The sequence below is a fragment of the Variovorax sp. Soil_C_12 genome, assembly GCF_057657375.1.
Genome location: NZ_JBDGIO010000008.1, coordinates 222115 through 276734 on the forward strand (window position 1 = coordinate 222115; position 54620 = coordinate 276734).

Consider the following 54620-nt stretch of genomic DNA (forward strand, 5'->3'; position numbering starts at 1 on the left):
TGCTGGCGCGCCTGATGGGCTACCGAACCCGCTTCGGCGTCCTCACGGGCGGCGCGGTGGGCATCTGCGGCGCCTCGGCGGCCATGGCGATCGCCGCGGTGATCCCCACCCATCCCGAGGACAGCGTGAAGGAGCGAGCCACCATCTTCACGGTCATCGGCGTCAGCACGCTCTCCACGGCCGCAATGGTGCTCTACCCGATGATCGCCACGGTGCTCGGCTTCGGCCGCGAGCACGCCGGCGTGTTCCTGGGCGGCACCATCCACGACGTGGCGCAGGTGGTCGGCGCGGGCTACGGCATGTCGAAGGAAACGGGCGACGTCGCGACCATCGTCAAGCTGCTGCGCGTCGCGATGCTGCTGCCGGTGATCCTGGTCATCACGCTGGCGTACCGCAAGCAGCATGCCGGATCGTCCGATGCGCCGAAGCCGCCGCTGCTGCCCTGGTTCGTGGTGGCCTTCGCGCTGATCGTCGTCGTCAACAGTCTCGGCCTGATTCCCGCAGTGGTGCAGCAGGCACTGCAGACGCTGTCGACCTGGCTGCTGGTGGTTTCCATGGCGGCGATCGGCATGAAGTCGCACCTCAAGGACTTTGCCACCGTCGGCTTCAAGCCGATCGTGCTGATGGTCAGCGAAACCGCATTCCTCGCGATCCTCGTGACCGCGTTCATCTACCTGGCCCGTTGAGTAGGCCTGGCGAGGCGCGCGCCGATCGACACCCCTCAGGACCTGCGCTGCCCGTCGACGAAGACCGCCAGCTCGCCGGGTGCAAAGGCGGTCCAGGTCTCGTTGACGGTCAGGGGCGCGGTCACCACCACCGCCACGCGGTCGTCCGGCGTGGTGTGCTGGGCGAAGTCGATGGACAGGTCTTCGTCCGACAGCTCGGCCGTCAGGAAGGGATGGCGCCGCTCGATGTACCAGAGGTTCGTCGAGGCATGGGACCACAGCGCCTGTCCGTTGGAGAGCATGAAGTTGAAGGTGCCGTGGCGCAGGAAGCGCGGCGCCAGCTCGCGCAGCGTGAGCGTCAGCTCTTCGACGGTGGGCACGTCGGCGTGCGACTTGGCCAGCTCCTGCATGATCCAGCAGAAGGCATGCTCGCTGTCGGTGCTGCCCACCGGGTGAAAGTTGCCGTGCAGGCGCGGGCGGAAGTCCTTCAGGTCGCCGTTGTGGGCGAACACCCAGTAGCGCCCCCACAGCTCGCGCACGAAGGGGTGGCAGTTCTGCAGGTTCACCGCCCCCTGCGTGGCCTTGCGGATGTGGGCGATGACGTTGCGGCTCTTGATGGGGTAGCGACGGATCAGCTCGGCCACCGGCGACTCGCAGGCCGGCTGGTGGTCGACGAAGTGCCGCAGGCCCCGGTCCTCGAAGAAGGCGATGCCCCAGCCGTCGGCGTGGTGGTCGGTGCGCCCGCCGCGCTGCGCGAAGCCCGAGAAGCTGAAGGTCACGTCCGTCGGCGTGTTGCAGTTCATTCCGAGAAGCTGGCACATGGGGGTGATTAGAACGCAGCGAAGGGCTCAGGGCTCGCGCTTTTCCCGGAGTTGCCAAGCCGCGCAGATCGCCAATGCGCACAGCCCGGCCAGCAGCATGAACACCTCGTCGAAGGCGGCCAGCCGCGCCGTGCTGGTGGCGGTGTTCGCCAGCGAATCGCCATGCGCGGCCAGCCGCCATTCGAGCACGATCGCGCACAGGCTCACGCCGGCGGCGCCGCCCAGCATGCGCAGGAAGTTGATCGCGCTGGCCCCCTGCGGGATCAGCGGCTTCTCCAGCGGGCGCATCGACCCCAGGTTGAGCGAGGGCAGGATGAAGCCCAGCCCCACCCGCCCGATCACCGCGAAGACCGCCAGCAGCCAGATGGCGCTGTCCAGCTGCAACACCAGCATCAGCGCGAAGGAGGCGGCCAGCAGCGCCAGGCCGATGCACACCAGCAGCCAGGTCGGATGTCGGTCGGCCAGCCGGCCGACGCCCGCGATGGTGAAGGCCAGCACCAGCCCGGCCGGCAGCAGGATGGTGCCCACGTGCGAGGCCGACAGATGCAGCCCGACCTGCATGTAGACCGGCAGCAGGTAGGTCGAGCCGAACAGCGCCGTGCCGTAGATGAAGGCCACCACGCTGCCCATCGCGAACTGCCGGTGGTGGAACAGCGCCAGGTTCATCAGCGGCGTGCCGCCCGCAGCCGCGACGCGCCGCTGCCAGGCGATGAAGGCGCCGAAGGCCGCCCCGGCGCCGGCCAGCAGCGCCGCCGCCTGCAGCGGCGTATCGCCCCGCAGCTGGACCAAGCCGTTCAGCAGGCACAGCGTGCCGACCGTGCCCAGCGCCAAGCCGCCCCAGTCCAGCGCCCCGCTGCGGGCGGCGGTGACGCCTCCCGGCGCGGTGACCGGCACGAACTTGTAGGCCAGCCAGATCGAGGCGACGCAGAAGGGCACCACCATGAAGAAGATCGAGCGCCAGCCGAACAGGTCGACCAGCACGCCGCCGATGCTGGGGCCCACGGCCGGCGCCAGCACCACGCCCATGCCGAAGATGCCGCTGGCGCGGCCCTGCTCGTGCGGCTCGAAGGCGCGCAGGATGATGATGGCCGGAATCGGCTGCACCACCCCGGCGGCCAGCCCCTCGGCCACGCGCGCCGCCAGCACCAGCGGGAAGTGGTTGGCCAGGCCGCCGCTGATGCCGCCGGCCAGCAGCAGCACCATGGTGCCCACGTAGGTGCTGCGGTAGCCGTAGCGCGCCAGCAGCCAGGGCGTGGTGAGCATCGAGACCGTCATCGCCACCATGAACCCGGAGCTGACCCACTGGGCGCGCTCCTGTCCCAGCGCGAAGTGGTGGCTCATGCCCGGGATCGCCACGTTGACGATGGTGGAGGACATGATCGAGGCCATGACCCCCACCATCACCGAGAAGAGCAGCAGCCAGCGGTAGCGCGACCCGTAGCGGGCGCTGAGGGAGAGGGGCGGGGGCGTGTCGATCATCGTGGGGCAGCCTGTTCGGGCTGTCCTACAAGGATACGGGCATTGCACGGCCGGCCGTCGCGATGGCCGCCCCGACAATGGCCCGTCGTTCTTCCGCAGGCCAAGCAAAGAGAAGAGAGACATGGAATCCGCCACCGACGACAAGACAACCACCGGCACCGATGCGGCCCCCACGCTCGCCGCCGAGCTGAAGGCGCCGACGGTCACCCGCGCCTACCAGTGCCAGTGCGGCCGGCCCGTGTTTCTGCGCAACAGCCAGTGCCTGGCCTGCCACACCCCGCTCGGCTACGTGGTCGACCACCTGGGCGTGGTGCCGCTGGCCCCCGACACCCGCGAGGGCGCCGAGCCCGACACCTTCACCCTCTTCGGCGACGCCGATGGCAAGGCCTACCGCCGCTGCGCCAACCTGCTGACGCCCGCGGCCTGCAACTGGATGGTGCCGGCGCCGCGCGAGGGCGACGATCCGTCCTTCAACACCGACGGGCTGGTGCCCGGCCTTTGCCTGGCCTGCAGCGTGACGCGCACCATTCCCGACCTGTCGATCGAGAGCAACGCCGAGCTGTGGCGCAAGCTCGAACTCGGCAAGCGCCGGCTGATCTCGCAACTGCTCGCGCTTGAGCTGCCCGTGGTCACGCGGCTGGCCGATCCGGTGCATGGCCTGGCCTTCGACTTCCTCGGCAACCTCCCGGGCGGCCCGCACGTGATGACCGGCCACCAGATGGGCGTGATCACCCTCAACGCCGAGGAGGCCGAGGACGCGGTGCGCGAGCGCATCCGCGCCGAGATGCGCGAGCCCTACCGCACCCTGGTGGGCCATTTCCGCCACGAGATCGGCCACTACTACTGGGACCTGCTGGTCCACCCCACCCACTGGCTCGAGCCCTTCCGCGAGCTCTTCGGCGACGAGCGTGCCGACTACGCGGCGGCGCTGCAGGCGCACTACGAGAGCGGCCCGCCGCCCGACTGGGCCAACCGCTTCGTCACCAGCTACGCGAGCTCACATCCGTGGGAGGACTGGGCCGAGACCTGGGCCCATTACCTGCACATGGCCGACACCGCCGACACCGCGATGAGCTTCGGCGTCGACGCGCAGAACGTGGAGCTCACCAGCGACCTGTTCGAGCTCTCGGACCTGTGGCAGCCCGAGCATCCGAAGGCCGCCGAGTTCCTCGACTTTCTCAACGGCTGGGTGCGGCTGACCAATGTGCTCAACGAACTGTCGCGCAGCATGGGCCAGCCTGACTACTACCCCTTCGTGCTGCCGCGCGTGGCGGTGGGAAAGCTGCAGTTCATCCACGAGGTGATTTCGGAGCAGCGCGCCGGCTCGCGCGACCCCGCCCCTGAGCGATAGGGCTTGCTCCCTCCCGGAGGGCGAGGGAGTTCAGACGGGCTCCGGAGCAACTGCATCTACAGCGCAGCGCGCGCAGATACAGGCCAGGCCTCGCGCCTGCGCCGGTATGCGGGCGAGCGCCTCCGGGCTGACGGCGGCCTGCATGCACCAACAGGGCCCTTGCGCCTGGCCGGACACGCGTTCGAGCTCGATCGCGCAGCGATTGGCTTCGCCGCACAGCGGACAGCGCGAGGCATCGACGCCCGACTTCACGCCCATATCACTTCGCGATCTCGAAAGCCGGCAGCTTTTTCTCGACCGAATGGTTCTGCAGCGTCACGTACACCGGCAGCCCGTCGCGGTAGGCGGGGTAGTCCTCCCCCTGGATCAGCGGCAGCAAATACGCACGCCCCTTGTCGCTGATGCCGTACCCGTCGGGCGAGATGTAGTCGCGCGGCATGAACTTCTCGGCATTGGCCACCTGGTCCAGCGGCGCGCTGCCGATGCGGTAGGCATACGGCGTGTCGGACGTGCGCTCGATGGTCGGCATCACCGAGTTCTTGCCTTCGAGCGCGAGCTCGACGGCGCGCTGCCCGAGCTCGTAGGCCTGGCGCGCGTCGGTGGCCGAGGCGATGTGGCGCGCCGAGCGCTGCAGGTAGTCGGCCACCGCCCAGTGGAACTTGTAGCCCAGCGCCTCTTTCACCATCTGCGCCACCACCGGCGCCGCGCCGCCGAGCTGCGCGTGGCCGAAGGCGTCCTTGCTGCCCTGCTCGGCGAGGAAGCTGCCGTCGGGATGGTGCGCGCCTTCCGACACCACCACCGTGCAGTAGCCGTGGTGCTTGACCAGCGCATCGACCCGCGCCAGGAAGGCCGGCTGGTCGAAGGGGATCTCGGGGAACAGGATCACGACCGGGATGCCGTGGTCCGCCGCCAGCCCGCCGGCCGCCGCGATCCAGCCCGCATGGCGGCCCATCACCTCCAGCACGAAGACCTTGGTCGAGGTCGCGGCCATCGAGCGCACGTCCAGCGAGGCCTCGAGCGTGGACACCGCCACGTACTTCGCGACCGAGCCGAAGCCGGGGCAGCAGTCCGTCAGCGGCAGGTCGTTGTCGATGGTCTTGGGCACGTGGATGGCCTGCAGCGCATAGCCCATCGATTGCGACAGCTGGCTCACCTTGAAGCAGGTGTCGGCCGAGTCGCCGCCGCCGTTGTAGAAGAAGTAGCCGATGCCGTGGGCCTTGAAGACCTCGATCAGCCGCTCGTACTCGCGCCGGTTCTTCTCCAGCGATTTGAGCTTGTAGCGGCAGGAGCCGAAGGCGCCCGCAGGCGTGGTGCGCAGCGCCGCGATGGCCTCGGCCGATTCGAGGCTGGTGTCGATCAGGTCCTCGGCCAGCGCGCCGAGGATGCCGTTGCGCCCGGCATAGACGGTGCCGATGCGATCGGCGTGCCGGCGCGCTGTTTCGATCACGCCGGCCGCCGAGGCGTTGATCACCGAGGTGACGCCGCCGGACTGGGCATAGAAGGCATTGAGGGTAGGCATGCGGGCATTCTCCCGCAGGCCCCCGCCGGATGCCAGCGCTTCAGCGCCCCGGCAGCCCCATCGCCCGCGTGATCACCTCCTTCATGATCTCGTTGGTGCCGCCATAGATGCGCTGCACCCGCGCATCGGCATACGCGCGCGTCACCGGGTACTCCCACATGAAGCCGTAGCCGCCGTGCAGCTGCACGCACTCGTCCATCACCTTGCACTGCAGGTCGGTGGTCCAGTACTTGGCCATGCTGGCGGTGGCGGTATCCAGCTTCTGCTGCATCAGGAGCTCGATGCACTTGTCGACGAAGACCTGCGCGACCTGCACTTCGGTCTGCAGCTCGGCCAGCGTGTAGCGCGTGTTCTGGTAGGCGCCCACGGGCTGGCCGAAGACCTTGCGGTCCTTGACGTAGGCGACGGTGTGGTCGATCGCCGCCTGCGAGGCCGCCACCGCGCTGATCGCGATCTGCAGCCGCTCCCACGGCAGCTGTTCCATCAGGCAGACGAAGCCGCGGTTCTCCTGCGCTTGCCCGCCGAGCAGGGCGTCGGCCGGCAGGTGCACGTCGTTGAAGAAAAGCTCGGAAGTGTCTTGCGCCTTCAGGCCCAGCTTCTTCAGCCGCTGGCCCTTCTCGAAGCCCGGCATGCCACGCTCCACCAGGAACAGGCTGGTGCCCTTGGCGCCGCCCTCGGGGTCGGTCTTGGCGACCACGATCACCAGGTCCGCATGCCAGCCGTTGGTGATGAAGGTCTTGCTGCCCGAGAGCCGCCAGCTGCCGTCGGGCTGCTTGAGCGCCGCGGTGCGCACGGCCTGCAGGTCGCTGCCGGCGCCGGGCTCGCTCATCGCGATGGCGCCCACCATCTCGCCGCTCGCCAGCTTCGGCAGGTAGTTGTTCTTCTGCGCCTCGGTGCCGTAATGCAGGATGTACGGCGCCACGATCTCGCTGTGCAGCCCGAAGCCGACGCCGGTGAAGCCCCGCGCCCAGAGCTCCTCGAACTGGATCACCGAATAGAGCAGGTCGGCGCCCGCGCCGCCGTGTTCCTCGGGCAGCGACATGCAGAGAAAGCCGTTCTCGCCGGCCTTGTTCCAAAGCGTCCGGTCGACATAGCCGTGCGCCTCCCAGTCCTCGTGGAAGGGCGCGATCTCCTTGTCCATGAAGCGGCGGAAGCTGTCGCGAAAGGCCTCGTGGTCGGGGGTGAAGAGGGTGCGTTCGATCATGCTTGTCTCCCCGGAAATTCAGGCGCGCGCTTCTGCAGGAAGGCGGCGACGCCCTCGGCGAAGCTGGGACGGTTCAGGAGCTCGCGCTGGCGCTCGCTTTCGTAGTGCAACTGCTCGGGCAGGGTGTGGCGCGCCGATGCCTCGAAGGCGCGGCGCGCCTCGATCACTGCATGCGCGGGCAGGCGCGCCAGGCGCTGCGCGAGCTGCTGCGCCTCGAGCAGCAGCAGGTCGTCTTCCACGCAGGCCCAGATCAGTCCCCACTGCGCCGCCCGTTCGGCGCCCAGGCGCTCGTCGAGCAGGCTCATGCCCATGGCGCGCGCCGGGCCCACCAGCCGCGGAATGATCCAGGTGCAGCCCAGGTCCGGCACGATGCCGAGCTTCGGCAGGAAGGACAGGTAGAAGTAGGCGCTCTTCGCCGCGATCGTCACGTCACCGGCCAGCGCGAGGCCCACGCCGGCGCCCGCAGCGGCGCCGTTGACCGCGCACACCACCGGCACCGGCAGCGCGCGCAGTTCCTCGATGAGCGGGTTGCTCACTGACTGCATCCACTTCGCCGTCTGGTCGCCCAGCGTCTCGTTGGCTTCGGGCGGGCGCATCGCGCTCAGGTCCGCACCCACGCAGAAGGCCTTGCCGGCGCCGGTGAGCACCACCGCGCGCACGCCGCGGTCCTCGCGCACGCGCGCAAGGGCGGCGCGCAGCTCGTGCTGCAGGTCGAGCGCGATCGGATTGAGCTTGGCCGGCAGGTTCAGCGTCAGCGTCGCCACGCCGTCCTTGGCTTCCCACAGGACGGCGGCCATCAGAGCCGCTCCACGATCGTCACGTTGGCCATGCCGCCGCCTTCGCACATGGTCTGCAGGCCGTAGCGCTTGCCGCGCTGGCCCAGCGCATGGACCAGCGTGGTCATGAGCTTGGTGCCCGAGGCGCCCAGCGGATGGCCCAGCGCGATCGCGCCGCCGTTCACGTTGAGCCGGGCCGGGTCGGCGCCCAGCGCCTGCAGCCAGGCGACGGGCACCGGCGCGAAGGCTTCGTTCACTTCGTAGAGCTCGATGTCCTCGATCTTCAGGCCGGCCTTCTGCAGTGCGCGCCGCGTGGCGGGAATGGGTGCTTCCAGCATGATCACCGGGTCGTGGCCCAGCACGCTCATGTGGTGGATGCGCGCGAGCGGCTTCACGCCGAGCGCCTTCAGCCCGCGCTCGTTGACCACCAGCACGCCGCTGGCGCCGTCGCAGATCTGGCTGGCCGTGGCGGCGGTGCAGCGCCCGCCCTCGGCGATCAGCTTCACGCCGGCGATGCCCTCCAGCGTGACATCGAAGCGGATGCCTTCGTCCACGGCGTGCATCTCGCCTGCGGCGCTGCCGTCGGCGAGGCGCGCCTCGACGGGCAGGATCTCGCCGGCGAAGGCGCCCTCGCGGGTCGCGGCGATCGCGCGCCGGTGGGTCTCGAAGGCGTAGCGGTCCAGCGCCTCTTTCGTGATGCCGTAGTTCTTCGCGATCATCTCGGCGCCGGTGAACTGGCTGAACTCCACGCCCGGGTAGCGGCGCTGCATGGCCGGGCTGGTGTAGCTGCCCAGGCCGGCCTTGGCCGGCAGCGCGTTGGGCGTGAACATGGGCACGCGCGTCATGCTCTCGACGCCGCCCGCGATCACCGCGTCCATGCTGCCCGACATCACGGCCTGCGCCGCGAAATGCAGCGCCTGCTGCGAAGAGCCGCACTGCCGGTCGACCGAAGTGCCGGGCACCGATTCGGGCAGCTTCGACGCCAGCACCGCGTTGCGCGCCACGTTGCTGGCCTGCTGGCCGACCTGGCTGACGCAGCCGAGGATGACGTCCTCCACCGCCGCCGGGTCGATGCCGCTTTTCGCGACCAGTGCGTCGATCACCTGTGCCGCCAGGTCGGCCGGATGCCAGCCCGCCAGCCTGCCGCCGCGGCGGCCGCCGGCGGTGCGCGTCGCGGCCACGATGTATGCCTCTGCCATGTGATGTCCTTGTCCGGGGAAGAAAAAGCCATGGCCGGCGCAACCAAATGCCAAAAGCAAAACGCCGTCACCTGGGGTGACGGCGTCGCTGCGTCAGGGCCACGAGCGTCGATGGTTCAACGCCCGGGGCTGCAAGGTCAAGCCGGGGACATCCCGTGGGGCGGGAGTCGCCAAGGCGACCGCGCGGGCTCTTCCCGCACCGGCAGCGCCGCGGGCCGCGAGCCCGAGACGGTGATGCACGAAGGCTCGAGCGCCGACACCAGCATGCGCCGGTGCTGGTCGCCTTCGAAGCGCTCGCCCGGTGCCAGCACGATGTCGCGCGGATCGTGGTCCAGCGTGACCCACACGCTGCCGCTGCGGCATTCGATGCCGACGCCGGCGGCGTCGGGCAGAGTGAAGATGGTGCGCTTGGCCAGGCTGAGGTGGAAACGGCTGGGTGCGGTGTTCATGGCGGACTCCTTTTGCATTCGGCTCTGGAATGAATATAGTGAGTTGAAGTGCCGCAGTCACACGGTCAAATGGAACTCGTAGCATGCGTGTAGAGAATGCGAAACCCTTGCCAGCGGGCGCCGAGCTGCCGCCGCTGGAGCTGCTGCGCACCTTCGAAGCCGCGGCCCGCACGCTGAGCTTCACGCAGGCGGCGGGCGAGCTTTTTCTTACGCAATCGGCCGTCAGCCGGCAAATCCAGCAGCTCGAGGCCAGCCTGGGCGTGTTGCTGTTCGAGCGCCGCCATCGCGCCCTGGCGCTGACCGAGGCCGGCGCCGTGCTGCAGCGCGCGGTGGTCGAAAGCCTGGAGCGGCTGCGCGACGCCACCGCCCGGCTGCGGGCGGCGCCGATGCTGCGGCAGGTCGCGATCACCTGCACGCCGGGCTTCGCCTCCTTCTGGCTGATCCCGCGGCTCTCCCGCTTCACCGCAGACCATCCGCGGGTCGACGTGCGGCTGTCGGCCACGCTGGAGGTGCTGGACCTGGAGCGCAGCCGCATCGACGTGGCGGTGCGCTTCGTGCCCATCGAGCGCGGCACCGGGCCCGCGCTCTTCGAGGAGTCGGTGATCCCGCTGTGCTCGCCGAGCATCGCCGGGCAGCTGCGCTCGCCCGACGACCTGGTCGACCAGACCCTGCTGACCATCGACGTACCCAAGCACAGCGAGGCTCCCACGGTCGACTGGGAGCCCTGGCTCGAGGTGATGGGGCTCACCGAGCTTCGCATGAAGAATTCCTTGCGCTTCACCCAGTACACCGACGCGGTCGGGGCCGCGGTGGCCGGCCAGGGCGTGGTCATCGGCCGCCTGCCGCTGCTGCGTGAACTGCTGGAAAACGGGAGCCTGGTGGCGCCCTTCGGCACGGATGTGGCTTCGCGCCGGGCCTATTTCATCGAGAGCTCGCGCCGCGCCGCACAGAACGCGGACGCGCAGGATTTTATTCGGTGGTTGCGCGCCGAGGCCGAGGCGGCACAGCGCGCCTGATCCGCTTCAGCGCTGCGCGACTGGCGTCGCGGCGACTCGCGTGCCGAGGCCGAAGACCGCTGCGAGCGGGCGCGTCTCCGGCAGCACGTAGACCACGCCGCGCCGTGCGCCCAGCGTGGGCTTCAAGTGGGCATCGTAGAAAGCCGCGGGCACGTTGATGCAGCCGTACGAAATGCGGTTGTCTTCAACGCTGGGCGTTGCCAGGCGCTCCAGCCGGCGCTCGGCCGGGTTGGTGGCGCGCACGCGGTGCATCGAGACGGCTGCGTCGTAGTCGATCCAGACAATGTCCTCACCCTGTAGGTTGCGGCCCGGCTCGGTGGCGAAGCGGCCCGCCGGCGTGGTGCGTTCCTCGGGCCGGATCTGGGCCATCGGGCGCTCGCCGATGCCGGGCACCGAATCGTCGCCGCGCGCCAGGCCGAGAAGGATCGGCGCAGAGGCCCGAACCTTCCCGCCGGCATCGAAAACGTGGACGCGTGCGCCCCTCTTGTCGACGACGGCGAAGGCCGTCCCCTGGTTGTCGCCGGTGGCCCGCACCCATTGAACCAGGCTCTCGAGCTCGCCCTGAGCCCACGCCGGCGCGGGGAGCGCCAGCGCGGCAGAGAGCAGGGCCAGCGCGAGAAAGCCGGGCGCTGCGCCCGGCAGGGTCGGCGACATGCGGGACGCGCTCAGTTGCGGTCAGCTCGCGCGACGCGCATGTTGTCGGTGGACCTCGGCGTGGTTGTGTCGGTCGAGGACATCGTGCCGCTGCCCGAGGTGCTGCCGCTGGCGGCGGAGCCGGAACCTGGCGTCGCCGCGCCCTGTGCGGCAGGCGTGCCGGTCGTGCCCATGGGTGTGCTGCCCTGAGTGCCCTGGGTGCCCTGCGCCTGCTGTCCTGCACCCGTTGCAGGGTTCGGCGAGCCGGTGGTGGGCGGATTGCCCTGCGCGATGGCGAAGCCTGCGGCACCGGCGATGGCCAGGGCTGCGGCGGACGTTTTCAACGCGGCGGAAAACGAGATGGATGTCATGTGCTTTCTCCTTGAAGGGTGGATGGTTGTGACTGGGGCCTCAGTGTTAGCAAACGTAGACACATGGGTCCAGGTCCGGGTCGGTGTGGCGCGCGCATGGGTGTAGGACGAGGGGGCCGCACACGGGCGGGCTGCGCGGCGGCCGTGCGGCGAAGCGTCTCGCATTACAGTTCGGGTCCGCGCCGCTTCGTGCGGCTTCAGGCCTGGGAGGGCCGCTACAACCATGACCTCGAACACAGCAGATACCGATACCGCCTCTTCGCCGCAGCCCTCGCCGTCGAAGAAGGAAAAGAACGCACCGGCCGCGCGCAAGCACCGGCGTGCCGGCGCGGCGCAGCAGAAGCTGCAGGCGCAGCAGCCCGCGCAGGGCACTCAGCCCGCACGTCCGCGTAAGACCCATCCCTTGCTGGAGCGGCTGTTCGAGCTCTATCCTGGGCTGTTCGGCGCGCGCTTCCTGCCGCTGAAGCTCGGCGTGTTCGAGGACCTGCTGGCGGCGCATGCCGACGAGTTCAAGCGCGAGGACCTGAAGATCGCGCTCGGGCTGCATGCGCGTTCCACCCGCTACCTCGAAGCGGTTGCCGCGGGCAAGCCGCGCCATGATCTCCATGGCGTCGCCGTCGAACCGGTCGCGCCCGAGCATGTACACCACGCCATCCTCGAGGTGTTCCGCCGGCGTCAGGCGCGCAGCGCCCAAGACCTGCGCCCGCAGCTGCGGGCGCGCCTGATGGGGGCCATCGAGGCCTCGGGCCTCTCGCGCGAAGACTACATGCTCGTCGTGCACAGCAACGACGAGACCGCCAACGCCGTGCTCGACGAGGCCTTCGCCGAGCTGGGCGCGCGCAACGCCAAGCGCGAGGCGCTGCGCCGGGCCTTCGAGGCCAGCGGGCGCAGCGTCGCCGAGTTCGCGGAGATGTATGGAATGGATCCGGCGGAGGTGAAGCGAACGCTGGCGGCTGCGCGAGCGCGTCCCGAGACCTCGGACCCCGCTTGACTCCCTCTCCCTCTGGGAGAGGGCGGGGGTGAGGGCACCGGCCCTTCGATGGCCCTGAGCGCTTCAATCGCCCTCTATGGCTGTGCCCGAATCAGACCCAGGCCCCGAAGCTGAGCCTCGAGCTCCCCAGTCGAGCCCCAGGGCAGGATGGGTGAGTTCTGCCGCTCGTCCGGAGGATTCGACGGCAGTGCATCGGACCAGCCGCCGCACCCCACCAGCGGCAGCAACGGGCGCTTGTGAAGCCAGGCCAGGCAGACCTCGGAGATCGTGCCTGCGCGGCCGCCGATGACGATGCAGGCATCTCCGGAAAGCGCCATGAGAAGGTTGCGTGCATCGCCCATGCCGCAGGGGATCACCACCGTTGCAGGCCAGTCCGGCGGAGGCATCTCATCGGGCGGGACGATGCTGAGCACCAGGCCACCGGCCTCGATGGCGCGCTCGGCAGCCACCCGGGTGGCCGGGCTTCCGCAGCCACTGACGACGGTGATGCCAAGGCGCGCCAAGAGCGCCCCGGCTTCACCCGCCAGCGCATGGGCAGCAGAGCCAGGTTCGGCGCTGCCGAGAACGCAGACCTGGGGGCGGCGGTGCGAGGAAGTCATGTGCGGAGTTCCGTTGCAGTTCGGGACCCGGATTGTCCGTCGCCTTTGCGCCACGTTTCGCGCGACCGGGGCTTGCAGGTCACGGCCTGCCTCGACACAATCCGCGCTCCGTTTCAGCAAGCATTTGCCCCGCGCCGGGCGACGATTGACCTCCCTGGCGCCACCTTATTCATGAACTGTTTTCTGAACCCCTGATCTGCACTCCGACCGCCCCGGCTGGATGTGCCGCGTCCAGCCGAGGCTTCTCGACAAAGCCCCGGCGCAGCCATTTGCCGGGGCTTTTTGTTTTTGGAGTGTGCGGCCATGAGTTCGCAACGCAGGGCCCGTGACGACGACAAGCGTCTGGGCCGTTTCTATTTCCCGCTGCCGGCTGCGCCGGCGCCGCGCAACCCCGTGGTGGCGGCCATGGCGCATCGCGCCTCGAGCCAGGGCGCCGGCCGCCACCTGCGCACCCGAGGCGCCGAACGGCGCGCGCAGCGGGTCGCCTTGCTCAAGGCCGCCCGACAGATCGAGGAGCCTTGAGATGCGCGAGGACATGTACAAGGTGATCGTCGAGCGCCCGCGTCGCGGCGGCGGTGTGCAGGGCGACGGGCGCAACTGGCGCAACAGCAGGGATCGCGGCGCGCACCTGGGCATGCAGCGCGGGTATGCCTCCCGGAAGTGGCTCAACGAGAACCTCGCGCCGCTCAAGCGCTGGCTGCACAAGCAGGTGCATCGGCCCTGGGATGGGGTGTATTCGGAAAAAAGGGAGCAGGGGGCGCAGCGGCGCACGGACCGGTCCTACGCCGAGTACCACGTGATCGACCACGCCACGCAATGGCATCGGGTCGATGGCTGCTGGTTCGAGGTGACGTTGGCTCACTTGCCGAGCGGCACGGGTGCGGAGGCCCAGCGTTACGACGTTCTTCGCCGCTGCAAGGTCTCGCGATGAGCCGTGAATGGATGAACGCTCGCTCGTCGGTTGATTCATTTGCGCATACGTGGAGACCTCGTGCCGGGGCTTATGTTGGTGCCCGCGGCGGAATGGAATACGTCCCCACGGCATGGGCAACGATGTCGCTGCGCCCCTCCGAGTACAGGCTGACCTCGCCCACCGCCAGGGAGCGCCCCAGCTTGATGAGCTTGCACACGCCGATGACGCGTGCCCCCGCCTCCGGCTTGCGAAGGAAGTTGATGTTCAGGCTGGTCGTCACCGTCAAGGGAACGATGCCGATCTCAGCGAGGATCGCAACGTAGAGCGCCACGTCGGCCGTGGCCATGAGAACAGGGCCGGAGACGGTCCCGCCGGGCCTCAACTCGGCTGGGCCGATTTCGTGAGCGACGGTCGCGCCACCATTGCCTGCATCGAGAACGGCGCACTTGGTTTGCGGGAACTCGCTGGCTATGAATGCTGCGATTTCTTCCTTGGTGGTTGCCATATCGAGCGTCCTTTTTCGAAGCACATGCGTCTCATACGACCGGCTGATGGCCGCGGCTTGCGAGCCAAAGGGCCAGCACATGGAGACTGTCGCCCTCGACCGTGTAGTAGATAAAGTAGCCGACTCTGCTCAGAAACAGACGGCGCACACCCGGAGTTCGGGCGCCTTCGTACTTCGCACCGACGCCGGGTTGTTCCGCCAAAAGCGAGACGGCCGCTCCAAGGTCGGTGGCGATGGCGCCAGGTGCCGCAGGGCGGTTCAACCGCCACTCGGCGGCTCCTGGCACTTGAGCTGCCGCTCGACGGGATATCCTGACCCGAAGGGTCATTTCAAACGCGCGGGGGCAGAGACTTCAGGAGATTTTCGAGCGACACGTACTCCCTGCGCTCGATTTCTGCCATGGCGGCGATCAATTCGTCTTCCTGTGATGTCGTCAACGAAAAGCTTTCGTCGGCATCACGCGAGACAACTGTGACAACGGCACCCTCGGCAAGAGGAACCCCTTCGAGGACGATCTTGCCGTTGACGACAGTTCCAGTGGCGACTTGCATGGGCCGAATACTACCGCTCGTTGCGCTGTGGCGCCGGCCGCGAACGGTTTGTCAGGCCTGCCCGGCCTTCACCTTCAAGCGCCACGCATGCAGCAGCGGCTCGGTGTACCCGCTCGGCTGCTCCACGCCCTTGAACACCAGCTCCTGCGCCGCCTTGTACGCCGCCGAGGTGCCGAAGTTGCCGGCCATGTTCTGGTAGAGCGCGTCGCCCGCGTTCTGCTGGTCCACCACCGCCGCCATGCGCTGGAAGGTGGCGTCGACCTCTTCCTTCGTGACCACGCCGTGCAGCAGCCAGTTGGCGATGTGCTGGCTGGAGATGCGCAGCGTCGCGCGGTCTTCCATCAGGCCGATGTTGTGGATGTCCGGCACCTTGGAGCAGCCCACGCCCTGGTCGATCCAGCGCACCACGTAGCCGAGGATGCCCTGTACGTTGTTGTCCAGTTCCTGCTGGCGCTCCTGCGCCGTCCACTTCGCCTCGGCCGCGACGGGCACCTTCAGCAGGTCGGCGAGGATGTTGTCGCGCTCCGCATCGGCGTCGATCTTCTCCAGCTCCTTTTGCACCTCGGCCACGTTCACGCGGTGGTAGTGCAGCGCATGCAGCGTGGCCGCGGTGGGCGAGGGCACCCAGGCAGTGTTGGCGCCGGCCTTCGGGTGGCCGATCTTCTGCTCCAGCATCGCGGCCATCAGGTCCGGCATGGCCCACATGCCCTTGCCGATCTGCGCCTTGCCGCGCAGGCCGCACGAGAGGCCCACCAGCACGTTGTTCTTCTCGTAGGCCTGGATCCAGGGCGTGGTCTTCATGTCGCCCTTGCGCAGCATCGGGCCGGCGCGCATCGCGGTGTGCATCTCGTCGCCGGTGCGGTCCAGGAAACCGGTGTTGATGAAGGCCACCCGCGCCGCCGCCTCGGCAATGCAGGCCTTGAGGTTGACGCTGGTGCGGCGCTCCTCGTCCATGATGCCCAGCTTCACCGTGTTGGCCGGCAGGCCCAGCATTTGCTCGACGCGGCCGAAGAGCTCGCTGGCGAAGGCCACCTCGGCCGGGCCGTGCATCTTGGGCTTCACGATGTAGACGCTGCCGGTGCGCGAGTTGCCCTTGCGCTTCAGGTCGATCGTGGCGATGGTGGTGGTGATCACCGCGTCCATGATCCCCTCGGGGATCTCCTTGCCCTCGCCGTAGAGGATGGCCGGGTTGGTCATCAGGTGGCCGACATTGCGCACGAACATCAGCGAGCGGCCGTGCAGCTTGACCGGCTTCCCGTCGGCCCCGGTGTACTCGCGGTCCGGGTTGAGGCCGCGGGTGATGGTCTTGTCGCCTTTCTTCACTTCCTCGGTCAGAGTGCCCTGCAGGATGCCGAGCCAGTTGGAATAGGCGAGCACCTTGTCCTGCGCATCGACCACCGCCACCGAGTCTTCCAGGTCGAGGATGGTGGACAGCGCGGCTTCGAGCACCACGTCGCTGATGCCCGCGGCGTCGGTCTTGCCGATCGGCGTGTTGCGATCGATCCGGATGTCGAGATGGATGCCGTTGTGCTTGAGCAGCACCGAGCCCGGCGCCGCCGCGTCGCCCTGGTAGCCGACGAACTGCGCCGGGTCCGCCAGCGGCGTGCTGCTGCTCTGCAGCGCGACCATCAGCTGGCCGTCCTTGACGGCGTAGCCGGTCGCATTCTTGTGCGAGCCGTTGGCCAGCGGCGCGGCCTGGTCCAGCACCTCGCGCGCGAACTCGATCACCTTGGCGCCGCGCGCCGGGTTGTAGCCCTTGCCCTTCTCGGCGCCGCCGGTCTCGGGGATGGCGTCGGTGCCGTAGAGCGCGTCGTAGAGCGAACCCCAGCGTGCATTGGCGGCGTTCAGCGCATAGCGGGCATTGAGGATCGGCACCACCAACTGCGGGCCGGCCTGCAGCGCGAGCTCGGCGTCGACGTTGGCCGTCGTGGCCTTCACGCCCTGGGGCTGCGGCAGCAGGTAGCCGATCTTTTCGAGGAAGGCGCGGTAAGCCGGCATGTCCGTGATCGGGCCGGGATGGGCCTGGTGCCAGGCGTCCATCTCCGACTGCAGGCGGTCGCGCTCGGCCAGGAGCGCGATGTTCTTGGGCGCGAGATCGCCGACGATGGCGTCGAAGCCCTTCCAGAAGACATCGCCGGCGACGCCGGTGGCCGGCAGCACCTGGTCTTCGATGAAGCGATGGAGCTCGGTGGCGACCTGGAGGCCGTGGACGGTCGTGCGGGCGGTCATGGTTGTCTACTCCTTGAATTCAAGACGGAACAATGCAGTCGGTGACTTTATTCGATACCTCGTTGATGAGTAAGAGCCTCGGGAGCGATTGATCAATGACCAAATTGGAGGTAATCGTCCGCGCCCGGGGCCGGCAAGGGCACAAGCCAAAGGGTAGGCCCTGATAGGCAGTCTGCAAACGCTTCCTACATTTAACTTCTTAAATAAATCGGCCCTCGCGATGATCCTGCTGGCTTCCAACGAGAACCCGCTCGGCATGCCCGAGTCCGCCCGCCGCGCCGCGGCCGCCGCGCTGCAGGGCGCGGGCAACTACCCCGACAGCAACGGCACGGCGCTCAAGCACGCGCTGTCGGCGCGGCTCGACGTGCCGGCCGACTGGCTGGTGCTGGGCAGCGGCTCCAGCGAGATCCTCGAGCTCGCGGCCCAGGTCAGCGTGAAGCCGGGCGAGCATGTCGTCTACTCGCAGTACGGCTTCGTGGTTTTCGGGCAGGCGGCCGCGCATGCCCATGCGCGCAGCACGGTGGTGCCCGCGCAGGACTTCGGCCACGACCTCGGCGCCATGCGCGCTGCCATCGGCGAGGACACGCGGCTGGTTTTCGTCGCCAATCCCAACAACCCCACCGGCACCTTCATCGAGGCCGACGCACTGCTCGCCTTTCTGGAATCGGTGCCGCCTCAGGTGAGGGTGCTGCTCGACGAGGCCTACGGCGAGTACCTCGCGCCGGGGCAGCGCTACGACAGCATCGCCTGGGTGCGGCGCTTCCCCAACCTGATCGTCGCGCGCACCTTCTCCAAGGCTTATGGGTTGGCCGGCCTGCGCATCGGCTACGGCGTTGCCCAGCATGCGCTGGCGGCGCGGCTGAACGCGCGGCGGCCGCGCTTCAACGTCAGCACGCCGGCCCAGGCCGCGGCGGCGGCGGCGCTGGGCGACGGAGCCTTCCTGGCGCGCAGCTACCAGCTCAATATCGCCGGACGGGCGCGGCTCGAGGCGGGCTTGCACGAGCTTCGCCTCGCCTCGATCCCCTCCGCGGGCAACTTCCTCATGGCGCAGGTCGGCGAGGGCCGCACCGTGCATGCGCGCCTGCTGGCCGCCGGCATCGAGGTTGCGCTGCTCGACAACTACGGCCTGCCGCACTGGCTGCGCATCACGGTCGGCCTGCCCGAGCAGAACGAGGCCGTGCTGGCCGCGCTGCGCGACCTCGCGCCCGCGCGCTGAACCGCAGAAGAGGCCGAACAACAACCCGAGGAGACTGCCTTGATCAACCGCCGCCATTTCGCCGCGCTCGCAGCTGGCGCGCTCGCCACGCCCATGGCCCTCGCGCAGGAGCGCAACACCCGCATCCTGGTCGGCTTTCCGCCCGGCGGCTCGGCCGACGTGGTGGCGCGCCTGCTGGCCGACCGGATGCGCGTTTCGCTCGCGCAGAACGTGATCGTCGACAACAAGCCGGGCGCGGCCGGCCGGCTGGCGCTGTCGGAGCTCAGGCGTTCCGCGCCGGACGGCAGCACGCTCATCTTCTCGCCCAGCGGCGCGATGGTGATCCATCCCTGGCTCTATGCGAACCTGGGCTACGACACCGCGAAGGACTTCACCCCGATCTCGCTGGTCAGCACTTTCGACTTCGCGGTAACGGCCGGGCCCGGCGCGCCGGCGGGCGACCTCAAGACCGTGCTGGCCTGGATGAAGGCCAACCCCTCCAAGGCCAACTACGCGACCTCGGGCGCCGGCACGGTGCCGCACTTCGCGGGCCTGCTGCTCTCGCAGGCCGCCGGCGTGCCGATGACGCATGTGGCCTACCGCGGCGGTGCGCCGGCCGCGCAGGACCTCATCGGCGGGCAGGTGCCGCTGATGGTGGATACGGCGGTCGAGACCATCGAGCACCACCGCGCGGGCAAGGTCCGCATCCTGGCCGTCACCGGCGCGCAGCGCAGCAAGGCGCTGCCGGATGTCCCCACGCTCAAGGAGTCCGGCATCGATGTCACGGCCGACGCCTTCTTCGGGCTCTACGGCCCGCCCGGAATGCCGCCGGATCTGGTGCAGCGCATCGACCGCGCCGTGGCCGACGCATTGCGCGCGCCCGAGATCCAGGAGCGCATCTACAACCTCGGCCTGGTGCCGGCGCACGCCGGGCCGGCCGAGTTGGCGGCCATCCAGGCGGCGCACCTGAAGCGCTGGGAAGCGCCCATCACGGCTTCGGGCTTCAAGGCGGAATAGATCGCCTAGCTCGCCCCGGGGTCGTGCCGCACGTGATAAGGGCGCACGCGGCCTGTGACAAATTACCGTGGATTCATCTCGCTCGTGCGTATCATTCATTCCATCGCATCCGCTGCACTCGTATGCGATTAGCTGATACTCTGATATGATTTGATAAATCGCATGCGATCATAGCGCATACGTTTTTGACAATCTCACCACCTCAACTTCAAGGAACCATCATGAGCAAAATCGAAAAAGTCCTGGCCTCAGGCAAGACCCACACCCTCGTCAGCGGCCCTGGCGATCGCGTCGACCTCCGGCTCTCGTCGCCCGGCGACGCGAACCCGGCGCACGTGTTCTCGGCCGTCCAGGCGCACCCGACCGCGGAGCAGCTCTTCGCCGGCGCCTGGTCCGCCTGCTACATCTCGGCGATCGGCCTGGTAGCCAAGCAGAAGAAGGTCGCGCTGCCGGCTGATCTCTCGGTCGACATCCAGGTCGATCTGGGCCAGACCGGCAAGGCCTACTTCATTCAAGCGCGCTTCGATGTCCGCGTACCGGGCGTGGCGCAGGAGGTGGCCGAGGCCCTCGCACACGAGGCGCACGACATCTGCCCGTACTCGAAGGCCGTGCACGGCAACATTGACGTGGCGCTGAACGTCGTTACCTGACGCCCTCCGCGTTCTGACCTGAACAGAGCCCGCAGACACGTCTGCGGGCGTGTTGCTGCAGCAGACGCCCGGAACTGCCGGGAGGCGTTCGAGTTCTTGCGATACGATCGCATGCGATTTATAGTTTCAGCTCAGACGAGACGCAGGTCTCCGGCAAAGAGGACGCAAATGAAATCCACCGACAAGACAACCATCCCCGAGGATCTGAAGCTCTCGGACTACCTGTGCTTTGCGGTCTACTCCGCGAACCTGGCCTTCGGCAAGGCCTACAAGCCGCTGCTCGAGAAGCTGGGGCTGACCTACACCCAATACATCACCATCGTCGCGCTCTGGGAGCAGGACGATCAGACCGTCGGCAGCCTGGGCGAAAAACTGTTTCTCGAATCGAACACGCTCACGCCGATCCTGAAGAAGCTCGAGGCGATGGGCTACGTGGAGAGGCAGCGCGATCCCGCGGACGAGCGCCAGGTGCGAATCAGCGTGACGAAGAGCGGTCGACGGCTGCGCGAGAAGACCAGGGAAGTGAGCCTCGCCGACGCGACGGGCCTGGCGCCGGACGAGTTCGTGCGATTGCAGAAGACGATCGTGACGATGCGCAACAACCTCATCGATTGGGTGCATGCCGGGGAATGACGGTCCCTAGACCCGTCCCGTGAGCCCCCGCGCGGCCTCGCGCACAGGACCGATGTGCCGCTCGTCGTAGCGATGCGCCGGCATGGTCAGCGTGAGCGCCGCGGCCAGCCGACCGTCGGCATGGAACACCGGCGCCGAGATGCCTCCCAGTTCGGCCGAGCGGTCGCCGACCATCGCGCAGTAGCCCTGCGCGCGGATGGCGTCGTAGAGCTTGCGCTCCTTCGCGCCGCGCGGGCGCTCGGCCTCGGGTCCGAAGGCGATCAGGATGCGCGCACCTGAACCGCGATCGTTGGGCAGCAGGTCGCCGGCGCGCACGTGGTCGCGCACCACGTGCGGCGAGTCGACGCGGTACAGGCACAGCCGCGCCCAATGATCGCCCTGCGCCTGCCGCACGTGGTAAGCCGCGCTCTCTCCGGTGGCCGCGACCAGTTCGCGCAGCACCGGCGGCACGATGCGGTCGAGCGAGAGCGAGGCCGCGTACAGGCCGTGCAGCCGCGCGATCTCCATGCCCAGGGCATAGCGGCCGTCTTCCTGACGGCGGATCAGGCGCGCGTGCTCCAGCGAGGCGAGCAGGCGCAGCACGGTGCTCTTGTAGAGCTGCGTGCGCTCGGCGAACTGCGCCAGGCTCAGCGCCTCGTCGCCGGCCTGGAAGGATGACAGCAGGCTCAACGCGCGGTCGACCGCTGCGGCCCCACCGGGCGCGGCGTTGAGATCTGAGACCGATTCGGTATGGGCTTTGCGTGGCATGGGCTGGCTTGACAGTCGAGGGAGCAGTGCGTTCTAATTCTGTAAAACAGAATTTAGTTCTGTTAGATAGAACTGTCAAGTTCATGCATCCCCAAGACCCTTCCCAGGAGACAAGCCCGATGCCAAGCCCCGATGTGCTGATCAGCGAGGTCGGCCCGCGCGACGGCCTGCAGTCCGTCAAGGCCACGATGCCCACGGCGGACAAGCTGCGCTGGATCGACGCCCTCCACGCCGCCGGCGTGCGCGAGATCGAGGTCGCCTCTTTCGTCCCGGCCCGCCTCCTGCCGCAGATGGCCGATGCCGCCGAGGTGGTGCGCCATGCCGTCACGCTGCCCGGCCTCACCGTCATGGCGCTGGTGCCCAACCGCAAAGGCGCCGAGGCCGCGCTCGCCGCCGGCGTGCACAAGCTCACCATGCCGGTGTCGGCCAGCGTTGCCCACTCGCTGGCCAATGTGCGCAAGACGCGCGAGGAGATGGTCGAGGAGGTGCGCGCCATCGCGCAACTGCGCCGCGACATCGCGCCGCATGTCAAGCTCGAGGCCGGCATCTCCACCGCCTTCGGCTGCACGCTGCAGGGCGAGGTGCCGGAGGACGAGGTGATCCGCCTCGCCGTGCAGTGCGTGGCAGCGGGTGCCGACGAATCGGGCTTGTCCGACACCGTCGGCTACGCCAACCCGGCGCAGGTGCGGCGGCTCTTCAGGCGGCTGCGCGCCGAGCTGGGCGACAAGGCCGGCGCGGCCCACATGCACAACACGCGCGGCCTGGGCCTCGCCAACTGCCTCGCGGCCTACGAGGAGGGCGTGCGCACCTTCGATGCCTCGCTCGGCGGCCTGGGCGGCTGCCCCTATGCGCCCGGCGCCTCGGGCAACGTGGTGACCGAGGACCTGGTCTTCATGTTCGAGGCCATGGGTGTCGCCACCGGCATCGACATCGACAAGCTCATCGCGGCCCGCGCGCCGCTCATCGCCGGCCTGCCGGGCGAACCGGTCTACGGCATGACGCCCGAGGCCGGACTGCCCAAGGGCTTCGTTCAAGGAACTGCACATGTCTGACAGCACGGAGAAGAAACTCCCCTACGCCGGCGTCCGCGTCGTCGAGTTCACCCACATGGTGATGGGCCCGACCTGCGGCATGCTCCTGGCCGACCTCGGCGCCGAGGTCATCAAGGTCGAGCCCATCGATGGCGATGCCACACGGCGCCTGCTGGGCTCCGGCGCGGGCTTCTTTCCCACCTTCAACCGCAACAAGAAGAGCATCGCGCTCGACCTCAAGCAGCCCGAGGGCGTGGAGGCCGCGCTGCGCCTGATCGCCGGCGCCGACATCGTGAGCGAGAACTTCAAGCCCGGCACCATGAAGAAACTGGGCCTGGACTACGAGAGCCTGAAGAAGCTCAACCCGCGCCTCATCTACGTGAGCCACAAGGGCTTTCTGCCCGGCCCCTACGACCACCGCACCGCGCTCGACGAGGTGGTGCAGATGATGGGCGGCCTGGCCTACATGACCGGCCGCATCGGCGACCCGCTGCGCGCCGGCACCAGCGTCAACGACATCATGGGCGGCATGTTCGGCGCCATCGGCGCGATGGCGGCGCTGCGCCAGCGCGAGCAGACCGGCGAAGGCTGCGAAGTGCAGTCGGCGCTGTTCGAGAACAACATCTTCCTCGTTGCGCAGCACATGATGCAGTTCGCGGCCACGGGGAAGGCGGCCGATCCGATGCCCAGCCGCATCTCCGCCTGGGCGGTGTACGACGTCTTCACCGTCAAGGACGGCGAGCAGATCTTCCTGGCCGCGGTCAGCGACAAGCAGTGGATCATCTTCTGCAAGGCCTTCGGCCTCGAGGACATGCTGGCCGACCCGCGCCTGAAGACCAACAACGACCGCGTGCTCGCGCGCGACTGGATGATGCCCGTGCTGCGCTCGCACCTCGCCGGCTACAGCGCGGCCGAGCTCAGCGCCGTGTTCGAGAAGAATGAGCTGCCCTTCGCACCCATCGCCAAGCCGCACGAACTCTTCGACGACCCGCACCTGAACGCCACCGGCGGCCTGGCGCCGGTGCGCATGAACGACGGCAGCGAATCCAAGGTGCCGCTGATGCCCTTCACTTTGGGCGGCGAGCGGCCGGGCATCCGGCTGCAGCCGCCGCTGCTGGGCGAGCACACCGGCGAACTGCTGCGCGAGGTCGGCTACAGCGAGGCGGAGATCGCCGCGCTCAGGCAACACAACGTCACTTCCGGAGACTGACCCATGAGGACATCGATTCGCGCGACGCTGGGCGCCGCGGCGGCGGCCTGCGCGCTTGCCGCTATCACGCCAACCCAGGCGGCCGACTGGCCCGACAAGCCCGTGCGCCTGGTGGTGCCCTACGCACCTGGCGGCACCACCGACTACGCGGCGCGCCAGATTGCACAGAAGCTCACGGAGCAGTCCGGCAAGTCCTTCTACGTCGAGAACAAGGCCGGTGCCAGCGGCACCATCGGCTCCGACCTGGTGGCGAAGTCCGCGCCGGACGGCGGCACCCTCCTCGTCAACGACACCACCTACGCGATGCTGCCGCACCTGTTCAAGAAGCTGCCATGGGACCACGCGGGCGGCCTGGTGCCGGTGACCACCATCGTCGACGCGCCGCTGGTGCTGGTGGTCGGCGCGGCCTCGCCCTACAAGACGGTGCAGGACCTGGTCGAGGCCGCGCGCAAGAGTCCCGACAAGCTCACCTTCGGTTCCGGCGGCGTGGGCAGCTCCACGCACCTCGGCGGTGAGCTGTTCAAGCAGCATGGCAAGCTCGCCCTCACGCACGTGCCCTACAAGGGGGCGGGTGAGGCGATGCTGGGCGTGGTCTCGGGTCAGGTCGATGTGCTGGTGACCGCCGCGCCCACCGCGATCCCGCAGGTCAAGGGCGGCAAGGTGCGCGCGCTGCTGGTCACTTCGCCCAAGCGGCTCGACGCGCTGCCCGAGGTGCCGACCAGCGCCGAGGCCGGCATGAAAGCCTTCGACGCCACCAACTGGTTCGGCATCGCTGCGCCCAAGGGCACGCCGCAGGCGGTCGTCGACAAGCTCCAGGCCGAGGTGAAGAAGGCACTGGCCTCGCCGGAGGTGGTCAAGCGCTTCGCCGAGCAGGGCGCGTCGCCCGGGGGCATGGCGACGGCAGAGTTCCAGAACTACGTCAAGCGCCAGACCCAGGACTGGGGTGCGGTCATCAAGGCGGCCGGCGTGCAGCCCGAGTGAGGGGCGCGCGATGTGGAACCTGAGCTTCACTCCCCCCGAGCTCATCGAGGCCCGGGTGCTGACGCGGCTGCCCGAGGCCTTTCGCGAAGCACGCCGCACCGACTGGGTCGATGCCAACAAGCCGGGCCACGTAATGGACAGCTTCCTCGAAGGGCCGGCCTTCGACCGCGCCGGCAACCTCTACGTGACCGACATTCCCCATGGCCGCATCTTCCGCGTCACGCCGGCGCTCGAATGGGAACTGGTCGTGCAGTACGAGGGCTGGCCCAACGGCCTGGCGATCCATGCGGACGGGAGCCTCCGGATCGCCGACTACCGGCGCGGCATCCTGAAGCTCGATGCGGCGAGCGGGGACATCACGCCGGTGCTCGCGCATCGAAACAGCGAGTCATTCAAGGGCGTGAACGACTTGAGCTTCGACGCCGAAGGCCGGCTCTATTTCACCGACCAGGGCCAGACCGGCCTGCACGATCCCACAGGCCGCGTCTACCGCCTCGGCACCGATGACAAGCTGGACCGGCTGCTCGCCAACGCACCCAGCCCAAACGGCATCGCGGTCAGTGAAGACGGGCGAGTGCTCTTCCTCGCCGTCACGCGCGGCAACCAGGTGTGGCGCGCGCCACTGCTGCCTGACGGCAGCATTTCGAAGATGGGCGCCTTCCAGACCTTCTTCGGCATCAGCGGGCCCGATGGCCTGGCCCTCGCGGCCGACGGCAGCCTCGTGGTGGCCCATGCCAGCCTGGGCGGCGCTTTCGTGCTGAATGCGCGCGGCGAAGTCACGCACTTCGTGCGCAGCCCCGCGGGTCAGACGGTCACCAACCTCGCGTTCCGGCCCGGCACGCGCGAGCTGGTGATGACCGAATCGGCCACGGGCAGCGTGCTGACGGCCCAGCTGCCGATGGCGGGCGCGCCGCTGTTCTCGCATTGGCCTTGATCAGGCCAGGTCCTCGTGCAGGCAGAGGATGTTGCCTTCCGGATCTTCGAACCACGCGGCCTTCTCCGAGCCCAGCACGCAGACGTGCTGGACCGTTTTCAGCCCCGGCAGGTCGTAGTCCGCGAAGCGAACGCCACGCTGCTCGAGCGCCGCGACCGCTTCTTCGATGCGCTCCACCTTGAAGCTGAGCGCCGTGTGTTCGGCCTTGGTGCCCTCCGGCTTGGGAAACAGGGCCAGTTCGGTGCCGCCGCAGCGGTAGACGAACTTGCCGTCCGGCTTGGCTCCGACGGGTTCGAGGCCGAGCCCCTCCTCATAGAACCGGCGCGCACGGGCGAGGTCTTTCACGGGCAGCATGCAGACGACGCTGCTGGCGGCGAGTGGGGTCATGGCGCGCTCCTTTTGGCCTGGGTCCGCCGGTTGTAGGCCTTCGGCGCGCGCTTGACCATCCGAAGGAACACGCAGGCCGGCCGCGCAACGGCCCGCCCCTGCCGTCGGCTCGACCGAATGCCTTTGGAACGTTCTTCAGGTAAAGAGCAAGGGCCTGCCCAGCGTGACGGCGAGTCCGGCCAGCGCACAGGCGCCGAGCAGCGGCATCACGCCGATCTTGAAGCGGAACAGGGCGAGGGTTGCCGCCATCACGATGACAGCTGACACGAGGTCGAAGCGGCCGCCGAAGCCTTGCGGCCACAGCACGTGGTACGCGAAGAACAGCGCCAGGTTCAGGATCACGCCCACCACCGCCGCGGTGATCGCCGACAGCGGCGCGGTGAAGCCCAGCTTGCCGTGCGTCGCCTCGACCAGTGGACCGCCGGCCAGGATGAAGACGAAGGAGGGCAGGAAGGTGAAGAAGGTGACCACCGTTGCAGCCAGCGCGCCGCCGAGAAAAAGGGCCTCGGGCCCAAGCACCTGCCGCAGCCACCCGCCCACGAAGCCCACGAAGGCCACGACCATGATCAGCGGCCCCGGCGTCGTCTCGCCCAGCGCCAGGCCATCGATCATCTGCGCGCCCGACAGCCAGTGGTGCTGCTCGACCGCGCCCTGGTAGACATAGGGGAGCACCGCGTAGGCGCCGCCGAAGGTCAGGAGCGCCGCCTTGGTGAAGAACCAGCCCATCTGCGTCAGCGTTCCCTGCAGGCCCTGCGTCGCGACGAGTGCGCCCATGGCCACCGCCCACATCCCGACTCCGACGGCCAGCAGCCTCGCCAGGCGGCCGCGCGAGAAGCGCGCGTGAGGCGGTGTCGGTGTGTCGTCGTCGATCAGCGCCGGCCCATAGCTGTGCTGGGCGCCACCATGGCCGCCGCCGAGCGCGAACACCGCCGGTGCACGGCGCGCGCCGAAATGGCCGATCAGGCCGGCCGCGACAACGATCGCAGGAAAAGGCGTGTCGAAGGCGAAGATGGCCACGAATGCCGCCGCGGCAATGCCCCACATCCAGCGGTTGCGCAGTGCCCGCGTGCCGATGCGGTGCGCCGCGTGCAGCACCAGCGCCGTGACGGCCGGCTTGATGCCGTAGAAGAGGCCGGCCACCACCGGCACGTCGCCGAAGCGCAGGTAGATCCACGACAGCGCGATCAGGATGAACAGCGAGGGCAGCACGAACAGCGCGCCGGCGACGATGCCCCCCCAGGCCCGGTGCATCAGCCAGCCGATGTAGGTGGCCAGCTGCTGGGCTTCTGGGCCGGGCAGCAGCATGCAGTAGTTCAGCGCGTGGAGGAAGCGCTTCTCGCTGATCCATCGGCGGCGCTCGACCAGCTCGGTGTGCATGATCGCGATCTGCCCTGCCGGCCCGCCGAAGCTGATGAAGCCGAGCTTGAGCCAGAAGCGGAAGGCTTCGGCGAAGGTGACGCGGGCGCGTGGGGCGATCGCTTCGTCCACCTTGGCAGGAGCGGCGCTCACGAGGCGTGCCCCGCCAGGGGCGTTTCTGCCTCGCCCGGACCGGGGCGGTAATTCATCCGTGGGGGGCATCGACGTCTCATGGCTCTCCGATTTCAGGGTGGGTCAGGGCACGCATCATGAATCGCGGCCCTCTTCGCCGTGTCACGTCATCTTCCGCCGTGATGGAACCAAAGCGAAAGTTCCGTTACTCAGCGGCATAACCATTCCCCAGAGGAGCGACACCAAGATGACGGCTCTATTAGGTCACAGCCTCGATTTGTATCTTGCCTCGATACAGCAGGCGCCAACGTGCGTCAGCGTCGATGGCAGCCTCGTGTTCGAGGCGGAAGGGCGCCTGCAGGTCCACGCCGCCATGCTGCCGGACGGCCGGGTCGAACTGTTCGCCGGCGCAGGCTATGTGCGCGCCGAGCTACTCCAGGCCATCGTGGAAGCCGACGAGGATCGCGACTTCGACGAAGACGAGCCGCGCCACGAGCAGGACATCCTGGCACGCTGGACGGGCGAGGGTGCGCACTGGGCTGTCGATGTCCATCGACAGACGGGCTTGCTGACCTTGTCCATGATCGTCCCCGCCATCCCCCCCGATCCGGGCGAATGGGCCGGGGTGATGGATGCATTCAGACGAACCGGCGAGTCGTGGACCGTCCGTCTCCGTCCCGAGCCACCCGATCCGTTGCCGAACTCCGGCGTCGGGCTGGCGGAGATCGGCTCGGGCGCATTCCTGCGCTGCTGAGCGCAGCAGAAGCCCGCTTGCTTCGCAAGCGCTGCACATTTCCAACTTACTTCAGACGGGCAAATACCGTGAGACCTATCTCTATGCTATTTGGGAAGAGGCAAAGCGTTGTCTCGACCGAGCGGACCGAGCCCCCAACACCCGAGACAAACCGGTGGACAGTCGATCGGCTGGATAGAGGCGGAACGCGCGTGACCAAGCCACTGCCGCCTCTGGCGAAAGAGGATTGCTGCGAGCAATGGAAAGACGTTAAGCCCCTTCTCGAGGGCCTGATGATCGTCAAGGAAGGCCGGGCCGTCGCGCCTTCGATGCTCGGCAAGCAGGCCATAGGCAACATTGCCAAGGCCATCGTAATCCTGGTGGACGCGGATCGCCTTATGGCGGCCTGCACGCTCATTCGCGTGTGCGAGCCGTCGGTGCGGCTCGAGCTGCTGAGGCTGTGTGGAAGCGAGCGCGTCGAGCGTTTGAGGAGCAGCAAGGTTCGGAAAGTCCGCAATTCCATGAACAGGGCGCTGGACGCCGCCGCCCACGATGCGTTGACTAACAAGCGATTTCACGAGTTTTTCGGCCTGTTGCCGTCGTGCTCGTCAGCGACAAGGAAGAGCGTGGCGGCGTTTTTTCCACAGCTCACCGTGGAGTTGCTCAACCAGCTGGAAGACGACGAGCTCGTCGAGGCCGTGCGCCTGACGCTGGAACGCGGTCGGGAGCTGGGCACGGCCAAATGCCTCGTGGAAATCCACATGCTCCTGTCGGTCGCCGTCGAACTCAAGACCACCGAACCGCAAGCCCCTAATCTTTCCCGGGCAGTGACGATGATCTCCATGACCTGTTCCGCCCTGGACGAGTTGCCCCTTGGCGCGGACGAGCGTGAACTCGCGGAATACGCCGCGAAGCTGAGCGACATGACTCAGCTCCCGGAGCTGACGCGCGACTTGGTCGACGGCTGCCCGGCCACCGTGCGAAGCGAAGTCCTGTGCGTTGCAGTGGAGCAGGCGGCGGCCGAGCAGGACTCTCGCGTGTGCGCGAACCGCCTGCTTGGGCTTGCAGAGTTGAGCGACGAGATCGACGAAAGCGACGGCATCGCGCTGAGGTCTCACCTCATGTTGGTGGGGGGTTGGCTCGTTGTGCGGTTGAGCGATCAGCTTTATGAGGCTCACACAAGCAGCCTGCAGTCGATACTGATGGAGCGAGACGCGACCGCGAAACGCCGCTTTTCGATTTTGACGAAGAGCAAGACCAGTCAGGCCATCGGAAAGCTTGCAAACGCGCTGATCGACTTGGCCGATCGCTTTCGGAGTGCTGTCGAAACCGGGGACTTGTACGCGGCCGCCCTCGCCATCCGTGAATGCCCGTACCCGGAGTTATGCAACACGGCACGAAGGAGACTTGCCGAGGCCGTGCGCGAAAAGCTTGCAGCGGCCGGAGACAAGCGGGATGTGGTGGCGCTGCGGATGGCTGTGGTGCTCGTTGCGACCGGCGACGCGGAGTGCTCGCGGCTGGCCGCCACGATTCTTTCAATCGTCTTCCGGAGGGTGGAACACCAGCGATTTGCGGTCCAGCAGATGATGGGAGGAGTCGCACGTGAACAGGGTGACATCGACGACATCGTGGTGCGCATGGTCGACGCGTTGTGCCGGCTTTGCAGTGACGAGCATTCCCTGGAGCTTGACGTCATTCTGATGATGGATCAGGGTCGAAGGTTGGCCGCGCAGATCGTGGTGGACTGCCTTCGCCTGGGTAAATCGAACAATCCCACGCTCATCTCGTTGTTCAACGAACTCGCACATCGCGTCGATCTGGGTGTCGCTTTGCCGGCGATCACAGTACGGTTTGAGGATGGTGGAAAAGGTCCTATCGAGGAAGTCTTGGAGGAGGCGCCGTTGGCCACTTTCAAACAGATAGCAACTTGGAGAAACTATACCGACCTCTCTGATTACCAGATCCAGCACGTTCATCCGTGGGCCCGTGGATGGAGGCTCATGTGGGTCATGCTTGACATGAACACCGCGTTCTCGGGCGATCCCATGCTTCTGATGGGACTGAAAGCAATCGATGCTGCCGCTGCAGACGGCCTGCGCGGCGGGGCGGATGAACTGCTGCATCGATTGAAGTACCCCTGGGCTCAGCGGGCCCTGGACGCCATGCTGGAATCTCAAGTGAATGGCACACCGTTGCTGTCGGATCAAGCCTTGCACAATGTCCTGCGAGCCATGCTGAGCGACGAGCAACTGGGAAGCGACACGTTCGAGTGGATAGAAAATCTTGATCCGACCAGAAGCGTGAAGTTGTTCGCAGCAGCGGCGCATGCACTCATCAGCCTTGCGGGCGATTCTTCTCCATGCAGGTTCTATCCAGACCGTCTTGCCAATCATGCCGTAGGCGCAATGGTGCGCAAGTTCAACGTGCATCTACGCCTCCTGCATGTGCGCGAGGCCGTTGAAGCAAAGATGGGCAAGAGTGCGTGGCGTGAAATCTCCTCGAAGTTTCCCCCGGGCCGTCGAACCGGGATGGGACTGGGCCCTGGCTAGGACCAATAGGCGGATCGCCCGTTGGGCATCACCTCCGCCGCATGCCTGCGCTGCTGAACGCAGCACCGCCTTCCCGATCCCACCGCCACGCCCCACAATGCGCCGATGCTCGACCCCTCGGCCCTGAAGACCATCCGTCCTTTCATCGCCACGCCAAGCTACGGCGGCGCGCTGAGCTCGATCTACGTCCGCAGCCTGCTCGGACTGGTGAACCTGGCCTGGACCCACGGCTTCGCGATGCAGACGCGCTTTCTCGACGGCGACAGCCTGATCCCGCGCGCGCGCAACCGGCTGGCGGCCGAATTCATGGCCGATGCGCGCTGGACCCATCTGTTCTGGATCGATGCCGACATCGGCTTCGAGCCCGAGGCCGCACTGCGCCTGCTGCTGGCGGGGCGCGAGGTGGTGGCCGGGGTCTATCCGGTGAAGAGCGAGGGCTGGCCGGCCGAAGGGCTGCACGCGCCGCTGCCGGCCGGTACCACGCGCGAGCAGTTCGAGGCGGCCCATGCGCGCTTTCCGACCAATGCCTTGCAAGCGCCGGGCGCGGTGGACGAAGACGGCTTCCTCGAAGTGCTGGACGCACCCACCGGCTTCATGCTCATTGCGCGCAGCGTGCTCGAGCGGATCGCGGCGGCGTGTCCCGAACTGCGCTACACGCCCGACGCGCATCCCGATGACCCGGCCTCGCGCACCTGGCCGCACTACCGCTTCTTCGATGTCATGGCCGAACCCGACAACGGGCGCTACCTGAGCGAGGACTACGCCTTCTGCCGGCGCTGGCAGGCGCTGGGCGGCAAGGTGTGCGCCGATGCGCGCTCGCGCCTGGCGCACCAGGGGCAACGCACCTACACCGGGGACTTCGGCCGCGCGCTGGCCCGGCGATGAGCTCGCGCGGAATCAGAAGTCCCCACACCCATTGCGCCGCTCCGTATCGATGCAGTTCGTGAGATTGGGCCGCGAGCGCACGCGCGACCATTCGCGCGCCAGCACGTCGCCGCCCTGCGCGGCGCGGTCGCCTTCCAGCGGTCCGGTCGCCAGGCAGATGGGCGCCGGCCCGATGTTGCGGTCATAGAGCCAGGTGCTCGGGTTGTCGCGCACCAGGTCGGGCTTGATCAGTTCCACCAGCCCGCCCACGGTGAGCACGCCCGGCACCACGGTGACCGCATAGCCCTCGGCCGAGCTGAAGCTGCCGTTGATCGGGTACGTGCCCCTCACGCTGAAGGACGTGGCCGGGCTGCTCAGCGTGCCCGCGAAGCCCGCCCCGGTGTCGCCGAGGATCAGGCCCGTGATGCTGTAGGTGAACAGCGGATTGGGAAAGCCGCCAGGCCGCGCCGCGCTGTTGACCAGCACGATTACCGCGGGCTGCTGCGCGTAGATGAAATGGTTGTCGGCGGCCGTCACCGTCACCGTGCACAGGCCCAGGTAGGCACAGTGGTAGAGGTTGGGCAGCAGGCCCGAGCCGAACAGCCCGCCGCGTGTTTCGCCGACCCAGGTGTCGGCCCACACGCGCCAGGGCGCGCCGGCGATGGTGTAGGCGCCCAGGTTCTGGAAGCGCGCAGCCGCCACCAGGTCGGTGCTGGTGGTGCTCGTGACGTTGGTGCCGAGCGAGAGGTCGCCGCTCAGCGTGCGCACCAGCACCCGGTCGGCGCTCACGGTCGTGCCGGACACCGTCTGCGCCAGGTTGGTGGCGGCATTGAAGCTGGTGACCGCGGGCGTGCTCAGCGCCAGTGCATCGGCGTCGGTGTATTCGAAGCGCCCGGCCGCGCTGCCGCCGACCACGGCGACGTTGTTGCCCGGCTGGGTGAGCAGCACATTGCCGCCGCTGGAGCGCGCCAGCAGCGCGCCGGCCGTGATGGCCGTGCCCGCGGCCTGCGTGATGTCGCCCGCGCTCAGCAGGCCCAGCTGCGGCGTGGACACCGGAGCGGCGAGGCGGATGTTGCCGCCTGCGCCGTTGTGCAGCGTGAGCGCCGAGGCCAGCGCCAAGGGCCCCACCACGGTGATGTCGGCCGCGTGCGTGTCGCTGCCGGCCACCAACGTCGGCGTGGTGATCAGTCCGAGCTCGGCGGCCGAGACCGCGAAGCCGGTGTTGACGGTGCTGCCGATGGCGATCGGCAGGTCGGTGCGGTCCAGCGCGTTGCCCGCGAGGTCGACGCCGCCCGGCCGCAGGTCGATCGCATTGCCGGCGTGCACCGTGTCGCCGATGACCAGCGCATCGGTGCTGCCGTCGTTGACTGCGCGCAGCACCACGTTGCGGCTGCCGTCGATCTGCCCGCCCGGCCCCGAGGTGGTCGACGCCGGGGGCGCGATGTTCACGCCGGCGCCGGTGCCGTCGTATTGCCCGGTCACGAAGATGTCGCCGCCGCCGGTGGTCTGCAGCAACGCGCCGTCCTGCAGCAACACGCCCGAGCCGGCCACCGGGCCGCCGGCCAGGCGGCGGCCGGTCACCGTGATGTTGCCGCTGACGGTGCGCAGCGTCTCGCTGTTGATCTCGACACCATGTCCCGGGGCTCCCGCGACGTTGTTGTTGAAAGTGCCGATGCCGGTCACGGAGATGTTGCCGCTGGTGGTGCTGAACGTGCCGACGCTCTGGAAGTTCTCGAGCCGCACGCCGCTGCCCGTGCTGTGGCTGCCGAAGATCGAGATGTCGCCGGTCGCGGTGCTGATGGTGCTGTTCTGGACGTAGACCGCGCCGACGCTGGTCTGGAAGGTATCGCCGAGAGTGCTGATGCCCCGCAACTGCACCGCGCCGCCCAGGCCCGCGTCGCTGCCGCCGGTGTACGCGCCGGGCACGCCGGGCGTCAGCTGCTGGTTGCCGGTGCGCGTGTCGATCAGCGCCGTCGTCAGGCAGATGCTGCACATGCCGTTGCTGGCATTCGCCCACGCGCCGTTCATGACGACGTTGCCGCCGTTGCTGTAGATCGCACCGCTGTAGCTGACCTGGCCGCCGCCCACTGCGGCGCCGGCGCCATTGACGTCGGCGTTGAAGATCACGTTCAGCGGATCGCCGACCGAGGCGATCACCGAGGCGGTATTGCCGCGCACGCTGCGGTGGGCATCCAGCTGCAGGGTGAGCGGGCCCTTGTTGCCCGTGTACTCGATCTGCACGTCGTCCATGAAGATGTCGCCGAGGAACGCCGATCCGGCGCCCGGGTCGCCGGTGGTGATGCGCACGCTGGTGCCGCCGTTGAGCGCCGCGTTGATGTCGCCGTCCTGGATGGTCGACGCGGCGACCGGCACGAAGGGATTGCCGGTCAGGCTGCCGTCGGCATCGCCGTTGACGATGGTCACATCGAAGGGATCGATCATCCACTGGCCGGCCGTCCCGTTCGGCGCCGAGGCATCGGTGCTCAGGCCCGCGAGGTCGATGCCGCCGTTGTTGTCGCCGGCGGGCACGGCATAGCCACCGGAGGTCTCGATGAAGCCGCCGTTGCCGCCGGCCGGCCCTCCCCGCGCCGTGATCGTGCCGTAGGCGCGCAGCGTGCGCTCTCCCAGCAGGCGGATGTCGCCGCCGTTGCCGGCGATCGTGGCGTCGGCGCCGATGCGGCTGCCGGCGGCAACCGCGATGGCGCCCGTCTGCGCGTTGCCGCCGACCGCCGTGGCATGCAGCCGGATGCGCCCGCCGCCGGCCGCGCCGCTCGCGTCGACGATGCCGCTGTCGTTCGGCAGCGGAACCACCGCGGCCGCCACCGGCGGCACGTAGGGCTGCAGCAGGATGGTGCGCCCGGTGACATCGATCGTGCCGCCCTGCAGTCCGGATTCGTTGCCCCTGGCCGAGAGCAGGCCGCCGTTGATGGTGACGCCGCCCGCCGAGCTGCCGCTGTCGAGCACGATCTCTCCGTTGCGCGAAGACAGCGTGTCGGCGCGCAGCACGCCTCGGTTGTTGACCACGCCCTGCCCCACCTCGCTGCCACCGGTGGTCATCAGCACCACGCGGCCGCCGTCGGCCTGCACCAGGCCGTTGTTGCTCACGCTGCCGAAGAGGCCCGGCGAGACCTTGAAGGTGGTGAGGCCGTCGCCCGCGAAATCGACCGTCACCGTGTCGGCCGACACCAGCGCGGCCGTGCCGCCCTGCGCCACCATGCTGCCGCTGTTGCCGGCGCTCCCGCCGATCAGCGCCACGGTGCCGCCGCCGACGGCGGTGATGCTGCCGCGGTTTTCCACCGTGCGCAGCACGTTGCCCTCTTGTTGGAACACCAGCCGCTCGCTGCCGCCCATGAAGTCCGCGTCGCTGGTGCCCATCTTGAGCGTGGAGGCAACCAGCCCGCCGACGTTGACCGCCGAGCCGCTCGCGAACAGCACGCCGTTGGGGTTGACCAGGAACACGCGGCCGTTGGCGGTCATCGAGCCGGCGATGGTGGAAAGGTCGTTGCCTGTCACGCGGTTGAGCAGCACGCTGCGCGGGCCCGCCTGCTGCGTGATGTTGACCGCGTTCCCCGGCCCGATCGAGAAGCCCTGCCAGTCGATGATGGCGCGCGCCGTGCCCTGCGTGATCGGCAGGATGGTGCCCGCGGCCGAGGGCACGCCGGCGGCCGTGACCGGCAGGTTGCCCGGCCCGCTGCCCACTGCCACGGTGCCGCCGCGCACGACGAAGTTGTTCCACGTCGGCAGCTGCGCCAGGGCGGGCGCAGCGACGCTCATGCAGGCCAGCGCCAGCGCCACCGGGCGCAAGGGGAAATGCGCAGGCCGTGTGCGCTCGGCTCGCCTCGGCTTCGGTTGGGAGTTCATGTCAGAAGGCCTTTTGTGCTTGCACGTAGAGGCGCGGATTGCGGCCGCCGCCGTCGGTCTGCGCCGGCCGGGTGCCGTCGCGCCAGGCGAGCGTCGCGTTGATGGAGAAGTTGCCGGGCCGCGACCATGAGACGCCGACGCCGTACCCGCGCAGGCTCAGCTTGTTCTCGCCGTCGAAGAGGGTGGGATCGCGCGTGAGCTTGCCGCGGGCCGCGTCGTAGAACACGAAGGGCGTCAACTCTTCGTTGTAGGACCAGCGCCATTCGACGGTGCCGATCCAGCCCTCGTCGGCCAGCACCTCGCCGGAAGGGTAGGCCCGCACCGCGCGCGCGCCGCCGAGCGCCAGCTTCTCCGAGGCATCGAGGTTCTTGTTGGCCCACTGGCCGCCCACCGAGAGAAACAGCGAGTGCCGCGGGATGATGGACTGCAGCCGCGAGAACAGGAAGCTCGCCTTGGTGAAGCCGCCGTCGGTGCGATGGCCGCCGATGCCCTGGTCGAAGGCCAGGGTCTGCGGATCGCGGATGTCGAGCTTGCCGTGGTAGAGCGTGCCGGAGCTCGCCCAGTAGCCGCCGCCCAGCAGCTCGTCGCGCCGCTCCCAGGACCAGCCCAGGCCGAGGCCGCGGATGCGCTTGTCGGAGGTGAAGTTCAACGCCCCGAACTCGTCCTCGAGTTTCTTGTGGTCGGCCGACAGGCGAAGGAACAGGTTCTGCTGGCGCTGGCGGATCAGCGGGTAGTTGAGCGAGACGTCGAACACATCGGCGCGGCCTCGCGCATCCAGGTCGGCGAACTGGCCGCCCAGCTCGTAGCGCACGCGCGCCAGGCCGATGCCGGCACGCAGGCCGCTCGCGCCGATGGGCGCCTCGTAGGAAGCGCGACCGAACCACAGGCCGTCGTCCGACACCATCGCGCGCAGATCGAGGTTGTCGCCGATGCCGGCCGGGCTGAGCCAGCGCGCCGTGCCGCCCACGCGATAGCGGCCCGACTCCTTGGTGCCGTGGTTGTCGGCCTCGGCGCTGAAGACCCAGCGCGGCCCGGCCGCGACCTCGACCGTGAGGTCGGTGGTGCCGGGCTGGGTGCCTTCCTGCAGGCCGGAGGAGACGCGAATGCCGGGCTGGTCCGACAGCAGCAGCATCGCGCGCTCGTAGCGCTGCCCGTGGATCGCCTCGCCGGACTGCACCGGCGCGAGGAAGGCGCGCACGCGTTCCTCGCTGATGGGCGCATCGGGGGCGACCACCACCTCGACCTTGCCGAGCCGGCCTTCGATCACGCTGATCTCGACCACCCCGCCCTGCACCGTCTGCACCGGCACGACGGCCTGCGCGAGGAAATAGCCGCGCTCGCGGTACTTGGCGGTGATGGCCTGCGCCAGCGACTCCAGGTCGGCCAGCGTGACGTCGCGGCCGATGTAGGGGCGCGTGATGGCTTGCAGCTCCTCGCTGCTGAGCGCCCGCGCGCCGTTGAGCCGCAGGTCGTTGAGCCGGAAGCTGGCCACCGGCGCGGGCGGCGCCGGCAGGCCCTGCGGCGCGGCGGGTGCCTGGGCCACGGGGCGGTCGCAGCTGCCGCACGGGTCCTTGGTGGGCGCGAGCGTGACGGGCGCATCGCCGGCCGCGTGGACACGCGAGGCGGCCAGCGCCAGCGCCACCACCACGAGCGACGAGGCGGCGAGTGCGACAGGGCGAATCTGCGAGGGCCTCGACCGTGCGTGTGGCCCCCTCATGCCGGGCTCCCCACCTTGAGCCGCCAGTTGCCGATCAGGTTGAACGGGGCCCAGAAGAAGGGATGCGACATGCGAGGTTCCTTCAATACGGCCAGCTGCCCGGCCTGCATGGCCTGCTGGATGTCCCTGCCCTTGGCCAGTTCACCGTAGAGCGTGCCCATCAGGATGGCGGTGGCGTCGTCCGAGACCGGCCACAACGAGGAGATCAGGCTGCCGGTGCCCGCGGAGAGAAAGGAGCGTGTGAAGCCCAGCACCTCGTCGCCCTGCGTGACGCGGCCCAGGCCCGACTCGCAGGCCGAGAGCGTGACCAGCGCGCTGCCCTGCATCGGCAGGCCCAGGATCTCGTGCGCCTCCAGGAAGTTCTGCTTGCCGTCCTCGTTGGCCAGCAGGATGCGCGAATACAGCGGATCGACCTGGTCGGCCTCGGCATGGGCGGCCACGTGCATCAGCGGCGCGCGCGCGGCGACGTCGCGGAACTGCGTCTTGGTCGCGGCAGCGCCCATGTAGACGCTGTTGCGCGGGAACAGCCGGGCCAGCTGCTTGACCTCGGTCTCGGCACCCGGCAGGTCGTACTTGTCCTCGATGCGGGGATTGCCGAAGGCAGTGAGCACCGCCTCGGCACGCGGCGAGCGCTGCGCCAGCTGGATCGCAATGCTCATCGAGGGCGCGACGGAGACCGGATGCGTCTCGATCAGGTAGCGGCCGTCGATGCGCAGCGCCTGGAAGGGCAGGTAGTGCAAGGGGCCATGCGGCACGATCACCAGGCGCTCGCCGGCCTTCAGGCCCAGCGGGCCGATCAGCGCGGCGCCCAGCTTGTCGGCATTGCCGATGGCGGCGCGCCGCCCGCGCACCACCGAGTTGCGGAAGGTCTCGACCAGCTCGATGAGGTCGTCGCGCTTGATCGCGATGCTCTTGGCCTCGATGCCGGCCGGGCTCACCACCCAGGCCTGCAGGCGGTCGGGCAGCGCATGGAACTGCAGCACGCGTTCGTCCGGCGCCAGCGTGCGCTGCAGCGTCGCCAGGTCCACCACCGCGGCGGCCTCGCTGTTCAGCCGCGCCCGGCCGCGCACCGCGTCGAGCAGCGCGCGCGAACGGCTGCGCTCGCTGAGCTCGAAGGCCTGGCGTGAATCGCCCACATCGCTGTAGAGCCCCACCCCGCGCTCGAACACCGACTGCAGGTCGGAGAACAGGCCCATCTTGAATTCCTCGCTGCGGAACTTCGCGCGCACCGCATCGACGCTGCCGAGCGCGCGGCCCACCGCATCGGCCGCCGCCTGCTTCTGCCCGAGCGCGAGCTCGCTGCGCGCCACGCCGTCCCAGGCCCAGAGCCGGTAGTAGCCGCTGTCGGTGCCGACGGCGCGCGTGGTCAGCTGCATGTAGAGATCGCGCGCCTCGGCCGGCTTGTTCTCGGCCAGCAGCAGCCGCGCGCGGGTGCGCTCCAGCTGCGCGGCAAGCGGCGCCTCGCGCGGCGTCGGCAGCGTGCCGAGCAGCTGCCGCGCGCGCGAGGTATCGCCCGATTCGATCAAGGCATTGACCAGCGAGGACTGCACCAGCGGCGCGTAGCGCTCCGAGCTGTTGGCCAGCGCGGTCTCGTAGGTGGCGACCGCGCCGGCGTAGTCGCCGCGCCGCGTCTGCACGTCGCCGATGACCTTGTTCGCCGGCCCGACGACCAGCTTGGGGTCGCGCGCTTCGTGCTTGAGCGCCTCGCGCGCGAATTCCTCGGCCTTCTCCAGCTGGCCGGAGTAGCTGTAGACGATGGCGAGGTCGCGGTTCGCCATCGCGAGCAGGTTGGGATCGCGCGTGGTGTTGGCCAGGTGCAACGCTTTGCTCGCCGCCCGCACGCTCTGGCGGAACTCGCCCGCCTCGGCCAGCGCCACGGCCTGGCTGCAGTACTGGTAGCCCGAGAGCTTGGGACTGTCCTGCCCGTAGAGCACGGCGCCGTCGTTGCTGAGCGCGAGCAGCGTGTCGGTGTCGGCAAGCCGCGCCTGTTCTTGCTTGCTGGCCGCGGCCTCGGCATCGGGCGCTTGTGCCAGCGCCCAAGGGCCACCGAGCAGCGCCGCGATTCCGAGAGCGCCTGCGCCGATCCACCTGCGCGCAAGGTGCGCCCGTCCGAACCCCGAAAGACTTTGCATTCGACCCCCGCGCGCGGTCGTCGCGGCCCGCGCTCGCGTGCCGCCGACGCGCGAAGTGCGCGCCCCTCAGACCTCGTCGGGGGCGAGTCTAGGAGGGGGGTGGGGGGCAGGCTATTCGCAATACGGTCTAGCGCGAAGGGAGTAGGGGCTATGCCTGCGGGCGGCACCGCCCTACAGGCGGCGTCAGGCGAGGCTGACGTGGCGGGCGGCCCGAGCCTCAATCATGAAGGCACCAGCAAGCGTTCCCGCGTCGGGGACCGCTGATTCCAAGGAGTACTTTCATGGCAGTGGATAACGAAGTCCTGGCCGCCGAAGAGGTGGCCGACATCCTGAATGACCTGCTCGAGAACGCGCGCGACGGCGAATACGGCTTTCGCACCTGCGCCGAGGAGGTGAAGTCGGCCGAGATGAAGCGCTTGTTCAGCGACCGTGCTGCCTCCTGCGCGCAGGCGGCGAGCGAGCTCTCGCAGATGATCCTGGCCCAGGGCGGCAAGCCGGCCGAGGGCGGCACCGCCGCCGGCGCGATGCATCGCGGCTGGGTGCATGTGAAGGGGATGGTGGGCGCCAACAGCGATCTCTCGATGCTCGAGGAATGCGAGCGCGGCGAGGACGCGGCCCTGGCGCGCTACCGCAAGGCCCTGAAGTACAACCTGCCGGCCGATGTGCGCGGCGTGGTCGAGCGGCAGGCCGAGGGCGCGCAACGCAACCATGACCAGGTGAAGATGCTGCGCGACCAGGCGCGCGCCCGCAGCTGAGCAAGGAGGAGGCCGCGCAGGCCGGGCGGCCTCCTCAAGATGAAGGACCCAGGCGGCAAATTAGACCAATGGCCAGTTCCGCACGGCCCGCCTGCTCGCCAGAATCGCCCCAGCGAACTCTGGGAGAACAGCGATGCAACCTGCCGTCGAAATCACGAAACGCGGCGAGCGAAACTTCAACTCGTACATCGGCATCGGCGACGGCACCCGTCGCTACGCGCGCGAAGGGCTGCCCACGGTGGCCCAGTGCCTGCAGGATGCAGCGGCCGCCCTGGGCCGCGAATTCAGCTATGCCACCGTCAGCTTCGACAACATCGTGATCGGCAGCTACCCGGTTGCGGTCATGGAACACCGCGCAGTCGAGGTGGCCGACGAACTGCTGGTGAAGCTGTCGAACCGGCGCGTGCGCTACGTTGCCTGAGCGCCCCCCGGGCTCGGCCGGGGCGGCAATGCAGGGCCATTCGGCGCAGGCCAGGCCCTCGCGCATGAAGACCGCGGCGCTCAGCCGCAGCCCACGATCCTGAACTCGACTCGGCGGTCCAGCGCGTCGACCGCGTCGTCGGTGCCGCTGCCGATGATGTTCTCGCGAAAGCCCTTGCCGCTGGTCTTGGTGCGATCGCTCAGTTCCATGGCTTCGCCGATGAGCCGCTGCCGGATGTAGCGCGCCCGTTGCACCGACAGGGTGTCGTTGAAGGCCGCCGAGCCGGTGCGGCTGGTGTGGCCGACGATGTCCATGCAGACATTGGCACCGGCGCTGGCCTTGGCGATCTCGCGCAACCACATCGGGTAGGGGCCGCTGATCTTGGCGTCGGACCAGAAGACGGTGCCGCCCGGGTTGAACAGGAACTTCACGCCCAGCTGCTGCTGGGCGATGCCGTAGGCGACGATCTTGCCGAAGGCCTGCTCGGCCTCGGCCGTGCGGCCCAGCTTGGCCGAGCTCAGGTAGATGCCGTTGAGCACGCGCAGCTGGGCGTCGCTGGCCGTGCCGCCGGCGGCGCTGTTGTACTGCGTCAGTGCGTCCTGGTAGCGCTCGGCGTTGTAGTGCGTGGTGGCGTCCTTGATCGTCGGTGCCACTGCGATGCGCTCCAGGTAGTACGGGTCGGCCCGCTGGCCCGCCGGCGTGGCGGTGGTGCGCACGTAGCTTTCGATGATCGGGTCCTTGATGGGCACGGGCGTGTCCTGGTAGTAGGGCAGCGGCGTGTGGTCCAGGCCGTCGTCGCGCGCCACCACCGAGGACTGGGCCACCACCATGCCGCTGGCCAGCTCGGTCAACGCCAGGTCGATGCGCAGCGGGCTGCGCGCCTGCTCGACCGACAGCCGCGTCATGGTGCCGGTGAGCAGGTAGCGGGCCTTGGCCAGGTTCGCGCGCTGGAAAGGCAGGATCTCCATCGACTCGTGCTTCGAGCCGATGCGCTCGCTGACCCGCTCCTGCAGCTGCTGCGTGGCGACGGTCTGCTGGGCGCTGCGGGCGTCGATCATCGGGTCGAGCACCACGCCGCGCTTGGCGCTCATCCGCGCGATCAGGGCCGGCTGCTTCGGCGTCTGCATGACCAGCCCGTCGGTGGCCTGGGCGACGGCCTGGTCGAAGGGCAGCTCGGCCTTGGAGGGCGGCGGCGGCGCGGGGGTCGCGCAGCCGGCGAGGCCAGCCACGAGCAGCAGGACGCCGGACAGGGACAGGGCTCCGCGGCAGCGGGTGAAGGTCGTCATCGTCATTCGCATCCCTTTTTCAGAACGGCCGCCTCCCCGGCGCCCAGAGGTTCGAGCGAGGCGCGCAGCAGCAGCTCGCTGCAGTGGCCGGCACGGGCCGGCGCGGCCGCGGCCACCACGCTGGGCGGTGGCTCGGCCGCCGGCGTGCGCGTCTCGCGCCGGGCCGGGCGCGCCGGCTCCGCTTGTGGGCGCGACGCCTGGACGGGAGCGCGCGACGCCTTCGCGGGCAAGGTGTCGACGCGCAGCGGTGTAGGTGCGACGGCCGGCTGCGCAGCGCGGCCACGCGATGGCAAGGCCTCGGCGATCGCTGCGGGCTCCGGTGCATCCAGCGGCGCCGATGGCACGGCGACGACGCGCAGGGGCTGCACCTGGGCCGGCGCAGGTTCCGCTGTCGCCGGTGGGATCGCTGCCACCCGCACGGCAGGCACCCGGGGCGCCGCAGCTGCAGCCGCAGTCGCAGCCGCAGCCGCAGTCGCAGTCGCAGCCGCAGCCGCAGCCGCAGCCGCAGCCGCAGCCGCAGCCGCAGCCGCAGCCGCGGGTGCCGGCGCTGCAGCGGGCGCCGCAGGCAAGGTGGCCAGCACGGCCATCGGCGGCTCTGTCCGGGTCGGATCGCCGATGCGGTAGTGCCCGGCGGTCACCAAGCCGACCAGCACGGCCGCTGTCGCCGCCAGCGCCGAGAGCTTGAAGCGGTTGCGGCGAACCGGCGCCGGCGTCGGGCGCGGGCGCGGCGGCATCGCCGCAAAGAGCTGGACTCTGGGCACCGCCGGCCGGGCGATCGCAGGCACGAAACTCCGGGCCGCGGCGTACAGTGCAGGCGCCTTCGCTGCCTCCACCGCCGGCGGCTCGCTGGGCGCGCAGGCCGCGGCATCGCCGCCCGTCTCGCACGCCGGGGCATCGGCGCCCATCCGGGCCGCGAACTCGGCCGCGCTCTGCGGGCGGTCCTGCGGAAGCACCGACAGCGCCGCGTCGATGACGGCCAGGAAGGGCTCGCCATAGCGGCCGTGCGCGAGTTCGCGCAGCGGCTGCAGGGGGTCGTCCGGCATGCGTTCCATCGATGAGATCGGCGGCTGCCCGGTGATCGCGGCATACACCACCGCCGCCAGCGCATACAGGTCGGTCCAGGGCCCCTGCCGCATCGAGGCGAGTTCGCCGTACTGTTCGATGGGCGTGAAGCCGGGCTTGAACACCACGGCCGACGACTGTCCGGCGCTGTCGATCACGCGCCGCGCGGCGCCGAAGTCCAGCAGCACGGGGCCGGTGTCGGTGAGCAGGATGTTGTCGGGCGCGACGTCGCGGTGGAAGCAGCTCAGCGCGTGCATTTTGCCGAGCGCGTCGAGCAGCGGGCGCAGCCACGCGCGCAGCTCGGCCTCCTCGGGGGGACGCCCCAGCTCGGCCAGCGCGTGTGCCAGCGTCGGGCCCTGGTAGTAGGGCATCGCCATGTAAGCCGTGCCGTTGTCCTCCCAGTGCTGCAGCACACGCACCAGCGAGGGGTGGTCGAAGCGAGCCAGGATGCGTGCTTCGTTGACGAAGGCGCGCAGCCCGATGCGGAAGCTGTCCTGGTGGCGCGGCGACTTGACGACCACCGCGGTGGAGGCGCTGGCGCGTGCGGCCAGCACGGCCGGCAGGTATTCCTTGATCGCGACATGGCGCTCCTGCGCGTGGTCCCAGGCCAGGTAGACGACGCCGAAGCCGCCTTCGCCGATCGGCCCGACGATTTCGTAGTCGTGCAGCCGCAGGCCTTCGGGCAGGGCGCGCGCGCCGTCGCGTTCGAACTCGGCCCAGTCGGCCTGCTGCGTGGGCCAGTCGCTGCTCACGGTCGCCGGGTCGGGCGCGACGGGCAGGGTGAGGGTGGCAAGGCTGTCCATGGCATTCAGGCCGCGCCGACCGGCCGCCCGCTCCGATTGCAAGCCCCGAGTCGCGTGATGTAGATCTGCTTGGCCATGGCGTCGGATCCCCTAGGTGAGCATTGACTCTACTGCTTGTTGCAAACGGAAGCATTCACCAGAAGGACTAGCCGAAAGGAGGCTCCGCAGCACCCACCCCTCGGCGCCAGGCCTGTGTAGCAGCGCATGACGGTAGCGCTATCGCCGTTCTAGAATCGCCCGGATGAAAGCCGAGGCTCCTCCCGCACGTCGCAGCCGCCGTGGCAGCGGCGCCGTCACGCTGCACGACGTGGCCAAGCTGGCCGGCGTCGCGCCCATCACGGCGTCGCGGGCGCTCAACACGCCGGCCCAGGTCTCGCCCGAAGTGCTCAGGAAGGTGACGGATGCCGTCGCCCGCACGGGCTACGTGCGCAACGTGATGGCCGGCGGCCTGGCCTCGACGCGCAGCCGGCTGGTGGCCGCGGTGGTGCCGACGATCGCGGGGCCGGTGTTCCTGCAGACCGTGCAGTCGCTCACCGAGGCACTGGCCGAGCAGGGCTACCAGCTGATGTTGGGCCAGAGCGGCTACACCGATTCGCGCGAGGACGCATTGCTCGAAGCCATCATCGGCCGCCGGCCCGACGGCATCGTGCTGACCGGCATCCTGCATTCGGTCGAAGGCCGGCGACGCCTGCTGGCTGCCGGCATTCCGGTGGTCGAGACCTGGGACCTCACGCCCACGCCGCTGGACATGCTGGTGGGCTTCTCGCATGCCGAGGTGGGACGCGCGGTGGTCGACTTCCTCCGCGCCAAGGGCCGGCGCCGGCTGGCAGTGGTGGCCGGGGATGACGAACGCTCGCGCCGGCGCCACCAGGCGTTCTGCGACACGGCGCGCACCGCCGGCCTGCCCGAGGTGCCGCTGATCTACGTCCCCGCGCCGACCACGCTGGGGAGCGGGCGCCGCGCGCTGGCCGAGCTGCTCGCCGGCACGCCAGGCATCGACGCAGTGTTCTGCAGCTCCGACCTGCTGGCCCTGGGCGTGATGACCGAGGCCCAGGCCCGCGGCATCGCGGTGCCGCAGCAGCTGGCCGTGGTCGGTTTCGGCGACCTGGAGTTCGCGGCCGACCTGCACCCGGCGCTGAGCACCGTGCGCATCGACAGTGCGGCCATCGGAAGGCAGGCGGCGCGCTTCATCGTGGAGCGCGCGGAGGGGCGCGAGGTGGCCGAGCGGGTGGTGGACATCGGCTTCTCGATCGTCGACCGGGCCAGCGCCTGACCCGTGAAAACCCTAGGTAAGAGGACTTGACGCCACGAACGGTAGCGCTACCATTCAAGCCATCTACGGTAGCGCTACCAGCCCAACCGCTCAAAGCAGCTGCGATCCACTTTTCACTTTTGGAGACAAGCCTCATGAAGAAACTGCTCGGCGCCCTGGCCATCGGCCTGACCGCCTGCCTCGCCCACGCCCAGGAATGGCCCCAGAAACCGGTGACGCTGGTCGTCCCCTTCCCGGCCGGCGGCTCGACCGACATGGTGGCGCGCGCCATCACCCCCAAGCTCACCGAGAAGCTCGGCCAGCCCTTCCTGGTGGACAACAAGGCCGGCGCCACCGGCACCATCGGCGCGACCCAGGTCAAGCGCGCCGCTGCGGACGGCTCCAGCTTCCTCGTCACCTCGCTCGGGCCGCTGGTGATCGCGCCGCACCTGATCAAGGGCCTGCAATACGACGCGCTGAAGGATTTCGACCTGATCACTGTGGCGGTGCAGGCGCCCAACGTGCTGGTGGTGCCCGCCGCCTCGGCGCACAAGACGGTGGCCGACGTGATCGCTTACGAGAAAAAGAACCCCGGCAAGATGACCTTCGCATCCTCTGGCAACGGCTCCAGCGACCACCTCACGGCCGAGCTGTTCTGGCAGCAGACCGGCACGACCGGCCTGCATGTGCCCTACAAGGGCGGCGCGCCGGCCATCACCGACCTGCTCGGCGGCCAGGTCGAAGCGTCCTTCCAGAACGTCAACGCGGTGATACCTCACATCAAGAGCGGCAAGCTCAAGGCGCTCGCGGTGACCGGTGAGAAGCGCTCGCCGGTGCTGCCCGACGTGCCCACCATGGCCGAGGCCGGCGTGAAGAACGTGGAGGTGTATTCGTGGCAGGCCATCGTCGCGCCCAAGGGCCTGCCGCCGGCCGTGCGCGCCAAGGCCAGCGAGGCGATGGTGGCGGCGCTCAACGAGCCGGCCGTCAAGCAGCAGTTCACCGCGATCGGCCTCGAGGTGGTCGGCAACACGCCGGCCCAGTTCGCAAGCTTTCAGAAACAAGAGTTTGATCGCTGGAAGAAAGTCATCGAGACCGGCAAGATCACCATCGATTGATCGAGGCCCCCATGTCCAACAACACCACCCCCGTCATCACCGAGCTGCGCGCCATCCCGGTCGCCGGCCGCGACAGCATGCTGCTCAACCTGAGCGGCGCCCATGGTCCCTTCTTCACCCGCAACCTGCTGGTGCTGACCGACAGTGCCGGCCGCACCGGCGTCGGCGAGGTGCCCGGCGGCGAGAAGATCCGCCAGACCCTGGAAGACGCGCGCGAACTGGTCGTTGGCCAGCCCATCGGCGCGCACCAGCGGGTGCTGCAGCAGGTGCAGAAGAAGTTCGCCGACCGCGACAGCGGCGGCCGCGGCCTGCAGACCTTCGACCTGCGCACCACCATCCACGCGGCGACGGCCATCGAGGCCGCGCTGCTCGACCTGCTGGGCCAGCACCTGGACGTGCCGGTGGCCGCGCTGCTCGGCGAAGGCCAGCAGCGCGAGGCGGTGGAGATGCTGGGCTACCTCTTCTACGTCGGCGACCGCGACAAGACCGACCTGCCCTACGCACGCGAGGCCGATGCCGCCGACGACTGGTCGCGCCTGCGCCACGAGAAGGCCATGACGCCCGAGGCCATCGTGCGCCTGGCCGAGGCGGCCAAGGCCCGCTACGGCTTCAACGACTTCAAGCTCAAGGGCGGCGTGCTGCGCGGGGACGAGGAAGTCGATGCCGTGGTCGCGCTGCACGAGCGCTTCCCCGAGGCGCGCGTCACGCTCGACCCGAACGGCGGCTGGCTCCTGAAGGATGCGATCCGCCTTGGCCAGCGCATGCGCGGCGTGGTCGCCTATGCCGAAGACCCCTGCGGCGCGGAAGAAGGCTTCTCGGGCCGCGAGGTGATGGCCGAGTTCCGCCGCGCCACCGGCCTGCCGACCGCGACCAACATGATCGCCACCGACTGGCGCCAGCTCAACCACGCGCTGTCGCTGCAGTCGGTCGACATCCCGCTGGCCGACCCGCATTTCTGGACCATGGCCGGCTCGGTGCGCGTGGCCCAGACCTGCCGCGACTGGGGCCTGACCTGGGGCTCGCATTCCAACAACCACTTCGATGTCTCGCTCGCCATGTTCACGCACGTGGGTGCCGCGGCACCGGGGCGCGTGACCGCCATCGACACGCACTGGATCTGGCAGGACGGCCAGCGCCTCACCAAGGAGCCGTTGAAGATCGAAGGCGGCCTGGTGCAGGTGCCGAAGAAGCCCGGGCTGGGCGTCGAGCTGGACATGGCCGAGGTCGAGAAGGCGCACCAGCTCTACAAGCAGCATGGCTTGGGTGCGCGCGACGACGCGGCCGCGATGCAATATCTGATCCCCGGCTGGACCTTCGATCCGAAGCGCCCCGCCTTCGTCCGCTGACCCACCCTCCTGAAGGAAAGCCCCATGAGAGAGAACCGCCTGCGCACGCTGTGGAAGTCTGGTGGGGCCGCCGTCAACGGCTGGCTGGCCATCCCCAACGGCTTCTCGGCCGAGACCATGGCCCACCAGGGCTGGGATTCGCTGACCATCGATCTCCAGCATGGCGTGGTCGACTACCAGGCCATGGTCGGCATGCTGCAGGCCATCTCCACCACCGACACGGTGCCGGTGGTGCGCGTGCCCTGGCTCGACCCGGCCGCGCTGATGAAGGCGCTGGACGCCGGCGCCTACGGCGTGATCTGCCCGATGGTCAACACGCGCGAGGAAGCGCAGCGCCTGGTGGCCTACACCCACTACGCGCCGCGCGGCACGCGCAGCTTCGGCCCGGTGCGCGCCCTGCTCTACGGCGGCGCCGACTACCCGCAGCAGGCGAACGACACCATCGTCACCTTCGCGATGATCGAGACCGCGCAGGCGCTGGACAACCTGGACGACATCCTGTCGGTCGAGGGCCTGGACGCGGTCTACATCGGCCCTTCGGATCTTTCGCTGGCACTCGACTGCCGCCCGGTCTTCGATGACGTCGACCCGCCCGTGGCGCAGGCCATTGACCACATCCTCGAGCGCGCCAAGGCCCATGGGCTGGTTGCCGGCATCCACAACGGCACGGCCGAGGGCGCGCTGGCCCGCGTCGCCAAGGGCTTCCAGTTCGTCACCGTGAGCTCCGACGCGCGCCTGATCGCCGCCGGCGCCCAGCAAGTATTGGCCAAGATGCGCGCCACGGCGCCGAGCGCGACGCCCTCCAACTCCTCCACCTACTGAAAGGACATCGACATGAAGATCGGATTCATCGGGCTGGGCATCATGGGCGCGCCGATGGCGCAGAACCTGATGCAGGCCGGCCACGAGATGATCGTGCGCACCCGCAGCAAGGTGCCGGATGCGCTGAAGGGCGCCACCGTCTGCAAGACCAACGCCGAGGTCGCGCGCGCGGCCGAGGTGGTGATCCTCATGCTGCCCGACACGCCCGACGTCGAGCAGGTGCTGCTCGGCGAGGAGGGCGTGGCCGCCGGCCTGTCGAAGGGCAAGCTGGTGATCGACATGAGCTCGATCTCGCCCATCGACACCAAGCGCTTCGCCGCGAAGATCAACGAGCTCGGCTGCGACTACCTGGACGCGCCGGTCTCCGGCGGCGAGGTGGGCGCCAAGGCCGCCAGCCTGACCATCATGGTGGGCGGGCCCGAGGCCGCCTTCGAGCGCGCGAAGCCGCTGTTCGAGAAGATGGGCAAGAACATCACTCTGGTCGGTGGCAACGGCGATGGCCAGACCACCAAGGTGGCGAACCAGATCATCGTGGCGCTGAACATCGCCGCGGTGGGCGAGGCGCTGGTGTTCGCGAGCAAGGCGGGCGCCGATCCGGCCAAGGTGCGGCAGGCGCTGATGGGCGGCTTCGCGGCCAGCCGCATCCTGGAGGTGCATGGGGAGCGCATGATCAAGCGCACCTTCAACCCGGGCTTTCGCATCGCGCTGCACCAGAAGGACCTGAGCCTGGCGCTGGCCGGCGCACGTTCGATGGGGGTGTCGTTGCCGCAAACGGCGTCGGCCGCGCAACTGATGCAGTCCTGCGCCGCGCACGGCTGGGACCAGCTGGATCACTCGGCCCTGGTCAAGGCGCTCGAGCAGATGGCGGCGCACCCGGTGGCGCCGGACGGGGAGTAGACGCGGCGGGCCGCGTCAGCCGCGCAGGTACGACAGCGCGAAGAGGATGGCGGCCAGGGCGATCCCGGCGCGGGTGATGTAGGTCCCGAGCTTGGCGGCGACCGGGTCTTGCGGCTGAAGGCTGGCGTGTTTGGTGTCCATGGCGTCGAACTCCCAGAAGAAGGTTGCGATGTCATGCTAGGCCCGAAGTGCGCGCCTGCCTATCGGCCAAACGGCCCAACGGCCGATTGGCCTGGGGCCAATCGTGCAATGCGTCACCATTGCGCAACAAGCTTGCATCTCAACCCGCGCGCATCGATTGCACGCGTTCACTGGACTACCTTCGCCTTCGGCTGCCGTATTCGCCTTGAGAGCGGCCCGGCGTCTCATGCGGCGTCACCGTGCGCATGACCTGCCGCCCTTCGCGCAGCAGCGACACCTGCACCGTGCGCCCGATGCGTGCGGCGTCGAGCAGGCGCAGCAGGTCGTCGGCCCCGCCCACCACCACCCCGTCCAACGCCAGCAGGATGTCGCCCACGCGCAGCCCGGCCTCGTAGGCCGCGCCGCCGGCCAGCACCTCGCCGATGCGCACCGCATTCGGCCCGGCCTGCACCGCCAGCGCCACGCGCCGCGACAGCGGCACCGTCTGCGCCGCGATGCCCAGGTGAGCACGCCGCACGCGCCCGTGGGCAATGAACTCGCCGATGACGAAGCGTGCCGTGTTGCTGGAGACCGCGAAGGCCAGGCCCTGGGCGCCCGCGATCATGGCCGTGTTGATGCCCACCACCAGCCCGGAGGCGGCCACCAGCGCGCCGCCGGAGTTGCCCGGGTTGAGGGCGGCGTCGGTCTGGATCACGTCGTCGATCAGGTGCCCGCTCTGCGAACGCAGGGAGCGGCCGAGCGCGGAGACGATGCCGGCCGTGATGGTCGACTCGAAGCCCAGCGGATTGCCGATGCCCACCACCAGGTGGCCGCGCCGCAGCAGCTTGGAGTCGCCCAGCGTCGCGACCGTCGCTCCGCGCGGCAGCTCGGCGCGCAGCAGCGCGAGGTCTGTCGCGGGGTCGTCGCCCAGCAGTTCGGCGTCGCGCTCGCCGCCCTCGGCCAGGCCGATGCGGGCGCGCCGGGCGCCGCCGACCACGTGGCTGTTGGTCAGCACCAGGCCGTCGCCGGCGATGACCACGCCGGAGCCGAAGCCGCCGCGCCGGCCGGCCGGGGCGCCCTGCACCCGCACCACCGCCGGCCCCACGCGGTCGGCCACCTCGGCCACGGCGCGGGAATAGGCGTCGACCAGGGCGTCCTGCGCCGGTTCGGGTATGTGACCTTCCAGCGGCTCTGGGGATTCGAAGGCGGCTTCCAGCATCTGCTGCAGATGGCGCCTCGGCAGCCGCGCGCAAGAGGGCCGGCACCTGCCCGGTTGGGCAGGTCGACGCGCCGCAGGTACAGGTCTCGCGCGCCCGGCAATAGCGCTTGTCAGGCACGGGGCGTGCACCTTACATTCGGGCGAGGACATGAGGATGGGATATGGATACTGGCGATCGCGCCATTGGCGAAGCTTCCATCCGCGAAGCGCGCAGCAATGGCGAATTCGGGACGCATGGGCGCGGGAACGTCGAAGCGTTCGAGAAGGATCTGAAGTTGTTCGCGGCCGTCACGGCCGACGCGGACGACGAACGGGTCGATCGGGCTGTCCGCGATGTCCTTCGCCTCGTGCGGGAGCATCTCCAGATGGACGTGGCCTTCGTCTCGTGCGTCCAGGATGGCCGCCGCGCCTTTCGCAACGTGGACCCGGCCGACGGCAGGCAGGTGGTCATCGAAGGTGCATCCGACCCTGAAGAAGCCAGCTTTTGCCGGCAGGTCATCGATGACCGGCTCCCGCAGTTGGTGAGGGACGTCAACACCTTGACCAACTTTGCCGAGCTTCCGCGCACCCCGTTCCGGATCGGCGCCCACATGAGCACGCCGATCAGGCTGTGCGACGGAACCGTCTACGGAACGCTCTGCTGCTTCAGCTTCGCTCCGAACCCCGCCCTCGCCGAGCGCGACCTCAAGCGTCTGCAGATGGCCGCCCAGATGACTGCGCGACTGATTGATCAAGCCAGGCGCAACGGCAGGGACGTGAGCCAGGTCGCATGACGAGCAGCCCCGCCCTGCCCGACGCGAACGCCTTCCAGGGAGAAGCTCCTGGCCTGCTGTTCGGCCTGCCGATGCCCATGGCGCGCGCCATGGCCCTGCGCGGCGAGGCCATCGGCCACGACCGGGCCCGCATCCGCATGCACTACCAGGCCGAACAGACCAACAGCCGCGGCGACGTGCATGGCGGCGCCATCGCATCGCTGCTGGACTGCACACTGGCGGCCGCCGTGCGCTCGCACGATCCCGCCGGCTTCGGCGTGGTCACCATCGATCTCACGCTGCACTTCGTCTCGGCCGGCGGCGGCGACCTGGTCGCAACCGCCCATTGCGACCGGCGCGGCCGCTCCATCAGCTTCGCGCGTGGTGAGGTCCACACCGAGGATGGCACGCTGGTGGCGATGGCCACCGGCACCTTCAAGCTCGTGGCGCGGGCCGCCGCGAGCGCGCAGGCGGGATGACTCCCTCCCCTCCCGGGGGAGGGTTGGGGTGGGGGCACCGGCCCTCCGAGATGCACGCAACACTCCCACACCCCCGAGCCCAGCCCGCCCCGCCTGCCGGGCGTGCATCCAAGAACGGCCCTTTTGCTTCCGGTTTCGGCCCTAGCGCGCTCGCAGCCGCAGCCTCAGCCCCACGGGCGACATCGTGAACGCCAGCCGCTCCTGCACGTCTGTGCCCTCGGCGTTCGAGACGTCCGCGATGTCGAAGGCGCGCAGCAGCATGGCGGCCACCATCTTCATCTCCGACAACGCAAGGTAGCGGCCGGGGCAGGTGCGCGGCCCGGCGCCGAAAGGCATGGCGACCCGCTTGGCCGAGCCCGCGGCCCGGCCCGGGCCATCCCCGGCGAGCCAGCGCTCAGGCCGGAAGGCCTGGGGGTCCGCGAAATGCGCGGCATTCACGGCCCCGGGGCGCATCAGGCACATCACCGGCGTGCCGGCGGGCACCGCCACGCCGCCCACCACCGTGTCGCGCACCGCCTCCTGGATGAGGAGCGGAGCGACCGGCTTCAGCCGCATCGTCTCGTGCGCGCAGGCTTCCACGAAATCGAGCTGGCCCAGCTGCTCGTGGCTGGGATGGGCCTCGGTGCCGAGCACGCGGCGCACTTCCTCGGCGGCCCGTTGCGCGGCCTCGGGATGGCGATGCAGCAGCCAGATCATCCACGCCAGCGTGTTGGCCGTCGTGTCCTCGCCGGCCAGCAGCATGGTCAGCATGTTGCCGGAAACGTCCTCGTCGCTCAGGTCGGAGCCGGGCCGGTCGCGCTCGGCGACCATGGCTTCGATGAGGTTGCGGGGGTGCTCGCGCAGTTCAGGCTCGTCGGCGAGCCGTTGCCGCGCGGCGGCAATGAAGCCGTTCACGGCGCCGTGCACCGCGGCCAGGTCCGCTTCCACCGACCGGTCGCGCCGCGTCAGCCAGCGCGGCAGCGGCGACAGCACGCGCTTGGCCAGCGCGGGCAGCAGCTTGTCCAGGTGCTGCTGGATCACCTCCTCATCCGACTCCAGCGTGTTGATGTCCGTGCCGAAGGCCAGGCCCGCGGTCACGTCGACGGTGTAGCGCATCAGGTCGGCCTGCAGGTCGATGGCCTGTCCGGCCTCCACGGCCCGGCGCCAGCGGCCCTCGAAACGCTGCGTGACCTTCACCAGCGTGGAGTGGAAGGCCTTGATGTGGGTCGGGTCCAGGCCGCGCAGCACCATGGGCCGGTGCCGCCTCCATTCGTCGCCGTTGACGGTGAACAGGCCATTGAAGCCGAGCGAGCGGGCCGCCGCGTTGAGCTTGGCGCTGCGCCGGAATCCGTCGGGCCGGTCGCGCAGCACCGCGGCGACCGTCGCCGGGTTGGAGATGACGACGAACTCGCGGGAGGCGATGCGGAAGCGGTAGATCTCGCCGTACTCGCGCGCCCATTGCTCGACCTTCTGGTGCAGGCGCTCGCGCTCGATCTGAAGGGCATTGCCCAGCACGGGCAGGCCGCGCGGCCCCGGCAGGTCGCGAATGCGCCGCACGGGTGCAGCCGCACGCGGTCCATCGGTGGTGATCGCCATGGGGTCCCTTCGCGCGCCGGGGCGCCAAAAGCGCGGAATCTTATCCCGCTGCAAAAAGCCATTCAGAAGCCGAACTGGAAGAACTGGTTGCTCAGCCAGCGCCGCAGCACGTCCACGGGCCGCGGCGCGGGCGCCTGCGGCTTCCGCGCGACCACGCTGCGCTCCATGTGCAGCACCGGCCGGTCGGCCCCTTGCGGGCCGGCGACGAAGCCCATGCGCTGCATGAAGCGGATCGCCCGGCGGTTGGAGGAAGGCACCTCGCAGACAAGCCGGCGCAGGCCGGCATGGCGCGCCGAGTCGAGCAGCAGATCGAGCAAGTGGTCGGCCAGCCCCTGGCCCTGCCAGGTATCGCCCACGACGAGCGCCAGCTCCGCGCAGTCGCCGTCCGCGCTGACGTCGTAGCGCGCCTCCCCGATCACCTCCTCGTCGCGATCCAGCCGGAGCGTGGCCACGAAAGCGACATGGCGAACGCCATCCACGTTGACCAGGTCCACCAGCATCGCCGGCGAGCAGGCCCCCAGGCCGCGGCCGAAGCGCTCGCCGCGCGAGGCGGCCGACAGCCTGGCGACGAAGGCGCCGAAGCGTCTTGCGTCGTCGGAGCGCACGGCGCGGATCTGGGCGGGCGCACCGTTGCGCAGCCGCACGTGCCGGGGCACTCCCACGGCACGACGCGTCGCGGCGATGGCTGCTGCCGGGCTGGTGTTCACGTTGGGCATGGGCTCTTCCGTTGGCTTGTGTGAAAGGAGCGCAAGCATCTCGCGCCGGGCTCCGTTCGGTCCTTAAGTACTACTGAAGCGTTCTGAAGCGCGCTTCAGGCGGCCGCCGGCTTCTCGAATTCAGAACGTTTAAGGGCCGCATTCATGATTCCGCGGCTGCCTTCGGCGACAGTTCGGCACGGGCCCCGCCGGGTCCGACCGACTCTACGAGCCATGGCCCTCAAAGCACCCCGTTATGTCTGCCTGTCCGACCTCCACCTCGGCGCGGCCTACAGCATCCTGACCTACGCCGACGCGCAGGGACGGCCCGACCCCGGCCGTCCCAGTGACACCCAGATCGCCTTCGGCAGCGCCTTGCGCGAATTGCTGTCCACCATGGACGGCCCGCCCCCGACCCTGATCCTGCTGGGCGACGTGCTCGACATGGGCCTGTCGCCGATGGGCGACGTGGCGGCCGCGTTCCGCTGCTTCGTGGAGACGGTGATGCAGGACGGCGGCCGTCCGGTGTTCGCCCCGCGCGTGCTGTACGTGCCCGGCAACCACGACCACCACCTCTGGCGCATCGCGCAGGACCAGCAGTTCCAGGACGCGCTGCAGCAG

General features: G+C 69.1%; 54 protein-coding genes (2 of these 54 only partly in view). 27 read left to right on the forward strand and 27 right to left on the reverse strand.

The features are described 5' to 3' along the window. Positions 1-686: the 3' portion of a YeiH family protein gene (locus AC3A6X_RS22430; protein WP_487844273.1), read on the forward strand. Its footprint begins 337 nt before the window's first position; only the last 686 of its 1023 coding nucleotides appear in the window; its start codon lies off the left edge, out of view; the stop codon is at positions 684-686. Between the two features lie 35 nt (positions 687-721). Here the strand turns inward: AC3A6X_RS22430 and AC3A6X_RS22435 are convergent, their stop codons facing one another. Then, positions 722-1486, reverse strand: coding sequence for a class II glutamine amidotransferase (locus tag AC3A6X_RS22435; RefSeq protein ID WP_487844274.1), 765 nt, complete (start codon positions 1484-1486; stop codon positions 722-724). A 27-nt stretch (positions 1487-1513) separates the two neighbouring features. Continuing rightward, positions 1514-2965 carry an MFS transporter gene (locus tag AC3A6X_RS22440; protein ID WP_487844275.1) on the reverse strand — a complete coding sequence of 484 codons (1452 nt, stop codon included), beginning with the start codon at positions 2963-2965 and terminating at the stop codon, positions 1514-1516. 121 nt (positions 2966-3086) lie between these two features. On the opposite strand from AC3A6X_RS22440, the gene AC3A6X_RS22445 reads away from it, so the two are divergent. Then, positions 3087-4316 carry a zinc-binding metallopeptidase family protein gene (locus tag AC3A6X_RS22445; RefSeq protein WP_487844276.1) on the forward strand — a complete coding sequence of 410 codons (1230 nt, stop codon included), beginning with the start codon at positions 3087-3089 and terminating at the stop codon, positions 4314-4316. Positions 4317-4346: 30 nt separating this feature from the next. Here AC3A6X_RS22445 and AC3A6X_RS22450 read toward each other — a convergent pair whose 3' ends face one another. From AC3A6X_RS22450 to AC3A6X_RS22475, 6 genes are all read right to left on the reverse strand, one after another. Further along, positions 4347-4574, reverse strand: coding sequence for a cysteine-rich CWC family protein (locus AC3A6X_RS22450; RefSeq protein WP_487844277.1), 228 nt, complete (start codon positions 4572-4574; stop codon positions 4347-4349). Position 4575: 1 nt separating this feature from the next. After that, positions 4576-5835: a 6-phosphofructokinase gene (locus tag AC3A6X_RS22455; RefSeq protein WP_487844278.1), complete on the reverse strand. Its 1260-nt coding sequence runs from the start codon at positions 5833-5835 to the stop codon at positions 4576-4578. Between the two features lie 40 nt (positions 5836-5875). Next, positions 5876-7039, reverse strand: a complete 1164-nt coding sequence (locus AC3A6X_RS22460) for an acyl-CoA dehydrogenase family protein (RefSeq protein ID WP_487844279.1) — start codon at positions 7037-7039, stop codon at positions 5876-5878. Beyond that, entirely contained in the window at positions 7036-7836 is an 801-nt protein-coding gene (locus AC3A6X_RS22465) for an enoyl-CoA hydratase-related protein (RefSeq protein ID WP_487844280.1), read from the reverse strand. The genes AC3A6X_RS22460 and AC3A6X_RS22465 overlap by 4 nt, the downstream gene beginning before the upstream one ends. Further along, entirely contained in the window at positions 7836-9014 is a 1179-nt protein-coding gene (locus AC3A6X_RS22470) for an acetyl-CoA C-acetyltransferase (RefSeq protein ID WP_487844281.1), read from the reverse strand. Before AC3A6X_RS22470 ends, AC3A6X_RS22465 begins: the two co-directional genes overlap by 1 nt. A 137-nt stretch (positions 9015-9151) precedes the next feature. Further along, on the reverse strand, positions 9152-9463 hold the full coding sequence (locus tag AC3A6X_RS22475) for a DUF2917 domain-containing protein (protein ID WP_487844282.1): 312 nt from the start codon (positions 9461-9463) through the stop codon (positions 9152-9154). 83 nt (positions 9464-9546) lie between these two features. Here AC3A6X_RS22475 and AC3A6X_RS22480 point away from each other — a divergent pair, with 83 nt between their 5' ends. Then, the gene (locus AC3A6X_RS22480; protein WP_487844283.1) at positions 9547-10479 is read left to right on the forward strand and encodes a LysR substrate-binding domain-containing protein; all 933 of its coding nucleotides are present in this window, start codon (positions 9547-9549) and stop codon (positions 10477-10479) included. A 6-nt stretch (positions 10480-10485) separates the two neighbouring features. On the opposite strand, the gene AC3A6X_RS22485 is transcribed toward AC3A6X_RS22480, so the two are convergent. Further along, positions 10486-11133: a L,D-transpeptidase gene (locus tag AC3A6X_RS22485; protein WP_487844284.1), complete on the reverse strand. Its 648-nt coding sequence runs from the start codon at positions 11131-11133 to the stop codon at positions 10486-10488. A gap of 11 nt (positions 11134-11144) precedes the next feature. Beyond that, positions 11145-11483, reverse strand: coding sequence for a proteophosphoglycan ppg4 (locus AC3A6X_RS22490; RefSeq protein ID WP_487844285.1), 339 nt, complete (start codon positions 11481-11483; stop codon positions 11145-11147). A 223-nt stretch (positions 11484-11706) separates the two neighbouring features. Here AC3A6X_RS22490 and AC3A6X_RS22495 point away from each other — a divergent pair, with 223 nt between their 5' ends. Then, the gene (locus AC3A6X_RS22495; protein WP_487844286.1) at positions 11707-12474 is read left to right on the forward strand and encodes a ProQ/FINO family protein; all 768 of its coding nucleotides are present in this window, start codon (positions 11707-11709) and stop codon (positions 12472-12474) included. 74 nt (positions 12475-12548) lie between these two features. Here AC3A6X_RS22495 and AC3A6X_RS22500 read toward each other — a convergent pair whose 3' ends face one another. After that, entirely contained in the window at positions 12549-13073 is a 525-nt protein-coding gene (locus AC3A6X_RS22500; protein WP_487844287.1) for an SLOG cluster 4 domain-containing protein, read from the reverse strand. 303 nt (positions 13074-13376) lie between these two features. Here AC3A6X_RS22500 and AC3A6X_RS22505 point away from each other — a divergent pair, with 303 nt between their 5' ends. Both AC3A6X_RS22505 and AC3A6X_RS22510 read left to right on the forward strand, forming a co-directional pair. Continuing rightward, positions 13377-13595 carry a hypothetical protein gene (locus AC3A6X_RS22505; protein WP_487844288.1) on the forward strand — a complete coding sequence of 73 codons (219 nt, stop codon included), beginning with the start codon at positions 13377-13379 and terminating at the stop codon, positions 13593-13595. Between the two features lies 1 nt (position 13596). Then, positions 13597-14004, forward strand: a complete 408-nt coding sequence (locus AC3A6X_RS22510) for a hypothetical protein (RefSeq protein ID WP_487844289.1) — start codon at positions 13597-13599, stop codon at positions 14002-14004. 70 nt (positions 14005-14074) lie between these two features. Here the strand turns inward: AC3A6X_RS22510 and AC3A6X_RS22515 are convergent, their stop codons facing one another. The 4 genes from AC3A6X_RS22515 to AC3A6X_RS22530 are packed head-to-tail and all read right to left on the reverse strand — an operon-like array spanning position 14075 to position 17271. After that, positions 14075-14491 (reverse strand): PaaI family thioesterase, encoded by a 417-nt coding sequence (locus AC3A6X_RS22515; protein WP_487844290.1) that lies wholly within the window; start codon positions 14489-14491, stop codon positions 14075-14077. A gap of 31 nt (positions 14492-14522) precedes the next feature. Further along, entirely contained in the window at positions 14523-14819 is a 297-nt protein-coding gene (locus tag AC3A6X_RS22520) for a type II toxin-antitoxin system RelE/ParE family toxin (protein ID WP_487844291.1), read from the reverse strand. A gap of 1 nt (position 14820) precedes the next feature. Beyond that, complete coding sequence (locus AC3A6X_RS22525; RefSeq protein ID WP_487844292.1) at positions 14821-15042, reverse strand: hypothetical protein; 222 nt, start codon at positions 15040-15042, stop codon at positions 14821-14823. Positions 15043-15093: 51 nt separating this feature from the next. Then, positions 15094-17271, reverse strand: coding sequence for a malate synthase G (locus tag AC3A6X_RS22530; RefSeq protein ID WP_487844293.1), 2178 nt, complete (start codon positions 17269-17271; stop codon positions 15094-15096). A 220-nt stretch (positions 17272-17491) separates the two neighbouring features. Between AC3A6X_RS22530 and hisC the strand changes: the two genes are divergently transcribed. The 4 genes from hisC (at position 17492) to AC3A6X_RS22550 (ending at position 20766) form a co-directional block, all read left to right on the forward strand. Beyond that, on the forward strand, positions 17492-18487 hold the full coding sequence (gene hisC / locus AC3A6X_RS22535) for a histidinol-phosphate transaminase (protein WP_487844294.1): 996 nt from the start codon (positions 17492-17494) through the stop codon (positions 18485-18487). Between the two features lie 39 nt (positions 18488-18526). Further along, the gene (locus AC3A6X_RS22540; protein ID WP_487844295.1) at positions 18527-19483 is read left to right on the forward strand and encodes a Bug family tripartite tricarboxylate transporter substrate binding protein; all 957 of its coding nucleotides are present in this window, start codon (positions 18527-18529) and stop codon (positions 19481-19483) included. 221 nt (positions 19484-19704) lie between these two features. Further along, the gene (locus AC3A6X_RS22545) at positions 19705-20133 is read left to right on the forward strand and encodes an Ohr family peroxiredoxin (RefSeq protein WP_487844296.1); all 429 of its coding nucleotides are present in this window, start codon (positions 19705-19707) and stop codon (positions 20131-20133) included. 168 nt (positions 20134-20301) lie between these two features. Next, on the forward strand, positions 20302-20766 hold the full coding sequence (locus tag AC3A6X_RS22550; RefSeq protein ID WP_487844297.1) for a MarR family winged helix-turn-helix transcriptional regulator: 465 nt from the start codon (positions 20302-20304) through the stop codon (positions 20764-20766). Positions 20767-20772: 6 nt separating this feature from the next. Here AC3A6X_RS22550 and AC3A6X_RS22555 read toward each other — a convergent pair whose 3' ends face one another. Then, complete coding sequence (locus AC3A6X_RS22555; RefSeq protein ID WP_487844298.1) at positions 20773-21513, reverse strand: IclR family transcriptional regulator; 741 nt, start codon at positions 21511-21513, stop codon at positions 20773-20775. A gap of 119 nt (positions 21514-21632) precedes the next feature. Here AC3A6X_RS22555 and AC3A6X_RS22560 point away from each other — a divergent pair, with 119 nt between their 5' ends. From AC3A6X_RS22560 to AC3A6X_RS22575, 4 genes are read left to right on the forward strand one after another with little or no spacing between them, the layout of a single operon-like run. Next, positions 21633-22565, forward strand: a complete 933-nt coding sequence (locus tag AC3A6X_RS22560) for a hydroxymethylglutaryl-CoA lyase (RefSeq protein ID WP_487844299.1) — start codon at positions 21633-21635, stop codon at positions 22563-22565. Continuing rightward, the gene (locus tag AC3A6X_RS22565) at positions 22558-23754 is read left to right on the forward strand and encodes a CaiB/BaiF CoA transferase family protein (protein WP_487844300.1); all 1197 of its coding nucleotides are present in this window, start codon (positions 22558-22560) and stop codon (positions 23752-23754) included. Before AC3A6X_RS22560 ends, AC3A6X_RS22565 begins: the two co-directional genes overlap by 8 nt. Positions 23755-23757: 3 nt before the next feature. Beyond that, positions 23758-24735, forward strand: coding sequence for a Bug family tripartite tricarboxylate transporter substrate binding protein (locus AC3A6X_RS22570; RefSeq protein WP_487844301.1), 978 nt, complete (start codon positions 23758-23760; stop codon positions 24733-24735). Positions 24736-24745: 10 nt separating this feature from the next. Next, on the forward strand, positions 24746-25669 hold the full coding sequence (locus tag AC3A6X_RS22575; protein ID WP_487844302.1) for an SMP-30/gluconolactonase/LRE family protein: 924 nt from the start codon (positions 24746-24748) through the stop codon (positions 25667-25669). Here AC3A6X_RS22575 and AC3A6X_RS22580 read toward each other — a convergent pair whose 3' ends face one another. Both AC3A6X_RS22580 and chrA read right to left on the reverse strand, forming a co-directional pair. Continuing rightward, positions 25670-26056: a VOC family protein gene (locus AC3A6X_RS22580; RefSeq protein WP_487844303.1), complete on the reverse strand. Its 387-nt coding sequence runs from the start codon at positions 26054-26056 to the stop codon at positions 25670-25672. A gap of 135 nt (positions 26057-26191) precedes the next feature. Beyond that, positions 26192-27565 carry a chromate efflux transporter gene (gene chrA, locus AC3A6X_RS22585; RefSeq protein ID WP_487844304.1) on the reverse strand — a complete coding sequence of 458 codons (1374 nt, stop codon included), beginning with the start codon at positions 27563-27565 and terminating at the stop codon, positions 26192-26194. 58 nt (positions 27566-27623) lie between these two features. Here chrA and AC3A6X_RS22590 point away from each other — a divergent pair, with 58 nt between their 5' ends. The 3 genes from AC3A6X_RS22590 (at position 27624) to AC3A6X_RS22600 (ending at position 31711) form a co-directional block, all read left to right on the forward strand. After that, positions 27624-28298: a hypothetical protein gene (locus AC3A6X_RS22590; protein WP_487844305.1), complete on the forward strand. Its 675-nt coding sequence runs from the start codon at positions 27624-27626 to the stop codon at positions 28296-28298. 191 nt (positions 28299-28489) lie between these two features. After that, positions 28490-30826 (forward strand): hypothetical protein, encoded by a 2337-nt coding sequence (locus tag AC3A6X_RS22595; RefSeq protein ID WP_487844306.1) that lies wholly within the window; start codon positions 28490-28492, stop codon positions 30824-30826. Positions 30827-30931: 105 nt separating this feature from the next. After that, on the forward strand, positions 30932-31711 hold the full coding sequence (locus AC3A6X_RS22600; RefSeq protein ID WP_487844307.1) for a hypothetical protein: 780 nt from the start codon (positions 30932-30934) through the stop codon (positions 31709-31711). A gap of 12 nt (positions 31712-31723) precedes the next feature. Here AC3A6X_RS22600 and AC3A6X_RS22605 read toward each other — a convergent pair whose 3' ends face one another. Genes AC3A6X_RS22605 through AC3A6X_RS22615 form a run of 3 tightly spaced genes read right to left on the reverse strand, consistent with a single transcriptional unit; the run spans position 31724 to position 39400 of the window. After that, positions 31724-35551 carry a two-partner secretion domain-containing protein gene (locus AC3A6X_RS22605; RefSeq protein WP_487844308.1) on the reverse strand — a complete coding sequence of 1276 codons (3828 nt, stop codon included), beginning with the start codon at positions 35549-35551 and terminating at the stop codon, positions 31724-31726. 1 nt (position 35552) lies between these two features. Beyond that, positions 35553-37268 carry a ShlB/FhaC/HecB family hemolysin secretion/activation protein gene (locus AC3A6X_RS22610; RefSeq protein ID WP_487844309.1) on the reverse strand — a complete coding sequence of 572 codons (1716 nt, stop codon included), beginning with the start codon at positions 37266-37268 and terminating at the stop codon, positions 35553-35555. Beyond that, complete coding sequence (locus AC3A6X_RS22615) at positions 37265-39400, reverse strand: CHAT domain-containing protein (protein ID WP_487844310.1); 2136 nt, start codon at positions 39398-39400, stop codon at positions 37265-37267. The genes AC3A6X_RS22610 and AC3A6X_RS22615 overlap by 4 nt, the downstream gene beginning before the upstream one ends. A gap of 281 nt (positions 39401-39681) precedes the next feature. Between AC3A6X_RS22615 and AC3A6X_RS22620 the strand changes: the two genes are divergently transcribed. Together AC3A6X_RS22620 and AC3A6X_RS22625 are read left to right on the forward strand one after the other, a co-directional pair. Beyond that, positions 39682-40155, forward strand: a complete 474-nt coding sequence (locus AC3A6X_RS22620; protein WP_487844311.1) for a ferritin-like domain-containing protein — start codon at positions 39682-39684, stop codon at positions 40153-40155. A 133-nt stretch (positions 40156-40288) separates the two neighbouring features. Continuing rightward, positions 40289-40576, forward strand: a complete 288-nt coding sequence (locus tag AC3A6X_RS22625) for a hypothetical protein (RefSeq protein WP_106558933.1) — start codon at positions 40289-40291, stop codon at positions 40574-40576. An 80-nt stretch (positions 40577-40656) separates the two neighbouring features. Here the strand turns inward: AC3A6X_RS22625 and AC3A6X_RS22630 are convergent, their stop codons facing one another. Both AC3A6X_RS22630 and AC3A6X_RS22635 read right to left on the reverse strand, forming a co-directional pair. Continuing rightward, on the reverse strand, positions 40657-41868 hold the full coding sequence (locus AC3A6X_RS22630; protein WP_487844312.1) for an OmpA family protein: 1212 nt from the start codon (positions 41866-41868) through the stop codon (positions 40657-40659). Next, positions 41865-43727: a serine/threonine-protein kinase gene (locus tag AC3A6X_RS22635; protein WP_487844313.1), complete on the reverse strand. Its 1863-nt coding sequence runs from the start codon at positions 43725-43727 to the stop codon at positions 41865-41867. The genes AC3A6X_RS22630 and AC3A6X_RS22635 overlap by 4 nt, the downstream gene beginning before the upstream one ends. Before the next feature lie 241 nt (positions 43728-43968). On the opposite strand from AC3A6X_RS22635, the gene AC3A6X_RS22640 reads away from it, so the two are divergent. From AC3A6X_RS22640 to AC3A6X_RS22660, 5 genes are all read left to right on the forward strand, one after another. Continuing rightward, positions 43969-45000, forward strand: a complete 1032-nt coding sequence (locus tag AC3A6X_RS22640) for a LacI family DNA-binding transcriptional regulator (protein ID WP_487844314.1) — start codon at positions 43969-43971, stop codon at positions 44998-45000. Positions 45001-45134: 134 nt separating this feature from the next. Continuing rightward, entirely contained in the window at positions 45135-46094 is a 960-nt protein-coding gene (locus AC3A6X_RS22645) for a Bug family tripartite tricarboxylate transporter substrate binding protein (protein ID WP_487844315.1), read from the forward strand. Between the two features lie 11 nt (positions 46095-46105). Then, complete coding sequence (gudD, locus tag AC3A6X_RS22650; RefSeq protein ID WP_487844316.1) at positions 46106-47440, forward strand: glucarate dehydratase; 1335 nt, start codon at positions 46106-46108, stop codon at positions 47438-47440. 24 nt (positions 47441-47464) lie between these two features. Next, entirely contained in the window at positions 47465-48262 is a 798-nt protein-coding gene (locus AC3A6X_RS22655; RefSeq protein ID WP_487844317.1) for an HpcH/HpaI aldolase family protein, read from the forward strand. Positions 48263-48274: 12 nt separating this feature from the next. Further along, entirely contained in the window at positions 48275-49159 is an 885-nt protein-coding gene (locus AC3A6X_RS22660; RefSeq protein ID WP_309959223.1) for a 2-hydroxy-3-oxopropionate reductase, read from the forward strand. A 15-nt stretch (positions 49160-49174) separates the two neighbouring features. Here the strand turns inward: AC3A6X_RS22660 and AC3A6X_RS22665 are convergent, their stop codons facing one another. Then, on the reverse strand, positions 49175-49300 hold the full coding sequence (locus tag AC3A6X_RS22665) for a hypothetical protein (RefSeq protein ID WP_258187060.1): 126 nt from the start codon (positions 49298-49300) through the stop codon (positions 49175-49177). Between the two features lie 175 nt (positions 49301-49475). Beyond that, the gene (locus AC3A6X_RS22670) at positions 49476-50498 is read right to left on the reverse strand and encodes a S1C family serine protease (protein ID WP_487844318.1); all 1023 of its coding nucleotides are present in this window, start codon (positions 50496-50498) and stop codon (positions 49476-49478) included. Between the two features lie 161 nt (positions 50499-50659). Here AC3A6X_RS22670 and AC3A6X_RS22675 point away from each other — a divergent pair, with 161 nt between their 5' ends. After that, complete coding sequence (locus tag AC3A6X_RS22675; RefSeq protein WP_487844319.1) at positions 50660-51271, forward strand: GAF domain-containing protein; 612 nt, start codon at positions 50660-50662, stop codon at positions 51269-51271. Beyond that, positions 51268-51729, forward strand: coding sequence for a PaaI family thioesterase (locus tag AC3A6X_RS22680; RefSeq protein WP_487844320.1), 462 nt, complete (start codon positions 51268-51270; stop codon positions 51727-51729). The genes AC3A6X_RS22675 and AC3A6X_RS22680 overlap by 4 nt, the downstream gene beginning before the upstream one ends. 141 nt (positions 51730-51870) lie before the next feature. On the opposite strand, the gene AC3A6X_RS22685 is transcribed toward AC3A6X_RS22680, so the two are convergent. Together AC3A6X_RS22685 and AC3A6X_RS22690 are read right to left on the reverse strand one after the other, a co-directional pair. Beyond that, complete coding sequence (locus tag AC3A6X_RS22685; RefSeq protein ID WP_487844321.1) at positions 51871-53304, reverse strand: cytochrome P450; 1434 nt, start codon at positions 53302-53304, stop codon at positions 51871-51873. Positions 53305-53366: 62 nt separating this feature from the next. Beyond that, positions 53367-54020 carry an N-acetyltransferase family protein gene (locus tag AC3A6X_RS22690; RefSeq protein WP_487844322.1) on the reverse strand — a complete coding sequence of 218 codons (654 nt, stop codon included), beginning with the start codon at positions 54018-54020 and terminating at the stop codon, positions 53367-53369. A gap of 213 nt (positions 54021-54233) precedes the next feature. Here AC3A6X_RS22690 and AC3A6X_RS22695 point away from each other — a divergent pair, with 213 nt between their 5' ends. Then, positions 54234-54620: the 5' portion of a metallophosphoesterase family protein gene (locus tag AC3A6X_RS22695; protein WP_487844323.1), read on the forward strand. 1140 nt of this gene lie beyond the right edge of the window; 387 of the gene's 1527 nt are visible here — the first part of the coding sequence; its start codon is at positions 54234-54236; its stop codon lies off the right edge, out of view.

Excerpts from the sequence above, each read along its gene's own strand:
- AC3A6X_RS22435 (WP_487844274.1), bottom strand. The coding sequence starts at position 1,486 with ATGTGCCAGCTTCTCGGAATGAACTGCAACACGCCGACGGACGTGACC.
- AC3A6X_RS22440 (WP_487844275.1), bottom strand. The coding sequence starts at position 2,965 with ATGATCGACACGCCCCCGCCCCTCTCCCTCAGCGCCCGCTACGGGTCG.
- AC3A6X_RS22445 (WP_487844276.1), top strand. The coding sequence starts at position 3,087 with ATGGAATCCGCCACCGACGACAAGACAACCACCGGCACCGATGCGGCC.
- AC3A6X_RS22450 (WP_487844277.1), bottom strand. The coding sequence starts at position 4,574 with ATGGGCGTGAAGTCGGGCGTCGATGCCTCGCGCTGTCCGCTGTGCGGC.
- AC3A6X_RS22455 (WP_487844278.1), bottom strand. The coding sequence starts at position 5,835 with ATGCCTACCCTCAATGCCTTCTATGCCCAGTCCGGCGGCGTCACCTCG.
- AC3A6X_RS22460 (WP_487844279.1), bottom strand. The coding sequence starts at position 7,039 with ATGATCGAACGCACCCTCTTCACCCCCGACCACGAGGCCTTTCGCGAC.
- AC3A6X_RS22465 (WP_487844280.1), bottom strand. The coding sequence starts at position 7,836 with ATGGCCGCCGTCCTGTGGGAAGCCAAGGACGGCGTGGCGACGCTGACG.
- AC3A6X_RS22470 (WP_487844281.1), bottom strand. The coding sequence starts at position 9,014 with ATGGCAGAGGCATACATCGTGGCCGCGACGCGCACCGCCGGCGGCCGC.
- AC3A6X_RS22475 (WP_487844282.1), bottom strand. The coding sequence starts at position 9,463 with ATGAACACCGCACCCAGCCGTTTCCACCTCAGCCTGGCCAAGCGCACC.
- AC3A6X_RS22480 (WP_487844283.1), top strand. The coding sequence starts at position 9,547 with ATGCGTGTAGAGAATGCGAAACCCTTGCCAGCGGGCGCCGAGCTGCCG.
- AC3A6X_RS22485 (WP_487844284.1), bottom strand. The coding sequence starts at position 11,133 with ATGTCGCCGACCCTGCCGGGCGCAGCGCCCGGCTTTCTCGCGCTGGCC.
- AC3A6X_RS22490 (WP_487844285.1), bottom strand. The coding sequence starts at position 11,483 with ATGACATCCATCTCGTTTTCCGCCGCGTTGAAAACGTCCGCCGCAGCC.
- AC3A6X_RS22495 (WP_487844286.1), top strand. The coding sequence starts at position 11,707 with ATGACCTCGAACACAGCAGATACCGATACCGCCTCTTCGCCGCAGCCC.
- AC3A6X_RS22500 (WP_487844287.1), bottom strand. The coding sequence starts at position 13,073 with ATGACTTCCTCGCACCGCCGCCCCCAGGTCTGCGTTCTCGGCAGCGCC.
- AC3A6X_RS22505 (WP_487844288.1), top strand. The coding sequence starts at position 13,377 with ATGAGTTCGCAACGCAGGGCCCGTGACGACGACAAGCGTCTGGGCCGT.
- AC3A6X_RS22510 (WP_487844289.1), top strand. The coding sequence starts at position 13,597 with ATGCGCGAGGACATGTACAAGGTGATCGTCGAGCGCCCGCGTCGCGGC.
- AC3A6X_RS22515 (WP_487844290.1), bottom strand. The coding sequence starts at position 14,491 with ATGGCAACCACCAAGGAAGAAATCGCAGCATTCATAGCCAGCGAGTTC.
- AC3A6X_RS22520 (WP_487844291.1), bottom strand. The coding sequence starts at position 14,819 with ATGACCCTTCGGGTCAGGATATCCCGTCGAGCGGCAGCTCAAGTGCCA.
- AC3A6X_RS22525 (WP_487844292.1), bottom strand. The coding sequence starts at position 15,042 with ATGCAAGTCGCCACTGGAACTGTCGTCAACGGCAAGATCGTCCTCGAA.
- AC3A6X_RS22530 (WP_487844293.1), bottom strand. The coding sequence starts at position 17,271 with ATGACCGCCCGCACGACCGTCCACGGCCTCCAGGTCGCCACCGAGCTC.
- hisC (WP_487844294.1), top strand. The coding sequence starts at position 17,492 with ATGATCCTGCTGGCTTCCAACGAGAACCCGCTCGGCATGCCCGAGTCC.
- AC3A6X_RS22545 (WP_487844296.1), top strand. The coding sequence starts at position 19,705 with ATGAGCAAAATCGAAAAAGTCCTGGCCTCAGGCAAGACCCACACCCTC.
- AC3A6X_RS22550 (WP_487844297.1), top strand. The coding sequence starts at position 20,302 with ATGAAATCCACCGACAAGACAACCATCCCCGAGGATCTGAAGCTCTCG.
- AC3A6X_RS22555 (WP_487844298.1), bottom strand. The coding sequence starts at position 21,513 with ATGCCACGCAAAGCCCATACCGAATCGGTCTCAGATCTCAACGCCGCG.
- AC3A6X_RS22560 (WP_487844299.1), top strand. The coding sequence starts at position 21,633 with ATGCCAAGCCCCGATGTGCTGATCAGCGAGGTCGGCCCGCGCGACGGC.
- AC3A6X_RS22565 (WP_487844300.1), top strand. The coding sequence starts at position 22,558 with ATGTCTGACAGCACGGAGAAGAAACTCCCCTACGCCGGCGTCCGCGTC.
- AC3A6X_RS22570 (WP_487844301.1), top strand. The coding sequence starts at position 23,758 with ATGAGGACATCGATTCGCGCGACGCTGGGCGCCGCGGCGGCGGCCTGC.
- AC3A6X_RS22575 (WP_487844302.1), top strand. The coding sequence starts at position 24,746 with ATGTGGAACCTGAGCTTCACTCCCCCCGAGCTCATCGAGGCCCGGGTG.
- AC3A6X_RS22580 (WP_487844303.1), bottom strand. The coding sequence starts at position 26,056 with ATGACCCCACTCGCCGCCAGCAGCGTCGTCTGCATGCTGCCCGTGAAA.
- AC3A6X_RS22600 (WP_487844307.1), top strand. The coding sequence starts at position 30,932 with ATGCTCGACCCCTCGGCCCTGAAGACCATCCGTCCTTTCATCGCCACG.
- AC3A6X_RS22605 (WP_487844308.1), bottom strand. The coding sequence starts at position 35,551 with ATGAACTCCCAACCGAAGCCGAGGCGAGCCGAGCGCACACGGCCTGCG.
- AC3A6X_RS22610 (WP_487844309.1), bottom strand. The coding sequence starts at position 37,268 with ATGAGGGGGCCACACGCACGGTCGAGGCCCTCGCAGATTCGCCCTGTC.
- AC3A6X_RS22615 (WP_487844310.1), bottom strand. The coding sequence starts at position 39,400 with ATGCAAAGTCTTTCGGGGTTCGGACGGGCGCACCTTGCGCGCAGGTGG.
- AC3A6X_RS22620 (WP_487844311.1), top strand. The coding sequence starts at position 39,682 with ATGGCAGTGGATAACGAAGTCCTGGCCGCCGAAGAGGTGGCCGACATC.
- AC3A6X_RS22625 (WP_106558933.1), top strand. The coding sequence starts at position 40,289 with ATGCAACCTGCCGTCGAAATCACGAAACGCGGCGAGCGAAACTTCAAC.
- AC3A6X_RS22630 (WP_487844312.1), bottom strand. The coding sequence starts at position 41,868 with ATGACGATGACGACCTTCACCCGCTGCCGCGGAGCCCTGTCCCTGTCC.
- AC3A6X_RS22635 (WP_487844313.1), bottom strand. The coding sequence starts at position 43,727 with ATGGACAGCCTTGCCACCCTCACCCTGCCCGTCGCGCCCGACCCGGCG.
- AC3A6X_RS22640 (WP_487844314.1), top strand. The coding sequence starts at position 43,969 with ATGAAAGCCGAGGCTCCTCCCGCACGTCGCAGCCGCCGTGGCAGCGGC.
- AC3A6X_RS22645 (WP_487844315.1), top strand. The coding sequence starts at position 45,135 with ATGAAGAAACTGCTCGGCGCCCTGGCCATCGGCCTGACCGCCTGCCTC.
- gudD (WP_487844316.1), top strand. The coding sequence starts at position 46,106 with ATGTCCAACAACACCACCCCCGTCATCACCGAGCTGCGCGCCATCCCG.
- AC3A6X_RS22655 (WP_487844317.1), top strand. The coding sequence starts at position 47,465 with ATGAGAGAGAACCGCCTGCGCACGCTGTGGAAGTCTGGTGGGGCCGCC.
- AC3A6X_RS22660 (WP_309959223.1), top strand. The coding sequence starts at position 48,275 with ATGAAGATCGGATTCATCGGGCTGGGCATCATGGGCGCGCCGATGGCG.
- AC3A6X_RS22665 (WP_258187060.1), bottom strand. The coding sequence starts at position 49,300 with ATGGACACCAAACACGCCAGCCTTCAGCCGCAAGACCCGGTCGCCGCC.
- AC3A6X_RS22670 (WP_487844318.1), bottom strand. The coding sequence starts at position 50,498 with ATGCTGGAAGCCGCCTTCGAATCCCCAGAGCCGCTGGAAGGTCACATA.
- AC3A6X_RS22675 (WP_487844319.1), top strand. The coding sequence starts at position 50,660 with ATGGATACTGGCGATCGCGCCATTGGCGAAGCTTCCATCCGCGAAGCG.
- AC3A6X_RS22680 (WP_487844320.1), top strand. The coding sequence starts at position 51,268 with ATGACGAGCAGCCCCGCCCTGCCCGACGCGAACGCCTTCCAGGGAGAA.
- AC3A6X_RS22685 (WP_487844321.1), bottom strand. The coding sequence starts at position 53,304 with ATGGCGATCACCACCGATGGACCGCGTGCGGCTGCACCCGTGCGGCGC.
- AC3A6X_RS22690 (WP_487844322.1), bottom strand. The coding sequence starts at position 54,020 with ATGCCCAACGTGAACACCAGCCCGGCAGCAGCCATCGCCGCGACGCGT.